General features: G+C 60.2%; 45 protein-coding genes, 2 tRNA genes and 3 rRNA genes (2 of these 50 running past the window's edge). 19 read left to right on the forward strand and 31 right to left on the reverse strand.

All coding sequences use genetic code 11. The features are described 5' to 3' along the window. On the forward strand, nt 1-265 hold the 3' end of the coding sequence (locus BW979_RS26885; protein WP_076386422.1) for a hypothetical protein. It extends 683 nt beyond the left edge of the window; only the last 265 of its 948 coding nucleotides appear in the window; its start codon lies beyond the left edge, outside the window; it ends in the stop codon at nt 263-265. A 144-nt stretch (nt 266-409) separates the two neighbouring features. On the opposite strand, the gene BW979_RS26890 is transcribed toward BW979_RS26885, so the two are convergent. The 4 genes from BW979_RS26890 to BW979_RS26905 form a co-directional block, all read right to left on the reverse strand. Beyond that, complete coding sequence (locus BW979_RS26890) at nt 410-1,003, reverse strand: HAD family hydrolase (RefSeq protein ID WP_047229557.1); 594 nt, start codon at nt 1,001-1,003, stop codon at nt 410-412. Further along, nucleotides 1,000-1,869 (reverse strand): acyl-CoA thioesterase II, encoded by an 870-nt coding sequence (gene tesB, locus BW979_RS26895; RefSeq protein WP_047229556.1) that lies wholly within the window; start codon nt 1,867-1,869, stop codon nt 1,000-1,002. Before tesB ends, BW979_RS26890 begins: the two co-directional genes overlap by 4 nt. A gap of 102 nt (nt 1,870-1,971) precedes the next feature. Continuing rightward, nucleotides 1,972-2,541, reverse strand: coding sequence for a GNAT family N-acetyltransferase (locus BW979_RS26900; protein ID WP_047229555.1), 570 nt, complete (start codon nt 2,539-2,541; stop codon nt 1,972-1,974). Between the two features lie 200 nt (nt 2,542-2,741). Then, nucleotides 2,742-3,407: a GntR family transcriptional regulator gene (locus BW979_RS26905; protein ID WP_076386424.1), complete on the reverse strand. Its 666-nt coding sequence runs from the start codon at nt 3,405-3,407 to the stop codon at nt 2,742-2,744. A gap of 277 nt (nt 3,408-3,684) precedes the next feature. On the opposite strand from BW979_RS26905, the gene BW979_RS26910 reads away from it, so the two are divergent. The 7 genes from BW979_RS26910 (at nt 3,685) to BW979_RS26940 (ending at nt 12,675) form a co-directional block, all read left to right on the forward strand. Beyond that, nucleotides 3,685-4,917, forward strand: a complete 1,233-nt coding sequence (locus tag BW979_RS26910) for an NRAMP family divalent metal transporter (RefSeq protein WP_076386749.1) — start codon at nt 3,685-3,687, stop codon at nt 4,915-4,917. A 28-nt stretch (nt 4,918-4,945) separates the two neighbouring features. Continuing rightward, nucleotides 4,946-5,716, forward strand: a complete 771-nt coding sequence (locus tag BW979_RS26915; RefSeq protein ID WP_076386426.1) for a LamB/YcsF family protein — start codon at nt 4,946-4,948, stop codon at nt 5,714-5,716. Then, nucleotides 5,713-6,519, forward strand: a complete 807-nt coding sequence (locus BW979_RS26920; RefSeq protein WP_076386428.1) for a putative hydro-lyase — start codon at nt 5,713-5,715, stop codon at nt 6,517-6,519. The genes BW979_RS26915 and BW979_RS26920 overlap by 4 nt, the downstream gene beginning before the upstream one ends. Before the next feature lie 9 nt (nt 6,520-6,528). Then, entirely contained in the window at nt 6,529-8,145 is a 1,617-nt protein-coding gene (locus BW979_RS26925) for a 5-oxoprolinase/urea amidolyase family protein (protein WP_076386430.1), read from the forward strand. Beyond that, entirely contained in the window at nt 8,142-9,881 is a 1,740-nt protein-coding gene (locus tag BW979_RS26930) for an acetyl/propionyl/methylcrotonyl-CoA carboxylase subunit alpha (protein ID WP_076386432.1), read from the forward strand. Before BW979_RS26925 ends, BW979_RS26930 begins: the two co-directional genes overlap by 4 nt. 152 nt (nt 9,882-10,033) lie before the next feature. Continuing rightward, nucleotides 10,034-11,272, forward strand: a complete 1,239-nt coding sequence (locus BW979_RS26935) for an OprD family porin (protein ID WP_076386434.1) — start codon at nt 10,034-10,036, stop codon at nt 11,270-11,272. 161 nt (nt 11,273-11,433) lie between these two features. Then, complete coding sequence (locus BW979_RS26940) at nt 11,434-12,675, forward strand: TIGR03862 family flavoprotein (RefSeq protein ID WP_083714465.1); 1,242 nt, start codon at nt 11,434-11,436, stop codon at nt 12,673-12,675. Between the two features lie 112 nt (nt 12,676-12,787). Here the strand turns inward: BW979_RS26940 and BW979_RS26945 are convergent, their stop codons facing one another. Further along, nucleotides 12,788-14,125: a DEAD/DEAH box helicase gene (locus tag BW979_RS26945; protein WP_047229546.1), complete on the reverse strand. Its 1,338-nt coding sequence runs from the start codon at nt 14,123-14,125 to the stop codon at nt 12,788-12,790. A 57-nt stretch (nt 14,126-14,182) separates the two neighbouring features. Then, a complete protein-coding gene (yedA, locus tag BW979_RS26950; RefSeq protein ID WP_076386438.1) occupies nt 14,183-15,085 on the reverse strand; it encodes a drug/metabolite exporter YedA in 903 nt (300 codons plus the stop codon). 161 nt (nt 15,086-15,246) lie between these two features. Here yedA and BW979_RS26955 point away from each other — a divergent pair, with 161 nt between their 5' ends. Then, nucleotides 15,247-15,699: an Lrp/AsnC family transcriptional regulator gene (locus tag BW979_RS26955; RefSeq protein WP_047229544.1), complete on the forward strand. Its 453-nt coding sequence runs from the start codon at nt 15,247-15,249 to the stop codon at nt 15,697-15,699. Nucleotides 15,700-15,832: 133 nt separating this feature from the next. Here BW979_RS26955 and BW979_RS26960 read toward each other — a convergent pair whose 3' ends face one another. The 3 genes from BW979_RS26960 to BW979_RS26970 all read right to left on the reverse strand — a co-directional run bounded on the left by BW979_RS26960 (nt 15,833) and on the right by BW979_RS26970 (nt 17,833). Beyond that, the gene (locus BW979_RS26960; protein ID WP_076386440.1) at nt 15,833-16,444 is read right to left on the reverse strand and encodes a 3'-5' exonuclease; all 612 of its coding nucleotides are present in this window, start codon (nt 16,442-16,444) and stop codon (nt 15,833-15,835) included. A gap of 22 nt (nt 16,445-16,466) precedes the next feature. Beyond that, nucleotides 16,467-16,946 carry a LabA-like NYN domain-containing protein gene (locus tag BW979_RS26965; RefSeq protein ID WP_003185707.1) on the reverse strand — a complete coding sequence of 160 codons (480 nt, stop codon included), beginning with the start codon at nt 16,944-16,946 and terminating at the stop codon, nt 16,467-16,469. A gap of 125 nt (nt 16,947-17,071) precedes the next feature. Beyond that, nucleotides 17,072-17,833, reverse strand: coding sequence for a DUF2076 domain-containing protein (locus BW979_RS26970; protein WP_076386442.1), 762 nt, complete (start codon nt 17,831-17,833; stop codon nt 17,072-17,074). Between the two features lie 177 nt (nt 17,834-18,010). Here BW979_RS26970 and BW979_RS26975 point away from each other — a divergent pair, with 177 nt between their 5' ends. Together BW979_RS26975 and BW979_RS26980 are read left to right on the forward strand one after the other, a co-directional pair. Next, complete coding sequence (locus BW979_RS26975; protein WP_076386444.1) at nt 18,011-18,673, forward strand: hypothetical protein; 663 nt, start codon at nt 18,011-18,013, stop codon at nt 18,671-18,673. Nucleotides 18,674-18,764: 91 nt separating this feature from the next. Next, on the forward strand, nt 18,765-19,844 hold the full coding sequence (locus tag BW979_RS26980; protein WP_047229540.1) for an endonuclease/exonuclease/phosphatase family protein: 1,080 nt from the start codon (nt 18,765-18,767) through the stop codon (nt 19,842-19,844). A 59-nt stretch (nt 19,845-19,903) separates the two neighbouring features. Here the strand turns inward: BW979_RS26980 and BW979_RS26985 are convergent, their stop codons facing one another. From BW979_RS26985 to hrpB, 3 genes are all read right to left on the reverse strand, one after another. After that, the gene (locus BW979_RS26985; protein WP_076386446.1) at nt 19,904-21,064 is read right to left on the reverse strand and encodes an L-talarate/galactarate dehydratase; all 1,161 of its coding nucleotides are present in this window, start codon (nt 21,062-21,064) and stop codon (nt 19,904-19,906) included. A 162-nt stretch (nt 21,065-21,226) separates the two neighbouring features. Then, nucleotides 21,227-22,279 carry a LacI family DNA-binding transcriptional regulator gene (locus BW979_RS26990; RefSeq protein ID WP_076386448.1) on the reverse strand — a complete coding sequence of 351 codons (1,053 nt, stop codon included), beginning with the start codon at nt 22,277-22,279 and terminating at the stop codon, nt 21,227-21,229. Nucleotides 22,280-22,389: 110 nt separating this feature from the next. Next, a complete protein-coding gene (hrpB, locus tag BW979_RS26995) occupies nt 22,390-24,906 on the reverse strand; it encodes an ATP-dependent helicase HrpB (protein ID WP_076386450.1) in 2,517 nt (838 codons plus the stop codon). A 95-nt stretch (nt 24,907-25,001) separates the two neighbouring features. Between hrpB and BW979_RS27000 the strand changes: the two genes are divergently transcribed. Continuing rightward, entirely contained in the window at nt 25,002-25,421 is a 420-nt protein-coding gene (locus BW979_RS27000) for a hypothetical protein (protein ID WP_047229536.1), read from the forward strand. 28 nt (nt 25,422-25,449) lie between these two features. After that, the gene (locus tag BW979_RS27005; protein ID WP_047229535.1) at nt 25,450-26,343 is read left to right on the forward strand and encodes a cation diffusion facilitator family transporter; all 894 of its coding nucleotides are present in this window, start codon (nt 25,450-25,452) and stop codon (nt 26,341-26,343) included. 135 nt (nt 26,344-26,478) lie between these two features. Here BW979_RS27005 and BW979_RS27010 read toward each other — a convergent pair whose 3' ends face one another. Next, nucleotides 26,479-27,459 carry a DUF6515 family protein gene (locus BW979_RS27010; RefSeq protein ID WP_047229534.1) on the reverse strand — a complete coding sequence of 327 codons (981 nt, stop codon included), beginning with the start codon at nt 27,457-27,459 and terminating at the stop codon, nt 26,479-26,481. A 415-nt stretch (nt 27,460-27,874) separates the two neighbouring features. Here BW979_RS27010 and BW979_RS27015 point away from each other — a divergent pair, with 415 nt between their 5' ends. Continuing rightward, nucleotides 27,875-28,354, forward strand: coding sequence for an Lrp/AsnC family transcriptional regulator (locus BW979_RS27015; RefSeq protein WP_047229533.1), 480 nt, complete (start codon nt 27,875-27,877; stop codon nt 28,352-28,354). A 93-nt stretch (nt 28,355-28,447) separates the two neighbouring features. On the opposite strand, the gene BW979_RS27020 is transcribed toward BW979_RS27015, so the two are convergent. Together BW979_RS27020 and BW979_RS27025 are read right to left on the reverse strand one after the other, a co-directional pair. Further along, the gene (locus tag BW979_RS27020; RefSeq protein WP_076386452.1) at nt 28,448-29,359 is read right to left on the reverse strand and encodes a LysR family transcriptional regulator; all 912 of its coding nucleotides are present in this window, start codon (nt 29,357-29,359) and stop codon (nt 28,448-28,450) included. Nucleotides 29,360-29,468: 109 nt separating this feature from the next. Then, on the reverse strand, nt 29,469-30,059 hold the full coding sequence (locus BW979_RS27025) for an NAD(P)H-dependent oxidoreductase (protein WP_047229531.1): 591 nt from the start codon (nt 30,057-30,059) through the stop codon (nt 29,469-29,471). A 196-nt stretch (nt 30,060-30,255) separates the two neighbouring features. Between BW979_RS27025 and BW979_RS27030 the strand changes: the two genes are divergently transcribed. Then, the gene (locus tag BW979_RS27030; protein ID WP_047229530.1) at nt 30,256-30,570 is read left to right on the forward strand and encodes a putative quinol monooxygenase; all 315 of its coding nucleotides are present in this window, start codon (nt 30,256-30,258) and stop codon (nt 30,568-30,570) included. On the opposite strand, the gene BW979_RS27035 is transcribed toward BW979_RS27030, so the two are convergent. Then, nucleotides 30,560-31,324 (reverse strand): sulfite exporter TauE/SafE family protein, encoded by a 765-nt coding sequence (locus BW979_RS27035; protein WP_076386454.1) that lies wholly within the window; start codon nt 31,322-31,324, stop codon nt 30,560-30,562. The two genes, BW979_RS27030 and BW979_RS27035, sit on opposite strands and share 11 nt — an antisense overlap. Nucleotides 31,325-31,541: 217 nt before the next feature. Between BW979_RS27035 and BW979_RS27040 the strand changes: the two genes are divergently transcribed. After that, on the forward strand, nt 31,542-32,426 hold the full coding sequence (locus BW979_RS27040; RefSeq protein ID WP_076386456.1) for a LysR substrate-binding domain-containing protein: 885 nt from the start codon (nt 31,542-31,544) through the stop codon (nt 32,424-32,426). A 97-nt stretch (nt 32,427-32,523) separates the two neighbouring features. Further along, nucleotides 32,524-32,868 carry a cupin domain-containing protein gene (locus tag BW979_RS27045; RefSeq protein ID WP_047229527.1) on the forward strand — a complete coding sequence of 115 codons (345 nt, stop codon included), beginning with the start codon at nt 32,524-32,526 and terminating at the stop codon, nt 32,866-32,868. 88 nt (nt 32,869-32,956) lie between these two features. Here the strand turns inward: BW979_RS27045 and mmsB are convergent, their stop codons facing one another. Both mmsB and BW979_RS27055 read right to left on the reverse strand, forming a co-directional pair. Then, entirely contained in the window at nt 32,957-33,844 is an 888-nt protein-coding gene (gene mmsB / locus BW979_RS27050; RefSeq protein ID WP_047229526.1) for a 3-hydroxyisobutyrate dehydrogenase, read from the reverse strand. A 10-nt stretch (nt 33,845-33,854) separates the two neighbouring features. Then, nucleotides 33,855-35,381, reverse strand: a complete 1,527-nt coding sequence (locus tag BW979_RS27055) for a CoA-acylating methylmalonate-semialdehyde dehydrogenase (protein WP_047229525.1) — start codon at nt 35,379-35,381, stop codon at nt 33,855-33,857. Between the two features lie 143 nt (nt 35,382-35,524). Between BW979_RS27055 and BW979_RS27060 the strand changes: the two genes are divergently transcribed. Continuing rightward, nucleotides 35,525-36,472 carry a LysR family transcriptional regulator gene (locus tag BW979_RS27060; protein ID WP_047229524.1) on the forward strand — a complete coding sequence of 316 codons (948 nt, stop codon included), beginning with the start codon at nt 35,525-35,527 and terminating at the stop codon, nt 36,470-36,472. On the opposite strand, the gene BW979_RS27065 is transcribed toward BW979_RS27060, so the two are convergent. From BW979_RS27065 to BW979_RS27125, 13 genes are all read right to left on the reverse strand, one after another. Next, a complete protein-coding gene (locus BW979_RS27065; RefSeq protein WP_047229523.1) occupies nt 36,469-36,972 on the reverse strand; it encodes an OmpA family protein in 504 nt (167 codons plus the stop codon). The two genes, BW979_RS27060 and BW979_RS27065, sit on opposite strands and share 4 nt — an antisense overlap. A gap of 3 nt (nt 36,973-36,975) precedes the next feature. Beyond that, a complete protein-coding gene (locus BW979_RS27070; RefSeq protein ID WP_047229522.1) occupies nt 36,976-38,244 on the reverse strand; it encodes a diguanylate cyclase domain-containing protein in 1,269 nt (422 codons plus the stop codon). Next, on the reverse strand, nt 38,241-38,816 hold the full coding sequence (locus BW979_RS27075) for a YfiR family protein (protein ID WP_076386458.1): 576 nt from the start codon (nt 38,814-38,816) through the stop codon (nt 38,241-38,243). Before BW979_RS27075 ends, BW979_RS27070 begins: the two co-directional genes overlap by 4 nt. 139 nt (nt 38,817-38,955) lie before the next feature. Beyond that, nucleotides 38,956-41,052: an exodeoxyribonuclease V subunit alpha gene (recD, locus tag BW979_RS27080; protein WP_047229520.1), complete on the reverse strand. Its 2,097-nt coding sequence runs from the start codon at nt 41,050-41,052 to the stop codon at nt 38,956-38,958. Further along, nucleotides 41,049-44,738, reverse strand: a complete 3,690-nt coding sequence (gene recB, locus BW979_RS27085) for an exodeoxyribonuclease V subunit beta (RefSeq protein ID WP_076386460.1) — start codon at nt 44,736-44,738, stop codon at nt 41,049-41,051. Before recB ends, recD begins: the two co-directional genes overlap by 4 nt. Beyond that, entirely contained in the window at nt 44,735-48,187 is a 3,453-nt protein-coding gene (gene recC, locus BW979_RS27090; RefSeq protein ID WP_076386462.1) for an exodeoxyribonuclease V subunit gamma, read from the reverse strand. The genes recB and recC overlap by 4 nt, the downstream gene beginning before the upstream one ends. A 154-nt stretch (nt 48,188-48,341) precedes the next feature. Next, nucleotides 48,342-48,457, reverse strand: a 5S ribosomal RNA gene (gene rrf / locus BW979_RS27095). Between the two features lie 150 nt (nt 48,458-48,607). After that, nucleotides 48,608-51,499, reverse strand: a 23S ribosomal RNA gene (locus BW979_RS27100). 248 nt (nt 51,500-51,747) lie between these two features. Then, nucleotides 51,748-51,823, reverse strand: a tRNA-Ala gene (locus BW979_RS27105). A 27-nt stretch (nt 51,824-51,850) separates the two neighbouring features. Further along, nucleotides 51,851-51,927: transfer RNA gene (locus BW979_RS27110), tRNA-Ile, on the reverse strand. Nucleotides 51,928-51,992: 65 nt separating this feature from the next. Continuing rightward, nucleotides 51,993-53,529, reverse strand: a 16S ribosomal RNA gene (locus tag BW979_RS27115). The 16S, 23S and 5S rRNA genes sit together here with 2 tRNA genes alongside, the layout of an rRNA operon. 627 nt (nt 53,530-54,156) lie before the next feature. After that, nucleotides 54,157-55,650: a CoA-acylating methylmalonate-semialdehyde dehydrogenase gene (locus BW979_RS27120; RefSeq protein ID WP_047227436.1), complete on the reverse strand. Its 1,494-nt coding sequence runs from the start codon at nt 55,648-55,650 to the stop codon at nt 54,157-54,159. Nucleotides 55,651-55,722: 72 nt separating this feature from the next. Beyond that, entirely contained in the window at nt 55,723-57,072 is a 1,350-nt protein-coding gene (locus BW979_RS27125) for an aspartate aminotransferase family protein (RefSeq protein WP_076386464.1), read from the reverse strand. Between the two features lie 122 nt (nt 57,073-57,194). Here BW979_RS27125 and BW979_RS27130 point away from each other — a divergent pair, with 122 nt between their 5' ends. Further along, nucleotides 57,195-57,671, forward strand: partial view of a LysR family transcriptional regulator gene (locus BW979_RS27130; RefSeq protein WP_047227434.1) — the 5' portion only. The gene runs 444 nt beyond the window's last position; only the first 477 of its 921 coding nucleotides appear in the window; the start codon lies at nt 57,195-57,197; its stop codon lies off the right edge, out of view.

Below are 57,671 nucleotides of genomic sequence, written 5' to 3' on the forward strand. Positions count from 1 at the left end.
GGAAGACAACTACATCAAACGCGACATCGTTTATCTGCTTGGGCAACAAGACATCGACCCTGAGCACCCTGCGCTGGATAAAGGCTGTGAAGCGCAGACCCAAGGGCCGTATCGGTTACTGCGCGGGCAGTTCTTTTTCGACTACCTGACCCGGCGTCATCCCGAGGGGCTGAGCCAGCGGCTGATCGAAGTGCCGGGGGTGGGGCATAACGGGGATGGGATGTTCAATTCGGCTGAGGGGCAGAAGGCGCTGTTTGGTCAGTGAGTTCTGTAGGAGTAGACAGGGCCTCATCGCGAGCAGGCTCGCTCCCACAGTAGATCTGCGGTGGACACACACTTTTTGATCGACTCAGATCCCCTTGTGGGAGCGAGCCTGCTCGCGATAGCTATCTATCAGCCAACCCCTCTTTCAAGCCGACAGCATCCGCCGCAACTCCCCGCAATCACGCGCATGCCAGTCCGCCAGCTCCGGCCAAGGATTGTCCGGCAGGTTCACCAGCACCGTCCGCGCACCCGCCGCACGGCCGCAGTCCAGGTCGAAACGGTAGTCACCCACCATCACCATCGCCTCAGGCGCCACACTCCAGGCCTCGGCCAGTTTCAACAGGCCGCCGGGATGGGGCTTGGGCGGCGCTTCGTCGCGGCCCAGCACATCTTCCACGGCGAAACAGTCCGCCAGACCGATAGCTTGCAGGGTCACGTGGGCCAGTTCGCGAGCGTTGCGCGTCAGGATCCCCAGGCGGTAACCCCGCTGCGCCAGCTCGCGTACCAGCTCGACCGCTCCTGGCGCAGGCCGGGAGCCCAGCGCCAGGTCCCGCTCGTGTTCCAGCAACCAGGCATGCTTGGCTGCGGCTTCGTCGGCCGGCAATGCCGCCAGGTGGGTCAGAATGTCGTCTTCGGCCGGGATCGCCAGGGCCACGCGAATCGCCGCAAAATCATGCACGGCGATGGTCAGCGTACCGTCCATGTCGAACACCCAGTGCCGCACATCGGCCAGACTCATGCCCAGTCCTTGCGGTGGCGAATCAGGCCTTCCTGGGTCACCGACGCCACCAGTTGTCCGGCGCGATTGAATACGCTGCCACGAGAGAACCCACGGGAGTTGCCGGCCCACGGGCTGTCCATCGCATAGAGCAACCAGTCGTCGGCGCGCAGGTCGGCGTGGAACCACAAGGCGTGGTCGAGGCTGGCGACCTGCATGTCCTTTTGCCAAACCGATTTGCCGTGGGGCAACATCGAGGTGGTCAGCAGACCGAAATCCGAGGCGTAGGCCAACAGGTATTTATGCAGGGCCGGTGAGTCCGCCAGGGCACCATCGGCCCGGAACCACACGTACTTGACCGGATCGGCCGGCTGCGGATTGTAGGGATCTTTCTCGGTGACCGGGCGCACCTCGATCGGTTTGGGGCACAGCAGTTTTTCCCGCATGTGCTCGGGCAGCAGGTGCGCCCGCTGCTGGGTCAGTTCCAGCTCCGAAGGCAGGTTCTCCGGCCCGACCACCTGGGGCATGGAGTTCTGGTGCTCAAAACCCTGCTCGTCGTATTGAAACGAAGCGCTGCACGTGAAAATCGGGTTGCCCTTCTGGATCGCCGTGACCCGGCGGGTGCTGAAACTGCCGCCGTCACGCACCCGGTCCACCTGGTAGACCACCGGCAAGGCCGCATCGCCCGGACGCAGGAAATAACCGTGCATCGAATGCACATGACGGGCCTCTTCCACGGTCTGGCTGGCCGCCGACAGTGACTGGCCAAGCACCTGGCCGCCGAACAACTGGCGAAACCCCAGGTCCTGGCTGCGACCGCGAAACAGGTTCTCTTCGATAGGTTCCAGGGTCAGCAGGTCGACCAGATCTTCCAACACGTGGCTCATTCAGACTTTCCTCACACAGCTCAACCGCGCAGTCGGTGCTGCGACGGTGGATCGATTGTTGGCCCGGGCCATTGTGGCGGGCATTGTAAACGTCCGTGTCGGCTAACCGTGCAGGGTCTGTAGCCACTGTTCACGGTTGATACGATAGAGCACATGTTGACGCAATGGATGACCGACGGCGAGCTTTGGGTGTTCAAAGTCATCGGCCGGGTCATGATGCATGCCGATGGCTTGCATGACTTTCTGCGATGGCAGGTTATCGACGGCGGCGAACGCCACCACCTCATCCAGCCCCAGGCGATCGAACGCACACCGCAAGGCCGTCCATGCGGCTTCGCTGGCATAACCCAGGCCCCAATGCTCACGGGCCAGACGCCAGCCGATCTCGATCGCCGGAGTGAAGTGCGCGTCGAACCCGACCACGCCCAGGCCGGTAAAGCCGATAAAGGCCCCGGTGTCCTTGCGCTGCAGGGCCCACAAACCAAAGCCATGCTCGGCAAAATGCCCCCGCACGCGCCCGATCAGTGCGGCGCTTTCCAGGCGGCTCAGGGGCGCCGGAAAATAACGCATCACCTGCGCATCGGCAGACATGGCGGCAAACTCCGGCAAGTCCGCGTCGCGCCACTGGCGCAGTATCAACCGCGCGCTTTGCAGTTCCAGTATCGGCTCCATTTGCTTCCTCTCCATGCCCCAACGCCTACTCAAGCGAAATCGCCACGCCCAAATAAACGGCCCACGGCCGCTGCCGGGATCAAGGTGGGAGACGCAGGCGACGTGCCCAGCTTGATCGAGTGAGCCACGCGGCTGCGCCAGGTATCAATTATCGACAGGCTTGGCTTGGCTGGCGAGGAGTTCGTCGCGCTCGTAGGGTGCTACCGGTTCAGACTGCGTTCGTAAGCGGCCAGAACGGTGCGCTCCGACTGCACCAGATAGGCTTCAAGCAGCCGGGTTGCCTCCTCTGATCGTCCTTCTTCGATACAACGCAGGATTGAAACGTTCATATCGACATAGGGCATATGCAGGAACTCCGGATCTTTGAGCAGGCCGAATGCCAGCCGCAGCTCGGCTGATATCTGACCGTAGAACACCACCAATCGCGGGCTGTCGGCGAGTTCGACGATAGCCTTGTGGAACATCATGTTGGCGGTGCCGACAGCCTTCCAGTCCTTGACTTCACGCGCTCGCATGCCCGCCTCCACCGCCTCACGCATATGCAGCGTTCCCGGATGCAGCGGGTAACCCTGGGCAATGGCCTTGCATTCGATAAAGCGGCGGACACGATAGATGTCGATGATCGACGCCATATCGGGCACCGCCACGCTCACCCCGCGATTGGGTTCATGTTTGAGCAACCCCTCGCGGGTCAGGACCCTGAACGCTTCCCTCAAGGTGTTGCGGGAAATCTGCAGGCTTTCGGCCAGGGCCGCTTCGGACAATCGTTGGCCCGGAACCAGTTCACCTTCGACCAGCATTCTGCGGACCTCCTGGGTAATGGATTCTCCCAGCGAGCGAGGAAGGGAAGGTGAAACGTCGTTCATGTGCAATCCAGAATAAGAATAAGAGAAAGTCACTTTGATGTTCCATGAGAGCCCCGCCCATGGCAAGGAGCAAGGGTGTCGCCTGCATCATTAAGTAACACCCACGAGTGACAAGGTTACAATTTGGTGCGAATTGTAGCCTTACACTAAACTGATTGTTGAACAATTCAGACGCTATAGATCAACACTTCTAGGCCGATGTTTGAGTCCTGGCACGCTCGTTGCTCAATAAAAAATATCTCCCACCGTAGGAATTGATGCCGTGACACAGACAGCCGTGACACAGACCGCTCAAGATTTTACAAAGACGCGACGCGCTTCCCTGATCGCAGCAATTTTCATGATGGCAACGTCCGCCATCGGCCCTGGCTTCATCACCCAGACCGCCACGTTCACGGCCAAAATGGGTGCGGCATTTGCGTTCGGTATCCTGGCGTCGATTCTGATCGACTTCGTGGTTCAACTTAACGTCTGGCGTATCGTCACCCTGACCCGAATGCGTGCCGCAGACGTGGCCAACAACGCGATTCCAGGCAGTGGTTACCTGCTGGCGGTGCTGGTGATTTTCGGCGGGCTGGTGTTCAACGTCGGCAACATCGCCGGTGCCGGGCTGGGCCTGAACGCGTTGATGGGGCTTGATGCAAAATGGGGCGGCGGTCTCAGCGCCTTGCTGGCTATCGGCATCTTCCTTTCCCACCGCGCCGGAGTGGCCGTCGACCGGCTGATCGTCGTGCTGGGTCTGGTAATGATCGCCCTGACCCTGTTCGTGGCCTTCGCTTCCAACCCGCCACTGGGCGAAGCCCTCTATCAAACCGTCCTTCCGGACCAGATCAACTTCGCCACCATTACCACCATTGTCGGCGGCACGGTCGGCGGTTACATCACTTATGCGGGGGCTCACAAACTGCTGGACCGCGGGACTACCGGGGTAGAAAACCTCCAGGCAGTGACCAAGGCAGCCTTGGGCGGCATCATGGTCACCGGCCTCATGCGCTACATCCTGTTTCTCGCCATCCTCGGCGTTGTTGCCAGCGGCGTAGTCATCGATACCTCGGGCCAGGGCGCCAATCCGGCCGCACAAGCCTTCCAGGCAGCAGCCGGGCAGTTCGGCCTGCGCGTCTTCGGTCTCATCCTCTGGGCCGCCAGTATCACCAGCGTGATCGGCGCCGCTTACACCTCCATTTCCTTTATCACCGTGTTCAAGCCGGACATCACTGAGCAGGGGCGCAACCGCGCCACCACCGTGTTCATCGCTCTGTCGCTGCTGATCTTTGCCCTGATGGGAACGGCTCCCGCCGCACTGCTGCTCTTCGCGGGCGGTTTCAATGGCCTGATACTGCCAATCGGCCTGAGCATCTTTATCTACGTCGGCTGGCGCCGGTCCGACCTCATGGGCGGTTACCATTACCCACGCTGGCTGTTGGTGCTGGGCGCCCTGACCTGCCTGCTGACCTGGTACATGGCAATCAAATCCGTTGGGCCGATCTTCGCCTTCCTCAACGTTGCCTGAGCCCGATAACGAACAAGGAGTCACGTGAATGCCAACCATAGATATCAATAGCGACCTGGGCGAAAGCTTTGGCGCCTGGCACATGGGCGACGATGCCGCGATGCTCGATGTCGTGACCAGCGCCAATGTCGCCTGCGGTTTCCACGCCGGCGACCCGGCCGGCATCTTGCGCACACTGAAAGCGGCGGCGGCCAAAAATGTCACCATTGGTGCCCATGTCGCTTACCCGGACAAAGTGGGCTTTGGCCGCCGAAACATGGACGTGGCCAGCGATGAGCTGACGGCCGACGTGATTTACCAGATCGGCGCGCTGCAAGGCCTGGCCAAAGCCGCCGGCACGTCGGTGCGCTACGTAAAACCCCACGGCGCCTTGTACAACACCATTGCTCACGATCGCCGTCAGGCGCTGGCCGTGATCGAAGCCATCCGCGCGATCGACTCCAACCTCATATTGGTTGCCCTGGCCGGCTCAAGCCTGATTGAACTGGCCCGTAACGAGGGTTTGCAGTGTATCGCCGAAGCCTTCGCTGACCGTGCCTATACGCCACAGGGCACCCTCGTCTCTCGCCGCGAACCAGGCGCGGTGCTGCACGATCCCAAGCTCGTCGCCCAACGTATGCTGCGCCTCGTTGAAGACGGCTGCCTCGAAGCGATCGATGGCAGCCTGACCAAAATCCAGGCCGACTCGATCTGTGTCCATGGCGACAGCCCCGCAGCGGTGGAAATGGCCCGCGAGCTGCGCCGGGTATTGGAACAGGCGCACATGTCCTTGCAGCCCTTTGCCGGAGCACGCCCATGAATGCCCTGGATCTCGCCCGCCAGGCGGCGATTGCCGCTGCCCGGGATGCACGCAGCACTTACCGTAACGGCCGGGTCGCCCCCACGGCGGGTATCGCGCCGGGCATGACCCAGGCCAACCTGATCGCCCTGCCGCGCGCCTGGGCGTACGACTTCCTGCTGTATGCCCAGCGCAATCCCAAAGCCTGCCCGATCCTTGACGTCAGCGACGCCGGCAGCCCGAGTACGCTGCTGGCTGAAGGGGCGGACCTGCGCACTGACATCCCGCTGTACCGCATCTGGCGTGATGGAAAGCTGGCCGAGGAAGTCAGCGATGCCACTCAGGCCTGGGCTGAACACGACGACATGGTGGCCTTTTTGATCGGCTGCAGCTTCACCTTTGAAACCGCCCTGCAAGAGGCCGGCATCGAAGTGCGGCATATCACCGATGGTTGCAACGTACCGATGTACCGGACCAACCGTGCCTGCCGCCCGGCCGGACGTCTACAGGGTGAAATGGTGGTATCGATGCGACCGATCCCCGCCGATCGCGTGGCTGAGGCGAGCACTATTTCCGGACGCTATCCCTCAGTCCATGGCGCCCCGGTGCACATCGGCGAACCCGCGCTGCTCGGCATCCAGGACCTGGGACGCCCCGATTTCGGCGATGCCGTACGCATCGAACCCGGCGAGATCCCGGTGTTCTGGGCCTGCGGCGTCACTCCCCAGGCCGCGGTCATGGCCTCGGGCGTGCCCTTCGCCATCACCCATTCGCCGGGCCATATGTTCATCACCGATGTGCCTGACAGCACCTACCACGTCTAGGAGTCTCCCGTGCGTTTTCTACCGGTCAACCTGGACGCCCTGCTCGTCGAATTGAAAGACCTCGACGAGACACTGGCGTTGTTCGACGCCCTGATGGCCGAGCCGATTGCTGGCGTGGAGGAAATCATTCCTGCCGCACGAACGCTGCTGATCCAATTTCGCCCCAGCGCCATTGCGCAGCAGGCGCTCGTCAATCGTATCGCTAGCCAAGACCTGAGCCAGCGCCGCGCGATCGAGCATCGCCGGGTGGAAATTCCCGTCCATTACAATGGCGAAGACCTCGACGAGGTCGCCACGCTGCTGGGGATCAGCCGCGCCGAGGTGGTCCAACGCCACACCGCCCATGACTACAGCGTGGCCTTCTGCGGATTCGCGCCGGGCTTCGCCTACCTCACCGGCGGTGCGGGTTTCCAGGTGCCTCGCCGACAAACTCCACGTACCCGCATACCCGCGGGTGCGGTTGCCCTGGCGGGGGAATTCAGCGGTGTTTATCCGCAAGCCAGCCCCGGCGGATGGCAGATCATCGGCGTCACGCCTTTGCAGATGTGGGACCTGAACCGCGCTGAATCGGCCTTGCTGCGTCCGGGCTATAAAGTGCGCTTCACCGATGCAGGCCCGCTCCCGGCGGGTGGCCTGCCCGCCCCCACGGTACCGGCAAGTGCCGCCGCGCCCAGCGGCGCCTATCTGGAAATCATCACCCCCGGTTTGCACAGCGTATTGCAGGATATGGGCCGTCCCGGCCAAACCGGCCAAGGCGTATCCCGTTCCGGCGCGCTGGACCTGGGCGCGCTGCGGGCAGCCAACCGCGCGGTCGGCAACCGCTCGGACATGGCCTGTGTGGAATCGGTACTCGGCGGCCTGAGCTTCGTTTGCCATGGCCGTGCCGTGATCGCCGTCACCGGTGCGCAAACCCCGGTCACAATCACCAACGCCAGTGGCCTGCAATGGCAGGCAAGTCACTACCAGCCCATCGAGCTGGACGCGGGTGACCGCGTCAGTCTGGGTTCACCCCTCGCGGGGCTGCGCAGCTACCTGGCGATTCGCGGCGGCTTTGACGTCACTCCGGTGCTGGGCAGCCTGTCCACAGACACCCTGGCCCAGGTCGGTCCCCCGGCACTCGCCGCCGGCGACCTATTGGGCTTTACGACACTGACAACGGGAACCAGCGTATCGCTGAACGAAGCCCCAGCCTTTGAGCTGCCTACAGCTACCAACATCGTCACCCTTGACGTGGTCATGGGACCGCGTACCGACTGGTTCACCGAAGACGCCATCCAGCGTCTGAGCAGCCAGCTCTGGCGCGTCACCTCACAGTCCAACCGCGTCGGTATTCGTCTGGCCGGTGAAATACCGCTAGCGCGCAGCAACCACCATGAGTTGCCCAGCGAAGGCACCTCCGTGGGCGCCATTCAGGTCCCGGCCAGCGGCCAACCGGTTCTGTTTCTCGCCGATCACCCGTTGACCGGTGGCTATCCAGTGATCGCCGCAGTCGCCAGCTACCATCTCGACCTGGCTGGCCAGATCCCTATCAATGCGCAGATTCGCTTCAACCCTGTGGACGGCTTCAAAGAGATTCAACCCGTTACGCAAGCTTCTTCAACTGCCGATGTGAAAAAAATTCCATGAAAAAATTACTGATTGCCAACCGTGGTGAAATTGCCGTCCGCATCGCCCGCGCCTGCCGCGACTACGGCGTGCAGTCTGTCGCGGTCTATGCCGACGCGGACATCGACGCCCTGCACGTGCGCCAGGCCGACGAAGCCTACTCACTGAATGGCCAGCGCCCGGCCGAAACCTACCTGGATATCGGCAAACTGATTGCCGTGGCCAAACGCAGCGGCGCCGATGCCGTGCACCCCGGCTATGGTTTTCTGTCTGAACGGGCCGACTTCGCCCGGGCGGTGATCGACGCAGGGTTGATCTGGATCGGTCCCAACCCGCAGACCATCGACGTGCTCGGCGACAAGGTCGAGGCGCGAAAAATTGCCCAACTGGTCGGGGCGCCTCTGGTAGCCGGTACGCCTGGCCCGGTCGAAAGCGCCGCCGAAGTATTGGCCTTTGCCGAACAGCACGGCCTGCCAATTGCCATCAAGGCTGCCTTTGGCGGCGGTGGACGCGGCATGAAAGTCGCCTGGCGCATGGATGAAGTGGCTGAATTGTTCGCCTCCGCCGTGCGCGAAGCGCAAGCGGCCTTTGGTCGTGGCGAGTGCTATGTCGAACAGTTCCTCGACCGTCCTCGGCACATCGAAGCGCAGATCCTCGCCGACAAACACGGCAAGGTCGTCGTCGTCGGCACGCGTGACTGCTCCTTGCAGCGGCGCAATCAGAAGCTGGTGGAGGAAGCGCCAGCGCCCTTTATCAGCGACGAACAGCGCCAGCGTATTCATCAATCCGCTCAGGATATCTGCGCCAAAGCCGGCTACGTCGGTGCCGGCACGGTGGAGTTCCTGCTCAGCCAGGATGGCACCCTGTCGTTCCTTGAGGTCAATACCCGCTTGCAGGTCGAGCACCCGGTGACCGAAGAGACCACTGGGGTGGATCTGGTGATCGAACAACTGCGGATCGCCGACGGTTTGCCGTTGTCCTTCAGTGAGACGCCGACCCCACGTGGCCATAGCTTCGAATTTCGCATCAATGCGGAAGACCCAGGCAAGGGCTTCCTGCCCACCCCCGGTCAGATCACCGATTTCCTGCCACCGTCTGGCCCGGGTGTGCGCCTGGACAGCGGCGTGATAAGCGGCTCGCGAGTGCCCAGCACCTTCGACTCGATGATGGCCAAACTGATCGTCACCGGCGCCACCCGCGAACAGGCTATTGTCCGCGCCCGACGCGCCTTGGCGGAATTCAACATTGAAGGCATTGCCTCGGTGCTGCCGTTCCACCGGGCCGTGATGGACCATGACGACTTCACCGGTGCCGATAAATTCGCCGTGCACACGCGCTGGATCGAAACCGATTTCGCCGAACAGATCACGCTCGCCCCACGTACCGCGGTATCGGCCGACCCAGGCATCCTGCGCACGTTTGTCGAGATCGACGGCAAGCGCCACGAACTGGGCCTTCCGGCTGCGCTGCTGCGAGGCGTCAGCCTGAATGCAGCGGGTACCGCCAGCGAAAACACGGCCCCCTCCGAGGTCACTGATCCGCAGGCGGTACTGACGCCCGTGGCGGGTAATCTGCATACCTGGGTCGTCGAAGACGGCGAGTCGGTGAGCACCGGGCAAGTGATCGCGGTTGTAGAAGCCATGAAAATGGAAACCTCGGTCCTCGCACCTTGTGAAGGCCAGGTGCAGATCGCCAAACAGGCCGGCGACTATTTTGAAGCCGGCTCCGTCATTGGCCGCATCAAAACAGCTCTCTGATTTAAAACTTTTCTTTTCGCAGTCAGTACGCGCAACGGGGTAATAACCCGGTTGCCGCGTGCTGCCCGCAGAAAACTGTAGATGTAACTTTGCAATCAAAATAACGATAAAACCCAACACATAAATCTGCTGTTATCTGGAGCATAAAGAGCATGTCAATCAATAAGACTTTGGCTATTGCGGGTACTTGCGCGTTGATTTTCCCTTTTACGGCATCTGCAGATTTTATTGCCGACAGTAAGGCCAGTGTGGAACTGCGTAACTTCTACTTCAATCGTGACTTTCGCAACGGTCCTCCCACGGCCCAGCGGGACTCGGCAAAAGAATGGGCCCAGGGCGCCATGTTGCGATTCGAGTCAGGTTATACCGCCGGCACCGTGGGTCTGGGCATCGACGCGGTTGGCATGCTCGGCCTCAAGCTTGACGGCGGTGATGGTTCCGGGGGCACGGGCCTGTTGCCGGCTGACCTTAGTTCGAAAAACGGCCGCGGCTCACAGGACGAATATTCCAAACTTGAGTTGACGGCCAAGGCGAAGGTGTCGGAAACCGCTCTAAAGGTTGGCTCACTCGCCTTCCGTACGCCCGTGGTATCGAGCAATGACACACGCCTGTTGCCCTCCACCTTCGAAGGCGCGCTACTGACCTCCAAGGACATTGATCAGTTGGTCCTGCAAGGCGGCAAGCTGGAGCAAATCAAGTTCAACAGTTCCTCGAACTATCAGGACTTCACGGGTAACCGCATCGGCGGTGTCAGTGATGACTTCCGCTTTGCCGGCGGTACTTACAGTTTCAACAAGGCCCTTAGCACAAGTCTGTTCTACGGCAATCTGGAAAATGTCTACCGACAGTTCTTTGGCGGCGTCGTCTATGAAATCCCTCTTGCCGCGCAGCAGTCGCTGAAGTTCGATCTACGTTATTCGAAAAGTACCGATGACGGTAACTTCCGCCCCCTCGATAACCGCGCCGCGAACGGACTGGTTGCCTACACCCTGGGCGCCAACGTGTTCACCGCCGCCTATCAGCGCATGAGCGGTGACGATCCCTTCCCGTACATTGCCAATAGCGACCCTTACCTGGTCAACTTCGTCCAGATCAATGACTTTGCCAACACCCAAGAGCGCTCCTGGCAGCTGCGTTATGACTACAACTTCGCCGCGCTGGGCATTCCCGGGCTGACGTTCATGAGTCGTTATGTCCAGGGTGACAACGCGTTGGTCGGGGGCAGTAATACGGGCAAAGAGTGGGAGCGCGATACGGATATCGGTTACGTGGTCCAAAGCGGTTCGCTGAAAAACCTCGGGGTCAAACTCAGAAACGCTACGGTTCGTTCGAACTTCAGCAATGACCTGGATGAAACCCGCCTGATCGTCAGTTACACATTAGCGCTCTAAGAATCACCGCATCCCCCTGTGGGAGCGAGCTTGCTCGCGATGGCGGCTGATCAGCCTGCATGGATGTTGGCTGACAGATCGCTATCGCGAGCAAGCTCGCTCCCACAGGGATCTGTGCTGATAGAATGCCCCGCTTATTCCCGTCCTCCGCAGCTCACGCCATGACCCCAACCGTCTGCCCCCATATCCCAAATGTCGCCATCATCGGCGGCGGCCCAGCCGGCCTGATGGCGGCCGAGGTGTTGAGCCAAGCCGGGATACAGGTCGACCTGTACGACGGCATGCCCTCAGTGGGCAGGAAATTCCTGCTGGCCGGGGTCGGCGGCATGAACATCACCCACTCGGAAGACTTCTCGCCGTTCCTGTCCCGCTACGGCGAGCGCGCGCCCAATATCGCCCCGCTGCTGCGGGCATTCGGCGCCAACGAGTTATGCCAATGGATTCACGGATTGGGCATCGAGACCTTTGTCGGCAGTTCCGGGCGGGTATTTCCTACCGACATGAAAGCCGCCCCGCTGCTGCGCGCCTGGCTCAAACGCCTGCGCGATGCCGGCGTGATGATCCATACCCGCCATCGCTGGCTGGGCTGGAACCCCGACGGCAGCTTGCTAGTCACCGCTGCGGACGGCGAAAAAACACTGCGCCCCACTGCGACATTGCTGGCACTGGGCGGTGGCAGTTGGTCACGCCTGGGCTCCGATGGTGCCTGGATGCTGCCACTGGAACAGCGCGGTGTAGGCCTTGCGCCCTTGCAGCCGAGCAATTGCGGATTCGAAGTGCCGGCCTGGAGCGATCTGATGGTCAGCAAATTCGCCGGCGCCCCGCTGAAAAATATCGCCATCGGCCTGAATGACGATGTACCGCGCCTCGGTGAATGCGTGATCACCGCCACCGGCATCGAAGGCAGCCTGATCTATGCCCTGTCGGCGCCGATTCGCGAAGCCATCAACCAGCACGGTAGCGCGACGATCCATCTGGACCTGCTGCCGGGCCGGCCTGTGGATAAAATCCAGCAAGCCCTGAGCAAGCCACGCGGTTCGCGCTCAATGGCCAAGCACTTGCACAGCCAGTTGGGGATCGACGGGGTCAAGGCTGCGTTGCTGCGCGAGCAAACGCCTGCCGATTGTTTCGCCGACCCGGCGCGGCTGGCCCAGGCAATCAAGGCCTTGCCCATCATCCTGGTGAAACCCCGCCCGCTGGACGAAGCCATCAGCAGTGCCGGTGGCGTGACCTTCGAAGCCCTGGACGAACGCCTGATGCTCAAGCAGATGCCTGGCGTGTTCTGCGCCGGGGAAATGCTCGACTGGGAAGCACCGACCGGCGGCTATCTGCTCACGGCCTGCTTTGCCAGCGGCCGGGCGGCTGGGCTGGGAATGTTGGAGTGGTTACAGCGCAAGGTTTGAAAACCCAGGCGCGACCATCGCGAGCAGGCTCGCTCCCACATTTGATTTGTGTACACCGTCAATGTGGGAGCGAGCCTGCTCGCGATGGCGGCCTGTCAAACGCTGCGGGTCATCAAGGCTTACGCTTGCGCGGCCCGGTGTTGAACACCGGCACTTTACGCACAGGCTTGACCGAAGGCTCCACGGGTGAGGCGTCGCCGCTGTCGACCCACTTGCCCAGGTTGCGCTTGCCGCCACCGCCCGAGGCTTTCGGTTTCTTCGGTTTTTTCGGCTTCTTGATGACCTGGCCGCTGGCATCGGTCTCCGGCACCCGGTGTTCTGGCTCGAAGTCCTGTTCCATCTGCCGTGGCAACGTCTGACGGGTCAGAGTTTCGATGGCTGACAGCAGATTCACTTCATCGGCGCAGACCAGGGAAATCGCTTCCCCGGTGGAACCCGCCCGGCCAGTACGACCGATACGGTGGATGTAATCCTCAGCGACGATCGGCAAATCGAAATTCACCACCAGCGGCAAGTCTTCGATATCCAGCCCACGAGCGGCGACGTCGGTGGCCACCAGGATCTGGATCTCACTGGCCTTGAAACGGTCCAGCGCGCGCTGGCGGGTGGCCTGGGGTTTATCGCCGTGGATGCCGTCGGCATTGACACTCATGCCCTGGAGTTTTTCCACCAGCGCATCGACACCGTTGCGGGTCTTGGCAAATACCAGCACCTGTTTCCACTTGTTCTTGCGCATCAGGTGCACAAACAACTCTGGCTTGCGCTTCTTGTCCACCGTCACCACCCATTGCTTGACGGTGTTGGCGGCCACGTTGCGCGGGCTCACTTCGATGCTCAACGGGTCGTTGAGCATTTGCCCGGCCAGCAAGCGGATCGCGTCGGAGAAGGTTGCCGAGAACAGCAGCGTCTGGCGCTTCTTCGGCAGCGCTTTATAGATATTCGCCAGCTCCTCGGAGAAGCCCAGGTCGAGCATGCGGTCGGCTTCGTCCAGCACCAGGGTCTGCAGCTGATTGAACTTCAGCGCGTTCTGGCGGAACAGGTCGAGCAAGCGTCCCGGCGTGGCGACCAGCAGATCAACCCCTTTGCGCAGCTTCATCATCTGCGGGTTGATGCTGACACCGCCGTACACCGCATAGGTGCTCAACGGCAGGTTTTGCGCGTATTGGCGCACGCTTTCGTGGACCTGCTCGGCCAGTTCACGGGTCGGCACCAGAATCAGCGCCCGTACCGAGTTGGCGCTGACCTTCGGCCCCTCGGTGGTCAGCAACTGCAACAGCGGCACGGCGAAACCGGCAGTCTTGCCGGTGCCGGTCTGGGCCGCGGCCATCAGGTCGCGACCGGCCAACACCGCCGGCATGGCTTGGGCCTGCACCGGGGTTGGGGTCTGGTAGCCGAGCGTCTCGAGGGCGCGCAGCAAGGGTTCGATCAGGCCAAGGGTGGCGAAAGTCATGGAAGTACCGTAGGAAAATCAGCGCAAGGTGTGCAATGCGCGGCAGTTTACCCTAAATCAGGATTCGGCCGGCGCAGGCTTGGGTTTGCGCCACTGGGGCAATCCAATCAACACCACGGCACTGATGATCACCAACATCGCCAGGGCCTCTTCGATCCCGATGGTTTCACCGGCGAACACAATGCCCAGCAACACCGCCACCGCCGGGTTGACGTAGGCATAGCTGGTGGCCGCCGCCGGACGTACGTGCTTGAGCAGGTACATGTAGGCGTTGAAGGCAATGATCGAACCGAAGCAGGTCAGGTAAGCCAGCGCGATCCAGCCTTCCAGCGGCGGCATGCTGTCCAGGTGTTCGCCGCTGGCCACGCTGCCGATCAATAGCACCACACCGCCCACCAGCATTTCCACGGCACTGGCCATCGCCCCCGCCGGCAGCGGCAAGTGCTTGCTCAGCACCGAACCGAAGGCCCAGGACGCCGCCGCGAACAGCAGCAAGGTCGCGCCCAATGGGCTCGATTGCAGGTTGGAACCGAGGTTGAGCATGGCAATGCCGATCAACCCCAGCACAATCCCCGCCCACTCCAGACGGGTATTACGGGCGCCCCAGAAATATCCGCAGAGCAAGGTAAATAACGGCACCGTCGCCACGGCCAGCGCCGCCACCCCGGACGCCACACCCGTGTGTTCGGCGACACTGACCGCGCCATTGCCGAAACTGAGCAACAACACGCCGATGACAGCCCCCGCCTTCCACTGCGCCCAAGTCGGTGCCGGCGCCCCACGCCAGCGCAGGAAACCGTACATCAGCGAGCCGGCGATCACGAAGCGAATCCCGGCCAGCAGCAGCGGCGGCCAATGCTCCACACCGATGCGAATCACCAGGTAGGTCGACCCCCAGATGACGTACAAGGCAAAAAATGCAGCGATCAATGGCAAGGGGAAACGGCGTGGGCCAGGCATGGTCAGCTCGAAGTCAGGACAATGAAAGACGCTATTCTAGAAAGGCGACAGGCGGAAAATAAGTTACAAAACCTGTTTATCCGAACCGTACACTTTTAAAAACACGGAGATCAGCGTTATAAACCGTACTTTCGAAAGTCAGCCCCTTGGAAGCCCGAACCGTGGATAAATACGACCGCATGCTGCTCAGCGCCCTGTTGGAAAACGGTCGTGCGTCCTATGCCGAACTGGCCCGCAAAGTGAACCTGTCGGCCCCGGCCGTGGCCGAGCGGGTCAGCAAGCTGGAAACCAGCGGCGTGATCACTGGCTACCAGGCGAAAGTCGACATGGCGAAAATCGGCTTGCCGGTGCAGTGCGTCATCGAACTGCGCATGAACCAGCACGGCAACCAGAAGACTTACGATGAACTGTGCAGGATCCCGCAACTGACCGAATGCCACCGGGTGACGGGCGACCCGTGCGTGATCATGCAGGCGGCGGTCGGCTCGATGCCGGAACTGGAAGAGCTGATCAACCGCATCGCCAAGTTCGGTTTCAGCAAGACCTCGATCGTGCTGTCCAGCGCGATTGAAAAGCGGGTGCCGTTGGGGCAGTTGGAAGGTAACGGGAAGTAATCGCGCCAACACACATCAGAACGGTGGGAGCGAGCCTGCTCGCGATGGCGGTGTATCAGTCAACTTAGTTGCCGACTGAACCGACGCTATCGCGAGCAGGCTCGCTCCCACAGTGGCTTGTTGGGGGGTGTTTTCAGAACCCGCGATGCCGCTTGAGGTGCTCGTTGATCTTCGCCGCCGGCACTTTCTGCAAACTGCACAGCAAATCGTGGGACAACTCCCGCAGCCCGTGCTGTTGCCGCAGTTGCGTCGCCAGGTGCGCGGTGAGGTTGGCGGCCATTTCGGCGTCGGCCATGGCCCGGTGAGCCTGGCCGGTGTGGGGCAGGCCGGCGAAGGTGTTGAGCGTGCCGAGCTTGTGGTTCGGCGCCGTCGGCATCAGGCGCCGGGCCAGCAGCAGTGAACAGGCAAAATTCTGCAAGCGGGTGCGTTTGATCCGGCCTAGCTCGAAATCCCAGAACTTCTGGTCGAATGCGGCGTTGTGGGCCAGCAGCGGCGTGATGCCGACGAACTCGTTGACCTCGTTCATCACCTTTTCCGCCGGCGGGGCGCTGCGCAGCATGGCGTTGTTGATGCCGGTCAGTTGCTCGATGAACGCAGGCACGCGCACACCGGCGTTCATCAGGCTCTGATAGCGATCCACAATCCGGCCCTGTTCGAGAATCACCACGGCGATTTCGGTGGCCCGGCAACTGCTGCTCGGCGTGATGCCGGTGGTTTCAAAGTCGATGACTGCGATGCGTTCCAAACCTGTCTGAACTCCGTAAAAATCAATTCTTGAGCAGCAACGCGCCTTCGATCGGCACGTAGCGGCTGGCGGCGCGAATCAGCGAGTTGGCCGTCAGCCCCGGTACGCCATAAGCCACCGCCTGGACCCCGTGTTTGCTGATGATACGTTCGAGCAGCATGTCGAAATCGCCATCACCGGAGGCCAACACCACTTCGTCAACGTGATCAGCGGCGTCCATGATGTCCAGGGTGATGCCCACGTCCCAGTCACCCTTGGCCGAGCCGTCGCTGCGCTGGATGTAAGGCTTGAGCTTCACGACAAACCCCAGGTTGCGCAGGATCTGCTGGAATTGCTGCTGCTTGCTGTCGCCGCGATCGATCGCATACGCGTAGGCCTCGACGATCTGCCCCTGCTTGCTGACATCGGCCCACAAGGCCGCGTAGTTGAAATGGCAACCATAAGCCTGGCGCACGGTGTAGTAGAGGTTCTGGACATCGGCGAACACTGCGATTTTTTTCACCGCGTTTCCTCTTGAATGCACAAGCCGGCAGAGCGGGCCCGAAAAGTTGCCCAGTATGCCAGCCCAGAGGAATGTTCCGCGAATAATCGGTCCGAGGCACCTGGGCGCCCCGGACGAATGGCAGGTCAGACGAAGGAGTCGTCATCGCCGAAGAAGGATGAATCGTCGCTGTAGTCGGCGTCGGCGAAACCGCCCTGGTCGTTGCCATAGGCATCGTTACCAGCGACGTTTGAGTCATTGCCCCAGCCGCTGTCACTGCTTGCCGTGTCGTTGACCGGTTGGGCCGGCTCTGGCTCGATGACCTCGACGACTTCCTGAGGCTGCTGGGCACCGTGGAACAGACTGCTGATGCCCTGGGCGAGCATCACGCCCCCGGCCACACCAGCCGCGGTTTTCAGCGCGCCGCTCATGAAGCTGCCGGCCCCTGGAGCCTGCTGTTGCGCGGCGCCGTAGTTAGCGGGCGGCGCGGCGTAGTTCTGCTGGGGTGGCGCATTGAAGCCAGGCCGCGCCGGTTCGCGCCAGCCGCCACCGCTGGCGGGCGAAGCGCCTGGAGCGGACGTTGGCCGTGGGTCGCGCGAGCTGCCACCGAAAATACTCGAGAGAAAACCACCACCGCTGGGCGCTGGAGGCTGTTGCCGGGCCTGTTGCAGGTCCGCTTGCAACTGCTCGATCTGCTGGGTCAGTTGCCTGTTCTGCTCGTCGAGGCTTTTGAGCGCCGTCTCTTGCACCAGAATCGCCTGGGTCATGAAATAGCCCGCCGCGGGCTGGCGGGTCATATGTTCCTTGATCCGCGCCTCGGCCTGGACATCGCGCGGGGCTGCATCCTTTTCGGCCTGTTGCAGCCGTGAAAACAGTCCATCGATCAGGGTTTGTTCTTCGCTGTTCATGGCGACCTCATCAGATTGCCGGGTAGAAAAACCATGCCGGCCCTACAGGACCGGTGCCAGCAGTAATGGGGCTGGGCACAGAGGTTTCAATGGTCTTTACCTGATGTTTACGTTTGCTTGTGCAGGCGCCTGATCGGTTAAAGTGTCGGACCGCTTTTTGACCTGCGATACCGACTCATGAATCCGTTTGACGTGCTGCGCGACTCTTTGTATTTCTTCAAACGCCATCTTGGCCGGATCGCCCAGCTGTGCCTGCCGCTGGTGATCCTCGAGGCCGTGCTGCAACAAGGCGTGGACAGCGCCGTGGGCCCCGAAGGTTTTTCCGGCTACAGCCTGATCGTCGGGCTGCTGATATACCCGCTCTACACCGCCGCGCTGATTCTGTTTCTCGACGCTCGCAGTCGCGGTGAATCGCCCCGTCCCCGTGACCTTCTCGCGACGGCCCTGACCCTGTGGCCACGCTTTGCCCTGCTGACCGCACTCAATACGTTGCTGATTCTGGTGGGCATTTCGTTGTACTTCCTGCCGGGCCTTTGGCTGATGGTGGTCCTGGCCTTTGGCGAATACCTGCTGGTGCTGCGCGGCCTGACTCCGCTGGCAGCAATGAAGGAAAGCCTGCGCCTGAGCCGCGGCAGTTTCTGGCGCATCCTGTTGTGCATTCTTTGCGTGATGGTCCCGCTCTGGCTGCTCAAGGGCGCCAGCCTGTCGGTGTACCCGCCGCCCCAGAACCCGTTGATCACCTTGCTGATCGACAGCGTTCACAGTTTCCTGCAGCTGTTCACCACCGTGGTGCTGTTCCGGATGTTCATGCTGGTCGCGGAAAAACCTGACAGCCGTTGACGACTGCTGCGCAGGTTACGGGCTTGGGCTCGGCAACTGCTCTCGGTTATGCTCAGGATCACTTTTGCGTATTGCCCATTTAAGTCGAGCCATGACCCGTCTATTGCGCTACACCTTGCTGGGCCTGTTGTTGATTCTCGGCCTGGCCGCCCTGTCGATCTATAGCCTGACCTGGCGCCCACAATCCCGGGAAGCACTGCCGGTCAGTTGCCCCGCCAACACCGCAACGCTCGTGCCTGGCCAGGCCTTGAAGGTGATGACCTGGAACGTCCAGTTCCTGGCCGGCAAGCGCTACGTGTTCTGGCACGACCTGGCCCAAGGTGACGATGAAAGCCCGACCCTCGAAGACATGGCCTTCAGCCTCGACGAAGTGGCAAGGGTCATTCGCGACGAGCAACCGGACGTTGTGTTGCTCCAGGAACTGGACGACGGCGCCAAGGCCAGCGACTACCAGAACCAGCTCAAGTTGTTGCAGGAACGATTGACCGACCTGTATCCGTGCAGCACCAGCGCCTTTGACTGGAAAGCCGATTTCATCCCCGACCCGCATATCTTCGGCAGCGTCGGCCGGCAGTTGGCGACGTTGAGCCGTTACCGCATCGATCAAGCGGAACGGGTGCAGTTGCCGGTGGCCGGGGCCAATTTCATCAGCCGTCAGTTCCAGCCGAAAAACGCTTTGTTGGTCAGTCACCTGCCGCTGAGCAGTGGTGGCCACCTGGTCGTGCTCAACACCCACCTGGAACGGGCCACGCAGCCGGATGAAACCCTGCCGAACCAGGTCAAGGCCGTGAGCAAGGTACTGGACAAACTTGAATCGCGAGGCAAACCCTGGCTGATCGGTGGCGACTTCAATCTGCTACCCCTGGGCCAATACCGGCGCCTGCCAGCCGCGCAGCGCACGCCCTACTCCGCCGACAGCCCTCTGCACCTGCTGTGGGACAAATACCCGATGATCCCCACCAACAACGAAGCCAGCGGCATCGATCGCAGCCACTGGCTGACCCACTACCCGAACGACCCCGGCCTCAACGGCCCTGACCGCACTGTCGACTACCTGTTCTACAGCCCTCGGATCAAGCGGGTCGAGGCTCGGGTGCGGCAGGACGATACCTTGCGTATCTCCGATCATTTGCCGGTGATTGCCCGATTCCTGTTGCCGGCCACGCCGTGATGCCAAGCCACATTCGCCGTCAGACGAGTGTGGCGCTGGTCCGCGTAACCCACGCTTGATCAGGGTCGAGTACCTGTCTCGGCTTCCTGAACCGTCCAGGGTTTGACTTGTTCGCTCAGCGTCAGTCCCAAACCGGGGCGAGTGGGCACCAGCATCCGACCGTCGCGGGTTTCCAGACGCTCGTTGAACAGCGGCTCAAGCCATTCGAAATGCTCGACCCAGGGCTCGGTCGGATAAGCGGCTGCCAGGTGAACGTGCAGTTCCATGGCGAAATGGGGAGCCAGCATCAGGCCCGCCTGCTCGGCCATTGATGCGACCTTCAGGTAAGGGGTGATGCCGCCTACGCGTGGCGCGTCGGGCATCAGGAAATCAGCGCCGCGCTGTTTGATGAACTCGGCGTGTTCAGCAACGCTGGTGAGCATTTCACCCGTGGCGATCGGTGTATCGAACTGCTGCGCCAACGCGGCATGGCCTTCTGCGTCATAGCAGTCCAGCGGCTCTTCAATCCAGATCAGGTTGTACGCTTCAAACTGCCGACACATGCGCTGGGCCGTCGGGCGATCCCATTGCTGGTTGGCATCCACCATCAACGGGAAGTTGTCACCCAAGTGCTTGCGCACCGCACTGACCCGTTCAATGTCGATGGCGCAATCCGGTTGCCCGACTTTCAATTTGATGCCGCCAATACCCTTTTCTCGCGAGAGGTCAGTGTTCTTCATCAACTGATCAAGCGGGGTGTGAAGGAAGCCACCGGAAGTGTTGTAGCAACGCACCGAGTCACGTTGAGCACCGAGCAAGCGCGCCAGCGACAGGTTGGCGCGCTTGGCCTTCAGATCCCACAACGCCACGTCGAACGCCCCGATGGCCTGGGTCGACATACCGCTGCGGCCCACCGACGCGCCAGCCCAGCACAGCTTGGTCCAGAGTTTGGCAATGTCACTGGGATTTTCCCCGATCAGCGCCGGGGCGATTTCCTTGGCATGAGCGAATTGTCCCGGCCCGCCGGCACGTTTGGAGTAACTGAAACCCAGGCCCTGATGCCCATCGACGGTCTCGATTTCGGCAAACAGGATGGCGATTTCAGTCATCGGCTTTTGCCGTCCGGTAAGGACCTTGGCATCACTGACGGGATTGGCCAGCGGCAGGATGACCGAAGCGACACGAACCCAGGCAATTCGGTCGTCGTCGGAGGACTTGAGTGATTGTTGTTGTACGAGCATGGGGCTCTCCTTGGACAGGCTCTGAAGGCGACGATGATTGCGCAATCATCACGAGACGTAAAAAAGACCTTCGTCGATGCTTCAGAAGGTCTCTTGCCTCGATACTACACTGATTGCGCAATCATTCAATCCCGTAAATCCCCGGAAAATCGACTGCCAGGCTCAGGTACTGGCGCGGTCGATGAACGTGAAGCCGGTGTCAATTCGCACGGGTTTGAGATGGGCGCCGGGATTGTCGAATCGTTCAAGCAGTGCCTCAGCCACTTGCAGGCCAATCCTGCCGCCGTCGACGCTGACGGTCGACAGCGCCGGGTAAACCTGCGCCGCGCTGCTGAGATCCCCGAAGCCCATGACGGCCAGCTCAGCGGGCACCTTCAAGCCAAGGCTGGCGGCTTGCGCCAACACACCTTGAGCCACGGTATCGGAGCTGCACACCACGATGTCGGGGCGCACCGGCAGATCCAGCAGCCGCCGCAGCCCCTCGCGCCCCACCTCCAGCGTGGCGGGGGGCGCCAGGACTTCCATGGGCACCTCTTCAATGCCCTGGCGCTGCAGCTCGGCGATAAGACTGTTGCAGCGACGCAGGCCACGCGGGTCGCCGATGGTCACCACGGAAAAGCGCTGGTAACCCTTTTCAAGCAAATGTCGCGCGGTCTCTTGCCCGACTTTTTCATGGGAGAAGCCAACCAGCATGTCCAAAGGGTCTTCACTCAGATCCCAGGCCTCGACCACGGGAATTCCCGCCTGGGCGAGGCGCAAGCGGCTTGATTCGGTATGAAGCGTACCGGTCAATACGATGCCGTCCGGACGACGACCGAGTACGGCTTCAAGCAGTTTCTCTTCCTGCTCCGCGCTGTAGCCGGTCAGACCGAGCAGGGTTTGATAGCCCGCTTGGGTCAGGCGGTCCATCAGCGATTGCACGGTGTCTGCAAAAATGGAGTTAGCGATGGTTGGAAGGAAAATCGCCACCAGGCGACTTTTGTTGCTCGCCAGACTACCCGCCAGCATGTTCGGCACATAGCCCGATTGGCGCACCGCTTCGCGGACCTTCTCCCGCGTGTTCTCGCTCACCAGTTCCGGGCGATGCAAAGCCCTGGAAACGGTCATTGGCGAGACGCCTGCAATCTTTGCCACATCGATCAACGTCAGGCTCGAACCCCTGGTGGCCAAGGTCATCGGTGCCTGGGAGGTGGGCGCTGCTGGTTTCTTTGCCATGAACTGTTCCGAATCTGAAGCCAAGTAACCGGGACTGCGTATAAAGCAGTTGATGGGTCAGTGAATCTACCATTTGCGCCCCCGTGCTGGCGGGCCAAACCGGCGGTTTATCACTTGCGGGGTTTGATCCGGGCCGTGGCTTCGGCCACCAGCGGATCGTCCGGCCAGTAATGCTTGGGATAACGTCCCTTGAGGTCTTTCTTTACTTCGGCATAGGTGCTGCGCCAGAAATTCGCCAGATCCTGGGTCACCTGCACCGGTCGCCGCGCCGGTGACAACAGGTGCAGTTTGACGACCTGTCGGCCGCCGGCAATGCGAGGGGTGTCGGCCAGGCCGAACAGTTCCTGCAAGCGTACCGCGAGAATTGGCGGGTGTTCGCTGTAGTCCAGGCGAATCGACGAGCCCGAGGGCACGCTCAGATGATGGGGTGCCCATTCATCCAGCCGCTGCGGCAAGGGCCAGGGCAGCAGGTTGTGGACGATACTCGACAGGTCCAGGTTGGCGAAATGGCTGAGGCGTGACACGCGTCCCAGGTACGGCATCAACCATTGCTCAAGCGTGTTCAGTAGCGCCCCGTCGCTGACATCTGGCCAATCACTCTCGCTCTTGGCCTCCAGATCGAGCCGGCGCAACAGTGCCACCCGCGCCTGCCATTGCCGCAGCTCCGGCGTCCAGGGCAGCAACTCCAGTCCCTTGCGCCGTACCAGGTTCACCAGCGCCTGGCTGCGCGCCGACTCATCCAGCCCGGTCAGTGGCTCACGGCTGAGCACCAGTTCGCCGACCTTGCGCTGGCGCTCGGCCCGCAGCACGCCCTCACGCTCGTCCCAATCCAGTTGATCCACCGTGCGCACCTGTTCGGCCAGCACCGAATCAAACAGCGCCGGATCGAAGTCCGTCGCCAGGTAGATCCGTTCTTCCCGCTGCCCCTGACGGCTGCCCAGGTCGGCGATCACCAGCCACGGCTGTTTCATCAGGCTGTCCGCTTCGGCAAACAACGCTGCACGGCCGTTGGCCAGGCGATACTCCGCCCCGCCGGGCCGCCGCTGTTGAGCGACGCGATCCGGGTAGGCCAACGCCAGTAAAGCGCCCAGCCAGCGCGGATGTTCGGGGTCGGCGACGGCGTCTTCGGCCTTGCCCCGCAGGTAACCGCGATATTGCCGGGCCAGTTGCCGCGCCCGCTGTACCCCGCCCTGGGCGCCACGGGCCGCCCGCTCTTCACCGGACAGCAACGCCAGGCGCGTGTGCAGGTCCGCCCCGGCGCCGCGCAGAATGTCTCGCTCACCCAACAGCGCCGCGACGTTGCACGCCATGTCCGCCAGCCCCAGCGACTGCCCCCGCAGCAGCAAATGCGCGATGCGCGGGTGAGCCGGCAGTTCGGCCATGGCTTGGCCATGACGGGTCAGTTGCTCGCCGTCCAGCGCGCCCAGGCGTTGCAGCAGCTCCTGCGCCTGGGCATAAGCGGCGGTGGGCGGGATGTCGAGCCAGACCAATTGCTGCGGCGTCACGCCCCAACGCCCCAATTGCAGAGCCAGCCCGGCCAGGTCCGCCGAAAGAATCTCTGCGCTGCCATAAGCGGCCAGTTGTTCGTGCTGGTCTTCGGACCACAACCGATAGCACACCCCCGGCTCCAGACGCCCGGCCCGCCCGGCCCGCTGAGTGGCGCTAGCCCGGGAAATCCGCTGGGTGTCGAGGCGAGTCATACCGCTGCCCGGATCGAAACGCGGCACCCGCGCCAATCCGGCATCGATCACCACCCGCACGCCATTGATGGTCAGGCTGGTTTCGGCGATGTTGGTGGCCAGCACCACTTTGCGCTGGCCGGGCGGCGCCGGGTCGATGGCCGCGCGTTGGGCGGCGAGGTCCAGCTCGCCATGCAACGGACAGAGCAGCACATTGCCGCCTTCACCCAAGGCATCGGCCAGTTGCTGATGAACCCGGCGGATCTCCGCTTGCCCAGGCAAGAACACCAGCACGCTGCCGGTTTCATCGTGCAGGGCTTCGAGCACGGTCTGCACCAGGCGCGGCTCGATGAACTCGCCGGGCTGGAACGGCCGGCCCCAGCGCACCGTCACCGGGAACATGCGCCCCTCACTGCGCAGGATCGGCGCGTCGTCCAACAACCCGGCCAGGCGCTCGCCTTCCAGCGTCGCGGACATCAGCAGGATTTTCAGCGGCTGGTCGTCGCGAAACAGCTCGCGGCCATTGAGACTCAAGGCCAGGGCCAGGTCGGCGTCGAGACTGCGTTCGTGGAATTCATCAAAAATCAGCAGCCCCACACCCTCCAGCGCCGGGTCGTCCTGCAAGCGGCGGGTGAGGATGCCTTCGGTGACCACTTCAATGCGGGTCTTGGGGCCCACCTTGCTGTCGAGACGAATTCGGTAGCCGACGGTTTCACCGACCTTTTCCCCCAGCTCGCTGGCCAGTCGCTCGGCCGCCGCCCGTGCCGCCAGGCGCCGGGGCTCAAGCATCAGAATCGTCTGCCCGGCCAGCCAGGACTCATTCAACAGGGCCAAGGGGACGCGGGTGGTTTTACCAGCGCCGGGCGGCGCTTCGAGCACGGCTTCGTGACGCGACGCCAAGGCTTGACGCAGGGCAGGTAAAACTTCATCAATCGGCAAAGAAATCATGCTGGCTCCAAAACAGAGGGCCGAGTATAACGGCGAACTGTTTAGCGTGGTCTGGACTCCAACCAGCAACGCCTTTACCTGCTCAGGAGATTGCTATGCGTATTCCCTTTCGCGTGATCGGCGGCGTTCTGGTCGCCTCCCTGCTGACCCAGATCAGCGCCTGCGGCTCGATCTTCTACCCCGACCGTCGCGGCCAGATCGACGGCAAGATCGACCCGGCGATTGCCGCGCTGGACGCCGTCGGCCTGCTGTTCTACATCATCCCCGGCCTGATCGCGTTCGCCGTGGACTTCGCCACCGGGGCGATTTATTTCGAGCCCGGCAGAAGCGTCCAGATCGAGCCAGAAAAACTCAAGCCGGCGATCAACGCCGACGGCAGCGTCAACAACCAAAAGCTGCAAGCGATTTTGGAGAGCGAACTGGGCCGCAGCTTCCCCCTGGACGACCCACGTTTGATCCAAAGCAAGGGCAACGCCCAGCAACTGGCCGCCCTCGGGCTTAAACCGGCCGCGTGATGGGCGCTATTGAAGGAACGACCGCGCCATGACCACCAGCACCGAACATGCCCGTCTGCTGCGTCTGGCCACCCGTGCTTCGGTGGCCGTGGCGCTTATTCTGGTCATTGCCAAGGCACTGGCCTGGTGGCTGAGCGGCTCGGTGAGCATGCTCGCCGGCCTGACCGACTCGGCGCTGGACGGCGTCACGTCGCTGCTCAACCTGCTGGCGGTGCATTACGCATTGCGCCCCGCCGACGAGGACCATCGTTACGGCCACGGCAAAGCCGAGTCCCTGGCCGGCATGGCCCAGGCATTGTTCATCGGCGGCAGTGCCGTGTTGATTGCGCTACAGGCGTTTGAGCGTCTGAAAAACCCGGTCCCGGTGGAAGCGGCCTGGCTCAGTGTCGGCGTGATCGTATTCTCCCTGGGGCTGACCCTGGCCTTGTTGGCGCTGCAACATCGGGTCGTCCGCGCCACCGGCTCCAACGCCGTGCGCGCTGACTCGCTGCACTATCGCTCGGATCTGTTGCTCAACGGCAGCATCTTGGTCGCCCTGGTGCTGGCCGGGTTGGGCTGGCATCAACTGGATGCCTGGTTCGGCCTGGGCATCGCCGTCTACATCCTGTGGAGCGCGATCCAGATCGCCCGGGAAAGCTTCGCGGTATTGATGGATGAGGAACTGCCGCCCGACGTCAGCCAGCGCATGCTGGAACTGGCCTGCGCGGTGCCCGGGGTACTGGGTGCCCACGATCTGCGCACGCGGATCTCAGGTAACCATTGGTTCGTGCAACTGCATCTGGAACTGCCGGGAGAACTGACCCTGTCAGTAGCCCACGGCATCAGCGACCAGGCCGCCGATGCCATACACCGCGCCTATCCGAAGGCGGAAGTGTTGGTGCATGCCGATCCGTCGGAAGTGGTGAAGCGCACCAGCGCCTGACGCCGAACACAGAACCCCGTGGCGAGGGAGCTTGCTCCCGCTGGCCTGCGCAGCAGGCCCAAGATTTTACGGTCGCTGCGCAACCGAGCGGGAGCAAGCTCCCTCGCCACAGGGGAGTGTTTTTCTTTCGAGTGATCAGTACGTCACCTGATACCCACGACTGCTCAAGCAACTCCCTTGGGCCTGACGATAGGTCTGTACCACTTGCGGCGCGGGCGGGTAGGTGTAGTTGCGCGGATCGAAACCGCTCTGCTGCACCGCCCAGCGATAGCATTCGTAGCCATCCTGATTGACCTGCTCGGGAGACTGGCCGTTGGCTGGATAAGCCACCACATCGTAGCTGTTGCCTTGGGGCTGGGGCTGCGGGTTGCTCACCGGCGCGTCAACGACGACGTAGTCCCGGGTGTTGGCTTCGTAGATGTAATAGGCACCGGCGGCGAGGAAAAACAGCGAGCCGCCGATCCAGACTTCCCGGGCATAATCGGGCAGATAACGGGTACGGATTCCGCGCGGCGGCTCAATCACGATATAGCGCGGCCCTTGGGGGCGATACCAGTAACCGCCCGAATAAAAATAGTCATGGCCACGGTAAGGCACGCGGTAGTGACGATCCGGAAAACGATCGATTACATACCCAGGACGATATTGCGGCCCCGGCCCCCAGCCGTTGCCATGACCGTCCGGCCGACCGGACCAGTGCTGATCAGGGCGAGAGTCATGGCTGGGGCGTGGCCCACCGCTCGGATAACCATCACTGCGGCGCGGAATATCGCGGTAGTAACCCGGCCTCGGCTCCTGGGTCTGGGTCACGCTGTCGGGGCGGCCCTGGATCGGCAGGCTGTTACCCGGTGGCTGCGGCGGACGACCATTGGGGTCTTGCGGCGGGCGGTTGTAGGGCTGGCCGCCTTGAGCGTGAGGCTGGACCTCAAACTGGCGGCTGTTGTCGCCGCGAATGATCTCGTTGCTCTGTGGCCGGGGTTGGCCTGAATAACCCTGGCCATTGCCACCTCGCCCGTCCGGGCCGCCACGATTTTGCTGATCGTCGGCCACTCCCTGCGCACTGACACTTGCCCACAACAGACCAACACCTGCCAAACGCCAGATGCGCGACTTCATGAAATTCCTCACAACGGTTCAGGGCCTGATGAATGAGACTGGAAAAGCCTAGGCCGGTTCTGCGACAGATTATCAGTCGCCGCCATTATTTCGCAGGCATAAAAAAGGGAGGCCCGTCGGCCTCCCCTTGAGAACTTCGTCCGTGCGCGACGCTTTTGACGTCGGCTCACCTCACGCCGTCTTCTGGACAGTGTGCAGCTCGGGGGTCTGCCAGACACCGGTGGGTGCTGCGACCGCGGCCGGCCGGATTAGGCGGGCCGCACTGGACTGTTTGTCCGAGCAGTGATCTTGGTGATAAGAATAGGCTCGGAGCACCGACGAATGATTGCGAAGATTGCGTAAATAAACATCACTTGCGCAATTTTTTACCTGCGATAGATAATATCCAGCAATTATCCAGACAAAGGCCCGACCAATGAGCAAACTCGACCGTTACGACCTGAGCATTCTGGCGGAATTGCAGCGCGACGCGCGCATCTCCAATCAGGAGCTGGCCGAACGCATCGGCCTGTCGCCGTCCCCCTGCTCGCGGCGGGTCAAGCAATTGGAAGACGACGGCTACATTACCCGTCAGGTCGCCCTGCTCGACCGCAAAATGCTCGGCCTGAGCCTGACGGCCTACGTGCTCATCGGCATGGACCGCCACACCCCTGAACGTTTCGAGAACTTCGAAGCCGCCATCCGCAATTTGCCCCAGGTGTTGGAATGCAGCCTGGTGACCGGCATGGATGCGGATTACCAGCTCAAGGTCGTGGTGCCGGACATGGACCATTATCAGAAACTGCTGCTGGGGCACCTGACCCGGATTGACGGGGTCACCAGTGTGCGGTCCAGCTTCGTGTTGAACCAGGTGCTCAACAGCACCGAACTGCCGCTGACTCATCTGCGCGGCTGACGACAAACGAGCGCCGCTTCACAGCCGCTCACCGACGTACGCGCGCATCGGCCAGCCCCCGAACCCAAACCACACTCGCCTTGAAGCCACGAATCAGCCTTTGAATTCCCGCGAGGCGTATTCGGCGAGCTTGCCCTGGATGAAGTCCAGAAAGCACTGGATCCTCAGGGCCAGTTGGGAGTTGCGGTAATACACCGCGTTGATCGGTTGGCGATATCCGCTGTTGGCATCGGCCAGCAGCACCTTGAGCTGGCCGGCACGGATGTCTTCACGGGTCATGAAGTCCGACAGGCACGCTATGCCCTGCCCTTGCAGCGCCAAGTGACGCACGGTTTCGCCACTGGACGCGCTGATGGCAGGCTGGATCGGCCAACGATCACCGTGCTCGTGACGCAGCGGCCACTGATTGAGGCCCTCATTCTGGGCAAACCCCAACAGTGCATGCCGGGCCAGTTCGGCGACAGTGGCAGGTGTACCGTGCTGCTTCAGATAGGCCGGGCTGGCCAGGATATGCAGCGGACTGCACCCCAGGGATCGGGCATGTAGCGTCGAGTCGCTGAGGGTGCCGATGCGGATCGCTATGTCGGTACTTTGCTCGAGCAAATCGATGATCAGGTCGTTGCTGTTGAGTTCGAGCTGGATATCCGGGTAGAGCCCGCGGAACTCTTCGATATGCGGCACGATAGCGTGCAACATGAAAGGCGAAGCCGCATTGATCCGCAACCGCCCCGCCGGGTTTTTCTGGCGAGACGACAGGCGCTCCTCCAGCTCATCCATCTGGTCGAGAATGCCCTTGGCCTGCTCGAAGAAATACTTGCCCTCTTCGGTCAGGTCCATGCGCCGCGTGGTGCGGTTGATCAGCGTGGTATCGAGCTTGGCTTCCAGGCGCGACAAGGTACGACTGACCGCAGACGGCGTCTGCCCGACCTGCTCGGCGGCGGCGGATATCGACCCGCACTCGATCACGCAGACGAAAATCTGCAATTCGTCGGATCTGGCTTTCACGTATCCCCCTGTCGACTGCGCTCTCTTGTGGCGAGGGAATCTATCCCCGCCGGGCCGCAAAGCGAACCCGAGCCCCAGGATAGTATCGGGATACGTGACAAAAGAAAGGTCACGCCTTCAGGCCGAACACCTCAATCAAGTGCTGCTCATAACGCGCCACATCGGCCTCGATATTCGGGCGTTTCATCACGTCCACAGACAGGAAGGTTGGCAATCCGCTCATGCCCAGGAACTGGTTGGCCTTGTGGAACGGAAAGTACACAGCGTCCACACCCTTGGCTTCAAAGAAGTCGGTCGGGTCATCGAAGGCTTGCTGCGGGGCGTTCCAGGTCAGCGACAACATGTATTGCTTGCCCTGCAACAAACCACCGCTGCCGTATTTCTGCGAAGCATCGGAGCGGGTGCGGCCGTCGCTGGCATAGAGGCTGCCATGGCCTTCGGTGAAGACCTCATCGACGTATTTCTTGACGGTCCACGGCGCGCCCATCCACCAGCCTGGCATCTGGTAAATGATCACGTCGGCCCAGAGGAATTTGGCAACTTCTTCCTTGATGTCGTAACCACCGTCGATGAACGTGGTTTTCACATCGAACCCGCCACGGTCCAACACGCTGACCGCCGCATCATGGAGGGTGGCGTTATAGCGACCGTCGGAGTGAGCGAATTGTTTACCACCGTTGAGCAGCAGGACTTTTTTCATGGAGAGCCTCATCGGATTCCAGGGGACACGGTTGAACGGTCACCCAATGGAAAGATTGAAAATGATGGCGGCAGAGTACCGATGAGCTTGCGGCGGAGTAAGCACTGCAACGGCAAAACTGATTTGACCTATACGCACGAATAGGTAGCCAATTCTTGCCGTAGCATTCGCATACTTTTATTCAGGAGCCTCTCCGATGAGCGAATTGCACGGTTTCATCCTGCACGCCAAGACCCGTCCGGAAAAAGCCGAAGCCTTCGAAACGCTGTTTCGTGCCTACGTGGAACCGAGCCGTGCCGAACCCGGTTGCATCGAATATCACATGCTGCGAGACCGGCAAGACCCGACCCTGTTTATCTTCTATGAGATCTGGCAATCCCAGGCTCATCTGGACGTGCATTCGAACCTGCCGCACATGAAGCAGTTTTTTGAGCAGCGCATGGAATACCTGGAGCGCGATTTCGAGATCCGCCGCGTCGACATGCTCAGCCCGTCCTCGGCTAGCCGCTGATCAGCAAATGGCCGCCGAGCACAGCGAGGCCAATGAAAAACACCCGCCTGAACAGCACGGCGCTGATGCGCTGACGCAGCCATTGCCCCAGCCACATCCCCAACAGCGCTGGCGCCAGGGCCAGCACCGAAGCACTTAATTCGCCACCGCCCAAGGCGCCGCGCCACAGCAGGCCGGCCGCCAGGGCCAGTGTCGAAACCGTGAATGACAACCCCAACGCCTGCACCAGTTCGTCCTTGCTCAAGCCCAACGCTTGCAGGTACGGCACCGCCGGGATGACGAACACACCTGTCGCACAAGTGATGAGGCCAGTGAGCAGACCGCAGAACGGTGCGAGCCACGGCTCAACACTGGAAGCGACCCGCAATGTCGGCAGCAACAACCCGCTCAGCGCGTACAGCAATAACGCGCCACCCAATGCTCGCACCGCCCAAGGTCCCCCCACCGTATCGAACCACAACGTGCCCAGAGCGGTGCCGATGCAAATCGCCAGCAACAGTGGCCACAAGCGCCTGATCAGGGTTTGCAGATGACCACCAAAGGTCAGTTGCCAGATATTGGTCAGCGTGGCCGGGATGACGAGCAACGCCGCAGCCTGTGTCGGAGCCATAGCCAGGCCGAGCAGGCCCATGGAAATGGTCGGCAGGCCGAGGCCGATCACACCCTTGATGGTGCCGGCCAGCAGGAAAGTGCCTATGACCAGCAAAGAAAGGGCAGGGCCGAGATTTTGATAGAAAGCCATGAGTGTGTTCATGGGGCTATCGTGGGCCCTGGCGGTCGGGTTTTAAATCTGCCATATACTGAGATAGCCTCTGGCCGAGCAAGAGGCTGAAGAATTTGCTGAGGCTGTAGACGCCATCGCGAGCAGGCTCGCTCCCACCTTGGATCCTGCATTGTTCTCGTGGGAGCGAGCCTGCTCGCGATGACAATGTTCCAGACACCCCAGAACCCGGCACAGGATCACATCCCCCATGCACTTCGACCTCACCGACCTGCGCCTCTACCTGCACATCCTCGACACCGGCAACATCACTGCCGGCGCTGCCCGCAGCCATCTCTCCCTGGCAGCGGCCAGTGCCCGGGTCCGGGCCATGGAGGCCTCCCTGGGGATTGAATTGCTCGAACGCGGGCGGCGCGGTGTAACACCCACATCGGCCGGCCAGGCACTGGCGCAACATGCCCGGGTGTTGCTGCAACATGCCGAACACCTGCAACAGGACCTCGGCGAATACGCCCGCGGCGTCAAAGGCCGGGTGCGGTTGTTGTGCAACACCAGCGCCATGACCGAATACCTGCCGGAATTGCTGGCCGACTTTCTCAAGGCCCATTCCAACCTCGACATCGATCTGCAGGAATTGCCCAGTTCACGGATCACCCATGCGCTGCGTCAGGGTGCGTCGGACCTGGGTATCATCTCCGACGCGGTGGACATCGCCGGCCTTGAAACCCGGCCCTTCCGCGATGATCCGCTGGTATTGATCCTGCCCTCGGAACATCCCCTGGCTGACGGTCGTCCGCTGAACTTCAATGAGACCCTCGGCCATGATTATGTAGGCCTGAACGCGTCCAGTGCGCTGGCGATCTACCTCGAAGAACAGGCGCTGCACAGCGGACGACGCATGCACATTCGCATTCGCGCCGACGGTTTTGATGGCGTGATTCGCATGGTCGCTCATGGTGCGGGCATTGCCATCGTGCCAAAGGCCGCGATCGCGCGGCGCCCGCCCGAACCTTCCTGGCAATGGGTCTCGCTGCAAGAGGCCTGGGCTCAACGCTCACTGCGGCTGTGCGCCCGCCGCTTCGACAACTTGCCCGCCTACGCCAAAGCCCTTGCCACGCACCTGACCGCTCGCTGATGCGCGCTTCTGGATAGGCCGGTGTCGAGCACAGGCATCTGCCCGATCATGTCGCGCGTTAGGGTGCCTGCTCTCTTCTGTCCCTTTCGGAGTTCACATGACCGCCCCCATCACCGTCCTGCGCGATACCCATCCGCTGCCCGTACTCGATGCCTGCAAATGGGAAAAACTCGAAGGCGATCCGCACACCGTCAACCTCAACGCCTACACCAGCGAAGACGGCAGCAAGATCATGGGCACCTGGATCTGTACACCGGGCAAGTGGCGCGTCGACTATGTGAAGTGGGAGTACTGCCATTTCCAGGAAGGCTACTGCATCATCACCCCCGATGGCATGGAGCCGATCCATCTGCGGGCCGGTGACATCTTCGTCATCGAGCCTGGCATGAAAGGCACGTGGGAAGTGGTCGAGACCGTGCGTAAATACTTCGTCTTCGCCTGAAACAAAAAACCGAGAGACCACCCGACATGGTCTCTCGGAAAACAGCTTTCCAAATTGCACAGGCTCTGTGGCGTCGGTGCCCCAGCTCTTATTGCGGCTTGCGATAGCTGTTAACAATCGCCGAAAAATCCTTGCCGCCCTCGCCCCGCTGACTCATCGCCTGGTACAACTGCTGCGCAACCGCGCCTAGCACCACCGGCTGATGAACCTGCCGCGCCGCTTCGGTAGCCAGGCCCAGGTCCTTGAGCATCAGCTCGGCACCAAAGCCCCCGGTGTAGCCACGGGACGCCGGTGCTGTTTCGATCACGCCAGGCCACGGGTTGTAGGTGTCTGAACTCCAGCAACGGCCTGTTGAGCTGTTGATGATCCCGGCCAGTACCTGCGTATCGATCCCCAGGGCATCGCCCAGGGCCATGGCTTCGCTGACGCCTACCATGGAAATCCCCAACAGCAGGTTGTTGCAGATCTTGGCGATCTGCCCGGTGCCGACGTCGCCGCAATGCACGATATTACGGCCCATCTGCGCCAGCACCGGTTGCAGGGTGGCGAACAATTCAGCGGTGGCACCCACCATGAAGGTCAACGTGCCGGCCGCTGCGCCACCGGTGCCGCCGGAGACTGGCGCGTCGGCCATTGCTACGCCTTGTTTGGCGGCTGCGGCGGCAACATCGCGAGCGGTCTGCGGGTCGATGGTGCTGCAATCCACCGCGGGCGTACCGGCGGCGATGCCGGCCAGTACACCGTCGTCACCCAGCCAGACACTGCGTACATGAGCAGCAGCCGGCAACATGGTGATCACCAGGGCCACGCCCTGGGCCGCATCGCGAGGTGAGGCGCTGATGGTGCCGCCCAATGTGGCCAGTTCAGCCAGCACCGTCTGGTTCAGGTCGAACAGGTTCAGCGAGTGGCCGGCCTTGAGCAGATTGCGCGCCATGGGGGCGCCCATGTTGCCCAGACCGATAAATGCGATCTTCATGTCCGGCTCCTTAACGCAGATTGATGGTGGTGTTCACACCGTCATTGACGCTGTCATCATCGAACCAGCGTGCGGTAACGGTCTTGGTCTGAGTGTAGAACTGCACCACTTGTTTGCCGTATGGACCCAGGTCGCCAAGCTTCGAACCACGGGAGCCGGTGAAGCTGAAAAACGGCACAGGTACCGGAATCGGGATGTTGATCCCCACCTGACCGACGTCGATTTCGCTCTGGAATTTACGCGCCGCCGCCCCGCTTTGCGTGAACAGGCCGGTGCCGTTGCCAAACGGGTTGGCATTGACCAGGGCGATTGCCTGATCAAGGGTGTCGACTTCCAGCACCACCAACACCGGGCCGAAGATTTCTTCGGTGTAAATACGCATCCTGGTAGTCACGCCGGAAAACAGGGTCGGGCCGACGAAGTTGCCTTGCTCGAAACCCGGCACGCTGATGTCACGGCCATCAAGTTCCAGCTTGGCCCCTTCCTGTACGCCACTCTCGATCAATTCAAGAATCCGCGCCTTGGCCCGCTTGGAAATGACCGGGCCGACATCCGTGCCCGGCTCACTGCCGGCGTTGACCTTGAGCTTCTGCGCCAGAGCCTTGAGCTCGGGCAGCCATTGTTTGGCCGCGCCCACCATGACCACCACCGAAGTGGCCATGCAACGCTGGCCCGCCGCCCCGAAACCGGCGCCGACCAAAGCATTGAGGGTCTGTTCGCGATTGGCATCAGGCAACACCACCGCATGGTTCTTGGCGCCCATCATCGACTGCACGCGCTTGCCATGCCGACCCGCCAGGTCATACACGTGGGTGCCGACCGCCGTTGAGCCGACAAAGGAAACCGCCTTGATGTCCTTGTGGGTGCAGAGGGCATCCACCACATCCTTGCCGCCATGCACCACGTTGAGCACGCCCGCCGGCACGCCAGCCTCGATGGCCAGCTCCACCAGCAGCATGGTCGACAGCGGGTCCTGCTCCGACGGTTTGAGCACGAAGGTGTTACCGCAGGCGATGGCCATCGGGAACATCCACAGCGGAATCATCGCCGGGAAATTGAACGGGGTAATGCCCGCGCACACACCAATCGGTTGGCGCAACGTGTAGGTATCGACGCCGCCGGCAACGTTCTCGGCAAACTCGCCCATTTGCAGGGTGCCGATGGAACAGGCGTGTTCGACCACTTCCAGGCCACGGAAAATATCGCCCTCGGCATCAGCGATAGTCTTGCCCTGCTCGGCGCTCAGTACGGCGGCGATGCGTTTGGAGTGCTCGCGAATCAGCGCCTGGAGCTTGAGCATGATGCGCATCCGCGCACCGATGGGGGTCAGCTTCCAGGTCTGGAAAGCACGCTGGGCGGCGGCAATGGCGGCATCGACTTCCGACGCCGTGGCGAACGGGACTTTCGCCAGTACCTGCTGGGTGGCCGGGTTGACGATGTCGTGCCATTCGCTGGACTGGGATTCAACCCACTCGCCGTCGATCAACAATTTTACGGTTTGCAGGGCAGTGTCGCTGGGCGTAAGGGAAACGTTCATGCTGGCCTCCGGGACTTGTTCTTATAGAGAGCGCTGGTTCAGCACAGATCAAGGTGCATAGACAGACACCTTGGTGATGAGACGGTTTTTGGAGTATAGATGTGCAAACTTCTAATAAGAACGCACATAAAAACCGGTCCATCATGCAAAAAAACATCACCTCCCTGGGGTCGCTGAATTGGGACGACCTCAAGTTTTTCCTCGAAGTGGCCCGCACCCGCAAGGCCAGCACGGCGGCCAAGCGCCTGGCCGTCGACTACACCACGGTGTCGCGACGCATCAGCTCGCTGGAAACGTCATTGGGGACGCTGCTGTTCGAAAAATCCCGGACCAACGGTTTTGTCCTGACCGCCGAAGGCCAGCGTCTGCTGGGTTACGCCGAATCGATCGAAAGCACCCTGCACATGGCCTGCGAACAGGTGTCAGGCTCTGGGGTGGCGTTGTCCGGCCACGTGCGCATGGGCTGTACCGAGGGCTTCGGCAGCTTCTTCATCACGCCGCAACTGAGTCATTTCGTCGATGCCTACCCGGCCATTTCCGTGGACATCCTGCCGCTGCCGCACTTCATCAGCCTTTCCAAGCGCGAAGCCGACATCGTCATCGCCCTCGAACGCCCCGAACATGGCCCGTATGTGTGCTGCAAACTATGCGACTACCGACTGCAGCTCTACGCCACCCAGCCATACCTGGACAGCCATCCTCCCATCCACCGACCGGAGGACCTGAGCAAGCATTCGTTCATCAGCTACGTGGATGATCTGGCGTTCAGTTCCGAGCTGCTCTATCTGGCGAATGTATTGCCGGGCGCCCATGCTCACCTGCGCAGCACCAGCGTGATTGCGCAGTTCGTGGCAGCGCAGCAAGGACGATCATTGGCGATCCTGCCGTGCTTCCTCGCCGCCCAGGATCCGCGCCTGCTGCCGGTGCTGCCGGAGGAAATCACCGTCACCCGGCAGTTCTGGATGTACTGCCGGGAGGATTTGAGGAAGCTCAAACGCATCACGCTGTTGTGGGATTACATCCGCGAAGTGACTGAGCAGAATCAGCCATTGTTGATGGGCGAGAGCCGAGAGATGGTATTCGCCGACTAGTCAGCGATGACCACGATGGCGACGCGACGGTTTTCGGTGCGCCCCTCGACCGTGTCGTTGGAGGCCACTGGCCTGCTACTGCCCAGCCCCCGTGTTTGAACGTTTTCTTCGCGCATGCCCACGCCAATCAATACCTTGCTCACGCTGCTGGCCCGACGTATCGACAGTTGTTCGTTATAGGTTGGGGAGCCTGATGCGTCGGTATGACCATCGATCCGCACCCGCTCGATTCCGGCCCCCAGCAGAGCCTTGCCGATTCGCTCGACAATCTCGGTACTGGCCGGGTTGAGGGTTTCCACATCGCTACCAAACAGTACTTTGCCGGACAGGCCGAAAGCCCATCCCTCATCAGTCAATTCGAACCCTTGTTGTTTGAGCACGGCGACTTGCGCCGGGGTAAGACCTTTTTGGGGTGTCGTCTGGCAGCCGGTCAGGGCCAGAACGGTGATGAACAAAAGCGCGGCGAAACGCTGCAGGGAGATTTGAGGATATAGGCGCACGAGTCAGCTCCTGGCGTGAAGATCAGCAACCGGGTGCTCCGACCCGGCCGTGTGTTGACCGCCTCTGGCGAGGCGCTTGGCCTGATACATCGCCGCATCGGCGGCATTGAGCAAGGCGCCTGGTGTCGCGCCATGATCAGGATAAACGGCGATGCCGACACTCAGAGAGGTCAGCACCGAGGCATTGCCGGGCAATTGAATGGGCATTTCCATGCTGGCTATGATTTTCTCGGCAATCCGTTCGGCATCCTCGGTCCGGTGCAAGGGTGCAAGCAGCACGGCAAATTCGTCACCGCCCAGGCGCGCCACCAGGTCACCTTCACGCAACTGTGCCCGGACCCGTGTCGCCACCGCCGTCAGCACCGCATCACCGGCAGCATGGCCGAAGTTATCGTTGATACCCTTGAACCGGTCACTGTCCAGATAGAGCACGGCGACCTGCTCGTCGAGTTTGTTGGCATTGCGTAGTGCACGGATCAGCCGGCCTTCGAAAAATGCCCGATTCGGCAATCCGGTCAGGCTGTCGTGACTGGCCTGGTGAGCCAGGGTTTCGTTCTCGCTTTGCAGGTGGGTTTGCCAGGACTCCAGCTCATCAAGCAGCGCGTTGAAGTCATTGCCCAGGTTATCCAGTTCGGCGATAGCGGCCGGCGGTACGCGTCGGTCGAGGGCGCGTTCGCTGCGCGCGGCATGGGCCACCTCGGCGAGGCTGCGCAGCGGCCCGGTGATTGCGCGTAACTGGCGCCGCGCCAGATACAACGCCACCCAGGCGCTCACCGCCGTGCACAGGACAATTCCCGCCAGGCCGCTAAGCAAAAACCGCAAAAGGCTGCCGCCATGTCCCGACAGTAGAACTGCGCCTATATTCTGTCCCTGATGGATGATTGGCAGGCTGATGGGCTTTTCCAGGAAGGTTTTGGCGATGTGCCTTTCCAATTCCGACAACAAGCCGGTTTCCGGTCGCTGCCAGCGAGCCAGCAGACGCCCATGCTCGTTGAACACCTCGGCATCGGCGACCTCTTCGGTGGAGGCAATCACAGCCAGCGCCTCGGTCGCCGCCACTGAGTCATCGAACACCACGGCCGCTTCAACGGTATAGCTGATCGAGCGGGCGATCAGGTGCAGGTTGTGATCGGCATAGACTCGCAGCGCCAGTACACCAAGCAACGTCAGGGAGACACTGGCCATGGTGATCGCCACCAACGCGACAATCAGGTGACCGCGACCAATGACCGAGCCCAGTGTGGGACGGATCCGTGCCGTGGGCAGATTCATGGGGCTGCTGGCCTGCGACGTGAAAGCTGTAAAACGCTGGGGTGAATGCGCACGCCACTGCGCGCCACCGAATCCAGGTTGACCTCGAACGAGACCTGTTCGTCAGCGACCCGCAGACAGAACAGGCTACCGACGGTGCACTGATCGCCGCCTTCACTGATGCTCAACACAGGTTTACCGATCAAGGACGCGAACAGCCGGGTGCGCTCGTCATGGGTCAATCTGCCGATGTAGATCGCGTTGCAATCAGTGGCAATACTGGGGTGGTCGGCCAGCACCCGCTGCACAGTCACAGGCCGGCCAGTGGCCTGAGTCGTACCCTTGACCAAATCGTCTGTGTATTGAGTCGGCCCGACAATGCACAGCTGCAATTGCGCTGGTTCCACGGGCCAGCGGGCGTAGCTGAGAATTCCCAACACAACCTGGGTGACGGATTCGGCCCGCTGTTCAGCCCGGGTCGTGGTGGCCTGATCCTGGGCGACAACCACAGGCGCCAGTAAGCACAGCAGGCCGGCAAGCAAATATTGCCTCCAGCCCTTGCGGCGCACTGTCTCCTGAACAGCCACACTCATGGAAAGTCTCTTGGTCGATGCAATAAGTGCCGGAAAGATAGCACAGTGCCAAAAAGCCAGCGAGGCAGCGCCCTACGACGCTTACGACACAAGCGTGCAGAACAGCCGCCCTGGACACTGAATCGCGAAAGTCGATCGCTCAGACAGCTCCTTCCAGCGCCAGCATCAACCCGCTCAAGCGCTTGACCTTGCGCTGAACCGCCTCTTCAAAGACGCCCGCTCGCGGCTCTATCAGACTGAACCACTGCTTGCCCCGAGTAATGGCGGTGTACACCAATTCTTTCGTCAGCACCGGGTTCAGCGCATCCGGAAGAATCAAAGCCGTATGGGCGAACTCCGAACCTTGGGATTTGTGCACCGTCATGGCAAAGACAGTTTCTACATCGTTCAGGCGGCTGGGCAGGACGAAACGCACACCGCCCTGGCCATCGTTACGAGGGAACGCCACCCGCAGAACCTGCTTGCCGGCGTCTGGCCCCTCACGCTCGGGCAGCTTGAGCGCAATACCGATATCGCCATTCATCAGGCCCAACCCGTAGTCGTTGCGGGTCATCAGAACCGGGCGCCCTTCGTACCATTGATGATCGCTGTCGATAAGCTGGGCCTTGAGCAGTGCGGCGGTGATGCGCTGGTTCAACCCCGCGACGCCCCACGGGCCTTTGCGTACGGCACAAAGCAGCTGGAACTCGTCGAAAGCCGACAGCACTTCCCGAGCCCAATCGGTCCAGCAGCTGTCCTCAAGCGGTCGGGAAATGGCCGGGCGGCGCTGACGCAACAGGCTCAAGTAATGCCGATAACCCTTCGGCCCTTCTGCCTTGCCGTCGAGTAACAAGCGCTCCAGCGCCCCATCGTGTTCGCCCCTCAGCGCCAGGGAAAACAGGTCGGTGAATTCGCCTTCGAGCATCAGTTGACGGGCCTGTTCCGGTTGTTGCTGGTTGACCCGACGCGCCAGTTGACCGATCCCACTGCCCTCACCGAAGCGCCGCGAATGCCTGAGCATGACCACTTGCTGGGCCAAGGCATGAGTGCCATCGAGGTCTTGCCGCAGATCACTGGCCGCCAGGTTTTCACCGCTGACCGACTCCAGCCAGGCCAGGGTCCGGGGGCTGTACCAACCCTCCTCGGCGTCCCGACACAGGTCCCCCAGTACCGCACCGGCCTCAACAGAAGCCAGTTGGTCCTTATCACCCAGTAATACCAGTCGCGCATGAGTCGGCAGCGCATCCAGCAGATTGGCCATCATCTCCAGATCGATCATGGAGGCTTCATCGATCACCAACACATCCAGTGGCAAGCGATTGCCCCCATGATGGCGAAAATGTCGGGTGCCAGGCCGACTGCCCAACAAGCGATGGACCGTGGTGACATCGCAAGGAATGCGCTCGCGCACGGCGTCAACCACATCGAGGGTGCGAACCTGCTGGCTGATGGACTCGGTCAGACGCGCCGCCGCCTTGCCTGTGGGCGCGGCCAGGCGGATCCGCAGCGGTTTGCCTGCCTCGACAGCGGGCGCCTGAAGCAAGGCGAGCAAGCGCACAACCGTGGTGGTCTTGCCGGTACCCGGGCCGCCAGTGATGATACTGAAGGCTCCACGGGTCGCCAGCGCACAGGCCAGTTTTTGCCAATCGATCGGGTCAGCGGCGTTGGCCGGCCCGAACAACCCGTTCAAACGCTCGCGAAGATCATCAGGTGCCGCTTCATGTTCGGCAAGCCGTTGTCGCAACGCCTCATCGATCCGCCGCTCATAAGCCCAATAACGACGCAGATAAAGCCGCTTACCTGATAACACCAAAGGGCGTTGCCGCGCTTCTTCATGCTCATCGACGGCCAAGGCCACCAGAGCACTGGAAGCCAGGACCTTGCACCAGTGAGCCCCATCGAGGGTCCGTAGTATTTGCGAGGGCAACAACTCTACCCCCGTTTGCGAGTCGCCTTCAGGCGGCAGTGACAGGGCGAAATCCGGCTCCTTGAGCGTTTCGAACAGATCCAGGCAGACATGCCCGTGACCCAACTGATGGCTGGTGAGCGCCGCAGCAAGCAGCACCAACGGATCATCTTCAGGCGCGAGCTCATGGAGGAAGGCGACGAATGCCTTGTCCAGGGCGCGCAACCATCCTCGTTCGACCCAGCGGGTGAGCAACAGCAGCAAGTCATCCGCGCGGCTCAGCGGAGCCAGATCCATCAGGCTCTCGTCATCAGACGATTTGGGTAACAGATCGGCAAAAGAACGTTTCATAGCAGCTCCCCCTGTTCCCATGCCGGTTCAGCCTTTGGCTCGCAAACCCCTTGGAACATGCGGTCCAGTTGCTCGATCAGCGCCCGTGGAGGCTTGGTGAAGTAAACGCCCTGACTGGCTGAGCGGGTACCGCGCAGGAACAGATACAACGCGCCACCGACATGCCGGTCGTAGTCATAGCCGGGCAGGCGCGCCTTGAGCTGACGGTGCAGGGCCAACAGGTACAACACGTATTGCAGGTCGTAGCGATTGTCGAGGATCGACTGTTCCATGGCCTGCTCGGTGTAGGCCATGTCATCGACACCCAGCCAGTTGGACTTGTAATCGGCCACGTAATACCGGCCCTCGTGCTCGAACGTCAAATCGATGAAGCCCTTGAACATCCCGTTGAGCAACACCGGCTCAGCGGCCACGCGAGCGACACCGCCATGGGTGAATTGGCAAACCAGTTGGTCAAGCTTGAGCACATCGACCTTGTGGCTGGCAAACCAGAACTCCATCTCGACCTGAAACCGGGACAGGTTCTCGAGCACCACCGGCGCCTGGTCACCACCTATGTGCATAGGCAGTTTGATCAGGTGTTGCAGCCAGTCACCCAGGGTAGCGATCCAGCCTTTCCAACCTCGACGATTGCAGCGCCGGGCTATGGCATCCTCGATGGCGGTTGGCGTAGCTTCAAATCCTTCGCCAGCGGCCCACTCCAGCAGGCCATGAAGGAATGTGCCGGGACCAGGGCCGCGAGGGAAGCGGTGAATATCGCCACCCACGGCAACAATTTCCCTTGGGGCATCGGGGTCAAGCCGCTCATCGTCGAACAGCTTCTGAGCCTGCGGGTTCTCCGGCGCATCATTGCTGCCCGCACTCAGGCTTTCCCCAATACGCAAGGCGCTGTAGGAGGCGATCCACCAGTTTTCGCTGGCTTTGCGTACGGGTATCAAAGGTTCAAGCAATACCGCTTCGTTGCGTGGCGGCCGGTAATGCTCGTCGGTGGCCTGGGGCATCTCCTGATAGCTGACCACTGCGCTGCCTTGTTGCAGGTCCTCCAGCCAGCGCTTCAACTCCACCGATTCGACTAACGGCACACCACCGCCCAACAGATAGCCCAATGCGGACAGGTGCAGGATCGAGCTGTTGTTATTGCCCCGTTTGAGATCAGCCACACCCAGCCAGCAAGCGTGTTGTGCGCGGGTCAGGGCCACGTAGAGAAGCCGCAGATCCTCGGCCAGACGCTCGTCATCGGCCTTGGCGATCAACTCGGCGGTAGGCTTGAGGCTGATCTGTGCCTTGCAGGCTTCATCGTGGTAATGCAAAGGCAACCGACTGCCATCCACCGGTTTCGTCGAACAGATGAAGGGCAAAAACACCAGTGGATATTCAAGTCCCTTGGACTTGTGAATCGTGACCACCTTGACCAGTTGCTCATCGCTTTCCAGGCGCAGGATCTGTTCTTCGCCAGCCTGCCCGGACAGCGCCAGGTGCTCGGACAGATGCCGAATCAAAGCTTGCTCGCCATCCAGCTCACCGGCGGCCTGTTGCAACAGCTCGCAAAGATGCAGCAAATTGGTCAGCACCCGCTCGCCGTCGCTGCGCGTCATCAAGGCCTGGGGCAGCTCGAAATCATGTAGCAGGCGACGCAGCATGGGCAATACGCCCTGGGTACGCCAGACCGTACGATAGCCTCGGAACTGCATGACCCGACGCTCCCAGGCCAGCTCATCCTGATTGAGACGTTCCAGCTCCGTCAGCGCAAGATTCAGCGTGATGCTGGCCAGCGCTGCCCGCAGTGGCCGCTCGACATCCGGCTCGGCGCAGGCCCTGAGCCAGATCAGCAGGTCCCGCGCTTCCTGTGAAGCGAAGACCGAGTCTTTGTCGGACAGATAGACACTGCGCACTCCCCGCGCGGACAGCTCGTCGCGCACGGCCTGAGCTTCTTTGCCGTCACGCACCAGGATGGCGATATCCGCCGGGCGTAATCCCTGGAGCGTCTTTTCATCGACCGTAAAGCCATCGCGCCCCGATTGGCCGCCATTGAGCAACGCCGTGATCTCACTGGCACAAGCCGCCGCCATGTGCTTCCGATACACCGCCCCGGAAAGCGGCTGATCAGAAGACAGGTGCCAGATATTCATTGCGGCAACGGGTAGCCCGTTGACTTGCAAGGACTCCTTGCGCCCTTGGGACTCAACGGGCTGGAACGGCACCGGGTTCTTGCCCGACGGTTCACGAAACAGAAAAGCACCGCGCCCTTCAGGGCGAGATTCGGCATTCTGGAAAATATGGTTCACCGCACTGACCATGGCGTGGCTGGAACGGAAGTTTGTTCCCAGCGTATGCAGCCTGCCGGCGGTGGCTTCGCGGGCGCGCAGGTAGGTATAGATGTCAGCGCCGCGAAAAGCGTAAATGGCCTGCTTCGGGTCACCAATCAGGAACAGCCCGGTGTCGGGGTTGCTTTCTGCGATGTGGTAGATGCTTTCGAAGATGCGATATTGAATCGGGTCGGTGTCCTGGAACTCATCGATCAGCGCCACCGGAAACTGTTCGCGGATCAAGCTCGCCAGCCGCTCTCCGCCCTCGGCCTGAAGGGCCGCGTCCAGACGCAGCAGCATATCGTCGAAGCCCATCTCCGCGCGGCGCCGTTTCTCCGCCTCGAAACGTGCCCCCACCCATTGCGCGGCATGTTGCAGCACTGCGGCATCGGGAGTGGGCAAGGCTTCCAGGCTGGCCTTGAGACCGGACATGGCGTCCAGCCCGGGATGACTGGGCACTTCGCCTTTCCAGGCCTCGGCCATGCCCTCGGGGGTCAGGCGTGTGAATCCGCTGCCGATGTCCAACAGCTCAAGGCTTTCGTCCTCCACCCAGGCATTGATTTTCTGGAACCACGGTTCGAAGTACCGGGCCTGCATCTTGCGCCCGTCGACGCTTTTGTTGGCGACACCTTGCTGACAGATCTCCAGCAACTCCACGGCCCATTGCCGCCACGGCGCCTTGAGATCGAGCAAGGCGGCGCTGCGCTCCTGAAGCGATGCGGCGATCAGTTCGGCGGGTTCAAGCCCCTCAGCAGCATCGCGTTCACTGGAAAACAGGCCTCTGACTCGCGGCAGCAGCGCAGCGGGCCCGCCCCAATGTGTCCGCACCCAATTCAGCGCCTCACCTTGCATCGAGTAGCAGAACAGCCGCCAATAGTCGCGAAGCACTTCGCCGAGCAAGTCGCTGTGATCGGTTTCCAGGGTCTGGGTAAACAGGCTACCGCTGTCAAAAGCATGTTCACGCAGCATGCGCTGACACCAGCTATGGATGGTCGACACTGCTGCTTCATCCATCCATTGCGCAGCGATGTCCAACCGGTTCGCACAGCCAGGCCACTGCGTTGCATCGAACTCATCCCGCAACTCGGCGATCAGCGAATCCGGGGCGGCAATTTCATCACGAAAGAAGCGCGCCGCCTGGGCCAGACGCATGCGGATACGTTCACGCAACTCCTTGGTGGCAGCGTCCGTAAAGGTCACCACCAGGATCTGCGGAGGAAGCAGTTCGCGACCAAAGCCGGTAGCCGGGCCGCCATGCCCCAGTACCAGACGCAGGTACAACGCCGAAATGGTAAAGGTCTTGCCGGTACCGGCGCTGGCCTCGATCAATTGACTGCCACGTAGCGGGAAGGCCAGGGCGAGTGGAGGCTGGCGAGTCATGAGCTTACCTCCTCGCCGGCCAATGAACGCCATGGTGCTTCGAGCAGTGGCCGGTAAAGAGCATCGCACCAGTCGGGGAATGTCTCGTCGGCCGTCAAGGCATCGAAGTCAGCAAACTGCCGGGCCAACGCCGGACTTTCCCGCCGCTCACCCTCAGAGTTCTGCCCGTCGCCTTCGTAGGCTTTTCGAGCAGCCGCATCGGCTTTGGCTGGATCGCTCTGGCCGAGCCAGGCGAAGGCGGTCTTCACGGCGACGGGAAGCGGCTGACGCATACCCGCCTGCCAGGCTTGCAATAGATCGCCGAGCAACCGTCGTGCCACGGGCTCTTCAAAAGGAGCCAGCAGCAAGCTGTCATCACTGGCCACCAGTGCCGTCGTCATCGAAAAGCCGTTAGCGCACGCAACAAGATGATTGACCCAAGGACGAATCAGACGATGCCATTTACGGGTCTTGGGGGAGCCAATACCGTTGGGTATCGCGCTGATGGTGAGAACCGCTCCATCAGCACGCTGGTGCAGGCCACTCAGCCAGCCCTCGACGCTCACGCCATGCAATTGCAAGCTGACAGGCAAGGCACTGGTCAACGGCGTGGGCCATAACGCCAGAAGCTGCTGGTAACGCTGGAGCAAATCAGGCAAGGGTTCGATCAATTCACGTTGCATGCATTCACCGAAACCGGCCATCGGTAACAGGCCGCTGTTCTGCAGTCTTTTGGCATGAGTGGCCAGTGCCAGATCCGGTTGATCGAGGCGAACCAGGGCGGCCTCCAGCAAGCTGTCGCTCAGGCTGTAGCGTTGCAGCGCATCGAGAACGAAGGGTTCGTCATCTGCCAAAGGGGCCTCGATGGCCTCGAAGAATATTTTGAGTCGTTGACTGAAGAAGTGCCGGACGGGATTGCGCAGAAAGTCCTGCAGTTGCCCAAGGCCCAAGGGCTCTTCCTGAACATAGGGTTCCAGCACCTGGCTTTGGGCGGCGTGTTCGTGGGCACCGTGGAGCATTCGCCATTCACTGGCGTAACTGAACAATGCACTGCCTTGATGAAAATAACGAGCACTGAACGGTTGCAGCGGATGTTCCTGGGTCAACGCCTCAAGAAGGTCCCCGCGGTCATCCGCCAACCGCCAACCGCTGGCGAGATGATCCCGCAGTTGGCCGACCAATACTGAAGCAGGACGGTCGCTGTTGTCGCGGATGCTGCGTCCGACCCAACTGATATAGAGCTTTTCCCGGGCTGAAAGCAGTGCCTCCAATAACAGATATCGATCATCTTCGCGTCGGGAACGATCCCCGGGGCGATAGTCGCTGCCCATGAGATCGAAATCCAGGGGCGGTTGTGCTCGCGGGTAATCACCATCGTTCATACCCAGCAGACACACCAGTTTGAAAGGAATCGCGCGCATCGGCATCAGGGTGCAGAAGTTGACCGCTCCGGCCAGGAAACGCTGGGACAGTCGGCCCTGATCCAACCCTGCCAACCAGGCCTCACGGACAACAGTCAGGGGCAACTCATCCTGCAGGGCAACCGACTCACAGGTCTCCAGCCAGGTTTCACGCAAGTCTTCGAGTTGGGCCAGCAGATAGTCGTCATGTTCGTTGCTCGCCTGGAAAAACAGTTGCATCAGATCATGCAGGCGCGAGCCCCATTCTTGCGGTGATGCGGGCCGGGTGAGTTCCTGATGAGCGACTTGCAAAGCATCCAGCAACGCAACCAGAGGACCGATCAACGCCGCATCCAGGCCACCAATTTCATCATAGGGTTCGATGCCGTCATAAGCGCCCGCGCTGCCGACGGCATACCCCAGCAGCATGCGCCGAAGACCGAAACGCCAGCTGTTCTGCTCAAGCTCCGCGGGTAATCCCAGTCCGGCACGATGTTCGGCACTCATGCCCCAGCGGATACCGGCCCCCTCGATCCAGCGGTGCAGCGTAGGCAAGTCAGCTTCATCGATACCGAACCGCTCACGCAACGCCGGAACATCGAGCAGATCGAGGATTTCGCTGACCGGAAAGCGGCTATCCGGCAGCTTGAGCAAGTGTTCGACAGCGATCAATAACGGATCACGTCCACGCTGGCCCTGATCAGTGAGGGTGAAAGGAATGAAACGGGGATCAGTTCTTTCAAGCTGACCGAACACAGCGCGTATATGCGGTGCGTAGCTGTCGATGTCCGGGACCATGACGATGATATCCCGGGGGCGCAGGCTCGGATCCGCACTAAAGCGGGCCAGCAGCTGATCGTGGAGGATTTCAACCTCGCGCTGAGCACTGTGGGCTACATGGAAACGGATAGACCCGTCCTGCTCCGTATCCACCGCTGGCCAGTGTTCCCGGGTTTCGTTCAGGGGGCGCAGCTCGAGAATGTCATCCTGCAGTTGGCCGAGAAGGGTCGTGGGATTCCCCTCGCTGAACAGGTCGATCCGTCCATCGCGAAATACCGAGCGATAACTGTTGGGGTCGTCGTAGCTGTCGAGCAGGTTGATATAGTCACGCCCCTGCTTGCCCCACGCTGCCAATAATGGATGAGCATGCTGGTGCAAGGTCTGCGGGTCGAGGACAACGGGCATTCCGGCCTTGCGGGCCTGCCGTTTGTATTGGTGGCGTAGCAGGTCTTTGTCGGCCACGATGTCCGCCCAATGGTGGCGACATGGGTTATGAACGCACAGCAGAACCTGGCTAAACCGTGACAGACCGGCAAGTGCTTCAAGGACTTGGGCCGGCAGAGAAGAAATGCCGAACACTATCACCCGCGCGGGCAGGTTCCTGGGAGCCACTTCCAAACTGTTGATACGCTCGATGTACCGTTGATGAACCCCAGCACGGCTTTGGGCCATGCCTTGCTCCCCTACATCCATCAAAAGGGCCCGCCACAGTTCGGCCTGCCAACAGTTTTCTGGCGCGAGCGGCTTGATTTCGCCCCGGACATTTCTTGTCTGGTGCCGACCTTCCGCCCAGTCCTCCAGCCAATCCGCCCGGTACACCTGGTATTGGTCAAACAGATCGGCAAGACGCTCGGACAACTGATAACGCTTGCGCAAGTCGGTGTCGTGGGTAAGGAAACGCCGCAGGGGCTCGAAATGGGGCTGCTCGATCAACTGTGGCAGAAGGCGCATCAGCCGCCATGTAAGTGGAGCCTTATCAAGCAACGACTTGGCCGGAATTTCGTCACGTCCCAGGACCGTTCGATAGAGTTGCCACATGAAACTGCCGGGCAACTGCACATCAATGGCGGCGGCGATACCGCAGCCACCGGTATCGTCATCTTCCGGATCCTCAGCCAATGCCAGCTTCAACCATTGGGCGATGCCATTGCTTTGAACCAGCGCGATTTCATTTTCAAGAGGCCCCAGCGGATAGCGCCGCATCAAGCTGATCACCAGGCTGCGCAACTCATCCAGGCGATTCCCGTGGACCACCATGAAAGCAGGGCTTAAGGACGTCGCGTCCGGCATAAAGGCATCCTTGAAAATGCAAAAGCTAGGGCCGAACCTTAGCACTGTCGGGGGGCTGTGACAGCCGGGAGCTGTCCGTGCTTGTCGTAAGAACTTTCCTGCGGGCAAAACAAAACCCCTACCTGCGTCAGCAGATAGGGGTTTCGGAATTTAATCTTGACGATGACCTACTCTCACATGGGGAAACCCCACACTACCATCGGCGATGCATCGTTTCACTGCTGAGTTCGGGATGGGATCAGGTGGTTCCAATGCTCTATGGTCGTCAAGAAATTCGGTAGCCAGCGCGTGCCTTGCGGTCACGTTCCAGCAAATGGGTATGCGATAGGTTTGTGTGTTGTGCGAACTTTCGGTTCATAGCGTCTTCACACACCGCAATCTGGTGCCCTGTATCGGGTCAACAAATTGCTTGGGTGTTATATGGTCAAGCCTCACGGGCAATTAGTATGGGTTAGCTCAACGCCTCACAGCGCTTACACACCCCACCTATCAACGTCGTAGTCTTCGACGGCCCTTCAGGGGACTCAAGGTCCCAGTGAGATCTCATCTTGAGGCAAGTTTCCCGCTTAGATGCTTTCAGCGGTTATCTTTTCCGAACATAGCTACCCGGCAATGCCACTGGCGTGACAACCGGAACACCAGAGGTTCGTCCACTCCGGTCCTCTCGTACTAGGAGCAGCCCCTCTCAAATCTCAAACGTCCACGGCAGATAGGGACCGAACTGTCTCACGACGTTCTAAACCCAGCTCGCGTACCACTTTAAATGGCGAACAGCCATACCCTTGGGACCGGCTTCAGCCCCAGGATGTGATGAGCCGACATCGAGGTGCCAAACACCGCCGTCGATATGAACTCTTGGGCGGTATCAGCCTGTTATCCCCGGAGTACCTTTTATCCGTTGAGCGATGGCCCTTCCATACAGAACCACCGGATCACTAAGACCTACTTTCGTACCTGCTCGACGTGTCTGTCTCGCAGTCAAGCGCGCTTTTGCCTTTATACTCTACGACCGATTTCCGACCGGTCTGAGCGCACCTTCGTACTCCTCCGTTACTCTTTAGGAGGAGACCGCCCCAGTCAAACTACCCACCATACACTGTCCTCGATCCGGATAACGGACCTGAGTTAGAACCTCAAAGTTGCCAGGGTGGTATTTCAAGGATGGCTCCACGCGAACTGGCGTCCACGCTTCAAAGCCTCCCACCTATCCTACACAAGCAAATTCAAAGTCCAGTGCAAAGCTATAGTAAAGGTTCACGGGGTCTTTCCGTCTAGCCGCGGATACACTGCATCTTCACAGCGATTTCAATTTCACTGAGTCTCGGGTGGAGACAGCGCCGCCATCGTTACGCCATTCGTGCAGGTCGGAACTTACCCGACAAGGAATTTCGCTACCTTAGGACCGTTATAGTTACGGCCGCCGTTTACCGGGGCTTCGATCAAGAGCTTCGCGTTAGCTAACCCCATCAATTAACCTTCCGGCACCGGGCAGGCGTCACACCCTATACGTCCACTTTCGTGTTTGCAGAGTGCTGTGTTTTTAATAAACAGTCGCAGCGGCCTGGTATCTTCGACCGGCGTGGGCTTACGCAGCAAGTGCTTCACCCTCACCGGCGCACCTTCTCCCGAAGTTACGGTGCCATTTTGCCTAGTTCCTTCACCCGAGTTCTCTCAAGCGCCTTGGTATTCTCTACCCAACCACCTGTGTCGGTTTGGGGTACGGTTCCTGGTTACCTGAAGCTTAGAAGCTTTTCTTGGAAGCATGGCATCAACCACTTCGTCACCCAAAGGGTAACTCGTCATCAGCTCTCGGCCTTAGAATCCCGGATTTACCTAAGATTCCAGCCTACCACCTTAAACTTGGACAACCAACGCCAAGCTGGCCTAGCCTTCTCCGTCCCTCCATCGCAATAACCAGAAGTACAGGAATATTAACCTGTTTTCCATCGACTACGCTTTTCAGCCTCGCCTTAGGGACCGACTAACCCTGCGTCGATTAACGTTGCGCAGGAAACCTTGGTCTTTCGGCGTGGGTGTTTTTCACACCCATTGTCGTTACTCATGTCAGCATTCGCACTTCTGATACCTCCAGCAAGCTTCTCAACTCACCTTCACAGGCTTACAGAACGCTCCTCTACCGCATCACCTAAGTGATACCCGTAGCTTCGGTGTATGGTTTGAGCCCCGTTACATCTTCCGCGCAGGCCGACTCGACTAGTGAGCTATTACGCTTTCTTTAAAGGGTGGCTGCTTCTAAGCCAACCTCCTAGCTGTCTAAGCCTTCCCACATCGTTTCCCACTTAACCATAACTTTGGGACCTTAGCTGACGGTCTGGGTTGTTTCCCTTTTCACGACGGACGTTAGCACCCGCCGTGTGTCTCCCATGCTCGGCACTTGTAGGTATTCGGAGTTTGCATCGGTTTGGTAAGTCGGGATGACCCCCTAGCCGAAACAGTGCTCTACCCCCTACAGTGATACATGAGGCGCTACCTAAATAGCTTTCGAGGAGAACCAGCTATCTCCGAGCTTGATTAGCCTTTCACTCCGATCCACAGGTCATCCGCTAACTTTTCAACGGTAGTCGGTTCGGTCCTCCAGTTAGTGTTACCCAACCTTCAACCTGCCCATGGATAGATCGCCCGGTTTCGGGTCTATTCCCAGCGACTAGACGCCCTATTAAGACTCGCTTTCGCTACGCCTCCCCTATTCGGTTAAGCTCGCCACTGAAAATAAGTCGCTGACCCATTATACAAAAGGTACGCAGTCACCCAACAAAGTGGGCTCCCACTGCTTGTACGCATACGGTTTCAGGATCTATTTCACTCCCCTCTCCGGGGTTCTTTTCGCCTTTCCCTCACGGTACTAGTTCACTATCGGTCAGTCAGTAGTATTTAGCCTTGGAGGATGGTCCCCCCATATTCAGACAAAGTTTCTCGTGCTCCGTCCTACTCGATTTCATGACTAAGAGATTTTCGCGTACAGGGCTATCACCCACTATGGCCGCACTTTCCAGAGCGTTCCGCTAATCTCAAAGCCACTTAAGGGCTAGTCCCCGTTCGCTCGCCACTACTAAGGGAATCTCGGTTGATTTCTTTTCCTCAGGGTACTTAGATGTTTCAGTTCCCCTGGTTCGCCTCTTGCACCTATGTATTCAGTACAAGATAACCATCTTATGATGGCTGGGTTCCCCCATTCAGACATCTCCGGATCAAAGTCTGTTTGCCGACTCCCCGAAGCTTTTCGCAGGCTACCACGTCTTTCATCGCCTCTGACTGCCAAGGCATCCACCGTATGCGCTTCTTCACTTGACCATATAACCCCAAGCAATCTGGTTATACTGTGAAGACGACATTCGCCGAAAATTCGCATGCTCTAAGAGCAACTCACAAATTTTACCTTAGCCTGATCCGTTACCAGTGAAAGTAACGTCCAGTCTATCTTTCTATCACATACCCAAATTTTTAAAGAACGATCTAATCAAAAGACTAGAAATCAACATTCAGCACCGTCTTGGTGGAATGCTCATTTCTAAGCTTTAAACGTTGGTGCCAATCTGTAATGGTGGAGCCAAGCGGGATCGAACCGCTGACCTCCTGCGTGCAAGGCAGGCGCTCTCCCAGCTGAGCTATGGCCCCGTATTTCTACAGGGAACACCATGAAATTGGTGGGTCTGGGCAGATTCGAACTGCCGACCTCACCCTTATCAGGGGTGCGCTCTAACCAACTGAGCTACAGACCCAATCGTCTTCTTCAATGAATCAAGCAATTCGTGTGGGAGCTCATGAAGCAGCTGCGGTCGTCGATTAAGGAGGTGATCCAGCCGCAGGTTCCCCTACGGCTACCTTGTTACGACTTCACCCCAGTCATGAATCACACCGTGGTAACCGTCCCCCCGAAGGTTAGACTAGCTACTTCTGGTGCAACCCACTCCCATGGTGTGACGGGCGGTGTGTACAAGGCCCGGGAACGTATTCACCGCGACATTCTGATTCGCGATTACTAGCGATTCCGACTTCACGCAGTCGAGTTGCAGACTGCGATCCGGACTACGATCGGTTTTGTGGGATTAGCTCCACCTCGCGGCTTGGCAACCCTCTGTACCGACCATTGTAGCACGTGTGTAGCCCAGGCCGTAAGGGCCATGATGACTTGACGTCATCCCCACCTTCCTCCGGTTTGTCACCGGCAGTCTCCTTAGAGTGCCCACCACGACGTGCTGGTAACTAAGGACAAGGGTTGCGCTCGTTACGGGACTTAACCCAACATCTCACGACACGAGCTGACGACAGCCATGCAGCACCTGTCTCAATGTTCCCGAAGGCACCAATCCATCTCTGGAAAGTTCATTGGATGTCAAGGCCTGGTAAGGTTCTTCGCGTTGCTTCGAATTAAACCACATGCTCCACCGCTTGTGCGGGCCCCCGTCAATTCATTTGAGTTTTAACCTTGCGGCCGTACTCCCCAGGCGGTCAACTTAATGCGTTAGCTGCGCCACTAAGAGCTCAAGGCTCCCAACGGCTAGTTGACATCGTTTACGGCGTGGACTACCAGGGTATCTAATCCTGTTTGCTCCCCACGCTTTCGCACCTCAGTGTCAGTATCAGTCCAGGTGGTCGCCTTCGCCACTGGTGTTCCTTCCTATATCTACGCATTTCACCGCTACACAGGAAATTCCACCACCCTCTACCATACTCTAGCTCGACAGTTTTGAATGCAGTTCCCAGGTTGAGCCCGGGGATTTCACATCCAACTTAACGAACCACCTACGCGCGCTTTACGCCCAGTAATTCCGATTAACGCTTGCACCCTCTGTATTACCGCGGCTGCTGGCACAGAGTTAGCCGGTGCTTATTCTGTCGGTAACGTCAAAACACTAACGTATTAGGTTAATGCTCTTCCTCCCAACTTAAAGTGCTTTACAATCCGAAGACCTTCTTCACACACGCGGCATGGCTGGATCAGGCTTTCGCCCATTGTCCAATATTCCCCACTGCTGCCTCCCGTAGGAGTCTGGACCGTGTCTCAGTTCCAGTGTGACTGATCATCCTCTCAGACCAGTTACGGATCGTCGCCTTGGTGAGCCATTACCTCACCAACTAGCTAATCCGACCTAGGCTCATCTGATAGCGCAAGGCCCGAAGGTCCCCTGCTTTCTCCCGTAGGACGTATGCGGTATTAGCGTCCGTTTCCGAGCGTTATCCCCCACTACCAGGCAGATTCCTAGGCTTTACTCACCCGTCCGCCGCTCTCAAGAGGTGCAAGCACCTCTCTACCGCTCGACTTGCATGTGTTAGGCCTGCCGCCAGCGTTCAATCTGAGCCATGATCAAACTCTTCAGTTCAAACATCTTTGGGTTTTGAGAAAACCCTAAACTTGGCTCAGCAATCGTTGGTTACATCTTTGATTTCTCGCGGAGTAACTTGTGATGCTGATAATCTGTTGACTAGCAGTCTGACTCCACAAGCACCCACACGAATTGCTTGATTCAGTTGTTAAAGAGCGGTGGGTTGAGCCTTTCGTCTCAACCGAGGCGCGCATTCTACAGCGCCCGGTGTATCTGTCAAGCGGTTATTTTAAGAAGTTTTCAAAGTTTCCTCTGCAACTTCAACCACTTGCGCTTCCGATCTCTCGTTAGCGGGAGGCGAATTCTACAGCGTTACTCGCTGCTGTCAACACCTCTTTTTGACGCTTTCGATCGAGAAGATCGAATCGTTAACGGAGCCAGGAAAACCGCCCCACCAACTGCTTCCCAAGCTTCGATGACCTGAAGCCCTGCGCTGCCGAAAATCGTTTAACTCATTGAAACTCAAGGAGTTTTTCGTTTCGACTGCGCCGGAAGTGGGGCGAATTATAGACTTCCAGGATTTGCCGTCAACACCTATTTTCATATTTCTGTCACAACAGCCAAAAGCCCCGCAAACACAGAGGCCGGTGTCCAAAGACACCGGCCTCTTCACCCACCTACCGCTTACAAGCTCGGGAAGGCGAACTGTGACGCCTCGTGGCTGGCACGCTGCGGCCAACGCTGGGTAATGGCCTTGCGACGGGTATAGAAGCGCACCCCGTCCGGACCATAGGCATGCAGATCGCCAAACAGCGAACGCTTCCACCCACCGAAGCTGTGGTAGGCCACGGGCACCGGCAAAGGAACGTTGACGCCTACCATGCCGACTTCGATTTCATCGCAGAACAACCGCGCCGCCTCACCATCACGGGTAAAGATGCATGTGCCGTTGCCATACTCGTGATCGTTGATCAGTTGCATCGCCTCTTCCAGGCTGTTGACCCGGACGATGCACAGCACCGGCCCGAAAATCTCTTCTTTATAGATGCGCATCTCAGGCGTCACGCGATCAAACAGGCAGCCGCCCAGGAAGAACCCCTCCTCATGCCCAGCCACGCTCAAACCGCGACCATCGACAACCAGCGACGCACCCGCCGATACGCCATCTTCTATATAGCCGCTGACCTTGTCGCGATGCTGACCGGTCACCAATGGCCCCATGTCCAGTCCGCACGACGTACCCGCGCCGATTTTCAGTGACTGGATCTGCGGCACCAGCTTGGCGACCAGCGCATCCGCCACCTGATCGCCCACACACACCGCCACGGAGATTGCCATGCAGCGTTCGCCGCACGAACCGTAGGCCGCCCCCATCAGCGCACTGACGGCGTTATCCAGATCCGCATCCGGCATCAAGACCGCATGGTTCTTCGCCCCACCCAGTGCCTGCACGCGTTTGCCGCGCCGGGCGCCTTCGGCATAGATGTATTCGGCAATCGGCGTGGAGCCGACAAAACTCAGCGCCTTCACCTCCGGCGCTTCGATCAGTGCGTCCACTGCAGCTTTGTCGCCATGCACCACGCTCAACACGCCTTTGGGCAGCCCGGCTTCCAGAAGCAATTGGGCGATCAGCAACGTCGAACTAGGGTCACGCTCGGACGGTTTGAGGATGAAGCAGTTGCCACAAACGATCGCCAGCGGGTACATCCACAGCGGCACCATCGCCGGGAAGTTGAATGGCGTGATGCCCGCCACCACGCCCAAGGGCTGGAAGTCTGACCACGCGTCGATGTTCGGTCCTACGTTACGGCTGTATTCGCCCTTCAGAATTTCCGGTGCCGCACAGGCGAATTCGACGTTCTCGATCCCGCGCTTAAGCTCTCCAGCCGCGTCTTCCAGGGTCTTGCCGTGCTCTTCGCTGATCAACTGGGCGATGCGCGACTCGTTCTGCTCCAACAACTGCTTGAACCGGAACATTACCTGCGCTCGTTTGGCCGCCGGTGTGTTGCGCCAGGCAGGGAAAGCCGCCTTGGCGGCGTCGATAGCCTGCTGGACCGTCGCACGATCGGCCAAAGGCACCTGATGAATCGCCTGGCCGGTGGAAGGGTTGAACACGTCGGCGGTACGAGCGCTGTCGCTCAACAGTTCGCCATTGATCAAATGCGCAATGAGGCTCATGGGGACTCCAGAATGTTATCCGCAGGCGCCCGCTGCCGGACGCCCGTATTGAAAGCTATATAGAGGGACGCGTCAGTCGAGTTTGTTCAGCACTTCACCGACCGCATCGAACAAGCGATCCAGATCCTGTGGCTTGCTGTTGAACGTTGGCCCGAATTGCAGAGTGTCACCGCCGAAACGCACGTAGAACCCCTTTTTCCACAACGCCATGCCAGCCTCGAACGGGCGCACGATCGCGTCGCCATCGCGGGGCGCAATCTGGATTGCCCCGGCCAGGCCATAGTTGCGGATGTCGATGATGTTCTTCGCCCCCTTCAGGCCATGCAAGGCCTTCTCGAAATGCGGAGCCACCTCGGCCACGCTCTGCACAAGGTTTTCCTTTTGCAGCAGATCCAGTGCCGCCAAGCCTGCCGCGCATGCCACCGGATGCGCCGAATAGGTGTAGCCATGGGGGAATTCCACTGCGTACTCAGGCGTCGGCTGGTTCATGAACGTCTGGTAGATCTCGGAGCTGGCAATCACCGCGCCCATGGGGATCGCGCCATTGGTAACCTGCTTGGCAATGCACATGAGATCCGGGGTTACGCCGAAACTATCGGCACCGAACATCGAACCGGTACGGCCGAACCCGGTGATGACCTCGTCGAACACCAACAAGATGCTGTGCTGATCGCAGATTTCCCGCAGGCGCTTGAGATAACCCTCAGGCGGCACCAGTACGCCAGCGGAGCCGGCCATCGGTTCAACAAACACCGCGGCGATGTTGGAGGCATCGTGCAGTTCGATCAGCTTCAACAGCTCATCGGCCAAGGCGATACCACCCTCTTTTGGCATGCCACGGGAATAGGCATTGCTTGCCAGCAGCGTGTGGGGCAAGTGATCGACGTCCATCATCGCCTGGCCGAACAACTTGCGGTTGCCGCTGACGCCGCCGAGGCTGGTACCGGCGATATTCACGCCATGGTAACCACGAGCACGGCCGATCATCTTGGTCTTGGTCGCCTGGCCCTTGAGACGCCAGTAGGCGCGGACCATTTTCACCGCGGTATCGGCACACTCGGAACCGGAGTCGGTGAAAAACACATGGTTGAGGTTGCCCGGTGTCAGGCTGGTGATTTTTTCTGCCAGCTGGAACGACAGCGGGTGGCCGTACTGGAAGCCCGGCGAGTAGTCGAGGGTGCCCAGCTGTTTGGCGACTGCTTCCTGGATTTCCTTGCGGGTGTGCCCGGCGCCGCACGTCCACAGGCCCGACAGCGAGTCGTAGACCTTGCGCCCTTTGTCATCCACCAGCCAACTGCCTTCGGCGGCGACGATCAGACGTGGATCGCGCTGGAAGTTGCGGTTGGCGGTGTAAGGCATCCAGTGGGCATCAAGCTTGAGCTGGCTGGCCAGGGAGCCGGCAGCATGTTCGGGCATGTTCATCGACAGAACCTCGCAGGAGAGAAGCGACAGGGATCCAAAGGCGTTCTTGCAGCTAACTTGCCACGGCGATAAAGTCGATGAAATCCAACTTTTCTAACCTTCAGTCAGCAGATCACTAAACTATGAGCGCGCGTCGTCCCGATCCACTGGCCCAGGTCAGCGACTTTGATATTCGTCTGTTGCGCATTTTTCGCAGCGTGGTGGAGTGCGGTGGATTCTCCGCAGCGGAGACGGTGCTTGGGATCGGTCGCTCCGCCATCAGCCAGCAGATGAGCGACCTTGAGCAGCGTCTTGGCCTACGGTTGTGCCAGCGCGGACGGGCGGGCTTTTCCCTGACGGAGGAAGGCCGCGAGGTCTATCAATCAGCGTTGCAACTATTAAGTGCACTGGAAAGCTTTCGCACCGAAGTCAACGGCCTGCATCAACATTTGCGCGGCGAATTGATCATTGGCCTGACCGATAATCTCGTCACCCTGCCCCACATGCGCATCACCCATGCCCTGGCCCAATTGAAGGAACGCGGTCCAGACGTGCAGATTCAGATTCGCATGATCGCTCCCAACGAAGTCGAGCAAGGCGTACTCGACGGCCGATTGCAT

Source organism: Pseudomonas sp. A214 (assembly GCF_900156295.1).
In the GTDB taxonomy this organism is placed as follows: Bacteria; Pseudomonadota; Gammaproteobacteria; order Pseudomonadales; family Pseudomonadaceae; genus Aquipseudomonas; species Aquipseudomonas rhizophila.

Coding starts and splice junctions, on each gene's coding strand:
- BW979_RS26890 (WP_047229557.1), bottom strand. CDS start 1,003: ATGAGTCTGGCCGATGTGCGGCACTGGGTGTTCGACATGGACGGTACG.
- tesB (WP_047229556.1), bottom strand. CDS start 1,869: ATGAGCCACGTGTTGGAAGATCTGGTCGACCTGCTGACCCTGGAACCT.
- BW979_RS26900 (WP_047229555.1), bottom strand. CDS start 2,541: ATGGAGCCGATACTGGAACTGCAAAGCGCGCGGTTGATACTGCGCCAG.
- BW979_RS26905 (WP_076386424.1), bottom strand. CDS start 3,407: ATGAACGACGTTTCACCTTCCCTTCCTCGCTCGCTGGGAGAATCCATT.
- BW979_RS26915 (WP_076386426.1), top strand. CDS start 4,946: ATGCCAACCATAGATATCAATAGCGACCTGGGCGAAAGCTTTGGCGCC.
- BW979_RS26920 (WP_076386428.1), top strand. CDS start 5,713: ATGAATGCCCTGGATCTCGCCCGCCAGGCGGCGATTGCCGCTGCCCGG.
- BW979_RS26930 (WP_076386432.1), top strand. CDS start 8,142: ATGAAAAAATTACTGATTGCCAACCGTGGTGAAATTGCCGTCCGCATC.
- BW979_RS26935 (WP_076386434.1), top strand. CDS start 10,034: ATGTCAATCAATAAGACTTTGGCTATTGCGGGTACTTGCGCGTTGATT.
- BW979_RS26940 (WP_083714465.1), top strand. CDS start 11,434: ATGACCCCAACCGTCTGCCCCCATATCCCAAATGTCGCCATCATCGGC.
- BW979_RS26945 (WP_047229546.1), bottom strand. CDS start 14,125: ATGACTTTCGCCACCCTTGGCCTGATCGAACCCTTGCTGCGCGCCCTC.
- yedA (WP_076386438.1), bottom strand. CDS start 15,085: ATGCCTGGCCCACGCCGTTTCCCCTTGCCATTGATCGCTGCATTTTTT.
- BW979_RS26970 (WP_076386442.1), bottom strand. CDS start 17,833: ATGAACAGCGAAGAACAAACCCTGATCGATGGACTGTTTTCACGGCTG.
- BW979_RS26975 (WP_076386444.1), top strand. CDS start 18,011: ATGAATCCGTTTGACGTGCTGCGCGACTCTTTGTATTTCTTCAAACGC.
- BW979_RS26980 (WP_047229540.1), top strand. CDS start 18,765: ATGACCCGTCTATTGCGCTACACCTTGCTGGGCCTGTTGTTGATTCTC.
- BW979_RS26985 (WP_076386446.1), bottom strand. CDS start 21,064: ATGCTCGTACAACAACAATCACTCAAGTCCTCCGACGACGACCGAATT.
- BW979_RS26990 (WP_076386448.1), bottom strand. CDS start 22,279: ATGGCAAAGAAACCAGCAGCGCCCACCTCCCAGGCACCGATGACCTTG.
- hrpB (WP_076386450.1), bottom strand. CDS start 24,906: ATGATTTCTTTGCCGATTGATGAAGTTTTACCTGCCCTGCGTCAAGCC.
- BW979_RS27000 (WP_047229536.1), top strand. CDS start 25,002: ATGCGTATTCCCTTTCGCGTGATCGGCGGCGTTCTGGTCGCCTCCCTG.
- BW979_RS27005 (WP_047229535.1), top strand. CDS start 25,450: ATGACCACCAGCACCGAACATGCCCGTCTGCTGCGTCTGGCCACCCGT.
- BW979_RS27010 (WP_047229534.1), bottom strand. CDS start 27,459: ATGAAGTCGCGCATCTGGCGTTTGGCAGGTGTTGGTCTGTTGTGGGCA.
- BW979_RS27015 (WP_047229533.1), top strand. CDS start 27,875: ATGAGCAAACTCGACCGTTACGACCTGAGCATTCTGGCGGAATTGCAG.
- BW979_RS27025 (WP_047229531.1), bottom strand. CDS start 30,059: ATGAAAAAAGTCCTGCTGCTCAACGGTGGTAAACAATTCGCTCACTCC.
- BW979_RS27030 (WP_047229530.1), top strand. CDS start 30,256: ATGAGCGAATTGCACGGTTTCATCCTGCACGCCAAGACCCGTCCGGAA.
- BW979_RS27035 (WP_076386454.1), bottom strand. CDS start 31,324: ATGAACACACTCATGGCTTTCTATCAAAATCTCGGCCCTGCCCTTTCT.
- BW979_RS27040 (WP_076386456.1), top strand. CDS start 31,542: ATGCACTTCGACCTCACCGACCTGCGCCTCTACCTGCACATCCTCGAC.
- BW979_RS27045 (WP_047229527.1), top strand. CDS start 32,524: ATGACCGCCCCCATCACCGTCCTGCGCGATACCCATCCGCTGCCCGTA.
- mmsB (WP_047229526.1), bottom strand. CDS start 33,844: ATGAAGATCGCATTTATCGGTCTGGGCAACATGGGCGCCCCCATGGCG.
- BW979_RS27055 (WP_047229525.1), bottom strand. CDS start 35,381: ATGAACGTTTCCCTTACGCCCAGCGACACTGCCCTGCAAACCGTAAAA.
- BW979_RS27060 (WP_047229524.1), top strand. CDS start 35,525: ATGCAAAAAAACATCACCTCCCTGGGGTCGCTGAATTGGGACGACCTC.
- BW979_RS27070 (WP_047229522.1), bottom strand. CDS start 38,244: ATGAATCTGCCCACGGCACGGATCCGTCCCACACTGGGCTCGGTCATT.
- BW979_RS27075 (WP_076386458.1), bottom strand. CDS start 38,816: ATGAGTGTGGCTGTTCAGGAGACAGTGCGCCGCAAGGGCTGGAGGCAA.
- recD (WP_047229520.1), bottom strand. CDS start 41,052: ATGAAACGTTCTTTTGCCGATCTGTTACCCAAATCGTCTGATGACGAG.
- recB (WP_076386460.1), bottom strand. CDS start 44,738: ATGACTCGCCAGCCTCCACTCGCCCTGGCCTTCCCGCTACGTGGCAGT.
- recC (WP_076386462.1), bottom strand. CDS start 48,187: ATGCCGGACGCGACGTCCTTAAGCCCTGCTTTCATGGTGGTCCACGGG.
- BW979_RS27120 (WP_047227436.1), bottom strand. CDS start 55,650: ATGAGCCTCATTGCGCATTTGATCAATGGCGAACTGTTGAGCGACAGC.
- BW979_RS27125 (WP_076386464.1), bottom strand. CDS start 57,072: ATGAACATGCCCGAACATGCTGCCGGCTCCCTGGCCAGCCAGCTCAAG.